The 44,221-nt window shown below is 67.4% G+C and carries 46 protein-coding genes; 21 read left to right on the forward strand and 25 right to left on the reverse strand.

The genetic code is table 11. The features are described 5' to 3' along the window. Positions 1 to 94 precede the first annotated feature (94 nt). From QH276_RS34540 to QH276_RS34550, 3 genes are all read right to left on the reverse strand, one after another. Positions 95 to 562 carry a hypothetical protein gene (locus tag QH276_RS34540; protein WP_280407032.1) on the reverse strand — a complete coding sequence of 156 codons (468 nt, stop codon included), beginning with the start codon at positions 560 to 562 and terminating at the stop codon, positions 95 to 97. A 98-nt stretch (positions 563 to 660) separates the two neighbouring features. After that, on the reverse strand, positions 661 to 1,068 hold the full coding sequence (locus tag QH276_RS34545; protein ID WP_280399428.1) for a VOC family protein: 408 nt from the start codon (positions 1,066 to 1,068) through the stop codon (positions 661 to 663). A gap of 61 nt (positions 1,069 to 1,129) precedes the next feature. Continuing rightward, a complete protein-coding gene (locus tag QH276_RS34550) occupies positions 1,130 to 2,062 on the reverse strand; it encodes an AraC family transcriptional regulator (RefSeq protein WP_280399429.1) in 933 nt (310 codons plus the stop codon). Positions 2,063 to 2,172: 110 nt separating this feature from the next. On the opposite strand from QH276_RS34550, the gene QH276_RS34555 reads away from it, so the two are divergent. The 3 genes from QH276_RS34555 (at position 2,173) to QH276_RS34565 (ending at position 5,332) form a co-directional block, all read left to right on the forward strand. Next, positions 2,173 to 2,856: an NAD(P)H oxidoreductase gene (locus QH276_RS34555; protein ID WP_280399430.1), complete on the forward strand. Its 684-nt coding sequence runs from the start codon at positions 2,173 to 2,175 to the stop codon at positions 2,854 to 2,856. A 522-nt stretch (positions 2,857 to 3,378) separates the two neighbouring features. Continuing rightward, positions 3,379 to 4,884, forward strand: coding sequence for a SulP family inorganic anion transporter (locus tag QH276_RS34560; RefSeq protein ID WP_280399431.1), 1,506 nt, complete (start codon positions 3,379 to 3,381; stop codon positions 4,882 to 4,884). A 1-nt stretch (position 4,885) separates the two neighbouring features. After that, a complete protein-coding gene (locus QH276_RS34565) occupies positions 4,886 to 5,332 on the forward strand; it encodes a MerR family transcriptional regulator (protein WP_280399432.1) in 447 nt (148 codons plus the stop codon). A gap of 4 nt (positions 5,333 to 5,336) precedes the next feature. On the opposite strand, the gene QH276_RS34570 is transcribed toward QH276_RS34565, so the two are convergent. Next, positions 5,337 to 6,038 (reverse strand): TetR/AcrR family transcriptional regulator, encoded by a 702-nt coding sequence (locus tag QH276_RS34570; RefSeq protein ID WP_280399433.1) that lies wholly within the window; start codon positions 6,036 to 6,038, stop codon positions 5,337 to 5,339. Between the two features lie 140 nt (positions 6,039 to 6,178). Here QH276_RS34570 and QH276_RS34575 point away from each other — a divergent pair, with 140 nt between their 5' ends. Continuing rightward, positions 6,179 to 7,273 (forward strand): homogentisate 1,2-dioxygenase, encoded by a 1,095-nt coding sequence (locus tag QH276_RS34575; protein WP_280399434.1) that lies wholly within the window; start codon positions 6,179 to 6,181, stop codon positions 7,271 to 7,273. Positions 7,274 to 7,379: 106 nt separating this feature from the next. Continuing rightward, positions 7,380 to 8,555 (forward strand): serine aminopeptidase domain-containing protein, encoded by a 1,176-nt coding sequence (locus tag QH276_RS34580; protein WP_280399435.1) that lies wholly within the window; start codon positions 7,380 to 7,382, stop codon positions 8,553 to 8,555. 114 nt (positions 8,556 to 8,669) lie between these two features. On the opposite strand, the gene QH276_RS34585 is transcribed toward QH276_RS34580, so the two are convergent. Then, complete coding sequence (locus QH276_RS34585; protein WP_280399436.1) at positions 8,670 to 10,268, reverse strand: hypothetical protein; 1,599 nt, start codon at positions 10,266 to 10,268, stop codon at positions 8,670 to 8,672. 469 nt (positions 10,269 to 10,737) lie between these two features. Here QH276_RS34585 and QH276_RS34590 point away from each other — a divergent pair, with 469 nt between their 5' ends. After that, positions 10,738 to 11,961 carry a CaiB/BaiF CoA transferase family protein gene (locus QH276_RS34590; protein ID WP_280399437.1) on the forward strand — a complete coding sequence of 408 codons (1,224 nt, stop codon included), beginning with the start codon at positions 10,738 to 10,740 and terminating at the stop codon, positions 11,959 to 11,961. 5 nt (positions 11,962 to 11,966) lie between these two features. Here QH276_RS34590 and QH276_RS34595 read toward each other — a convergent pair whose 3' ends face one another. Next, the gene (locus tag QH276_RS34595; protein ID WP_280407033.1) at positions 11,967 to 12,317 is read right to left on the reverse strand and encodes a hypothetical protein; all 351 of its coding nucleotides are present in this window, start codon (positions 12,315 to 12,317) and stop codon (positions 11,967 to 11,969) included. A 21-nt stretch (positions 12,318 to 12,338) separates the two neighbouring features. On the opposite strand from QH276_RS34595, the gene QH276_RS34600 reads away from it, so the two are divergent. Continuing rightward, positions 12,339 to 13,202 carry a P1 family peptidase gene (locus QH276_RS34600; protein ID WP_280399438.1) on the forward strand — a complete coding sequence of 288 codons (864 nt, stop codon included), beginning with the start codon at positions 12,339 to 12,341 and terminating at the stop codon, positions 13,200 to 13,202. 92 nt (positions 13,203 to 13,294) lie between these two features. Here QH276_RS34600 and QH276_RS34605 read toward each other — a convergent pair whose 3' ends face one another. Beyond that, a complete protein-coding gene (locus QH276_RS34605) occupies positions 13,295 to 14,467 on the reverse strand; it encodes an acyl-CoA dehydrogenase (protein ID WP_280399439.1) in 1,173 nt (390 codons plus the stop codon). Between the two features lie 129 nt (positions 14,468 to 14,596). Here QH276_RS34605 and QH276_RS34610 point away from each other — a divergent pair, with 129 nt between their 5' ends. From QH276_RS34610 to QH276_RS34650, 9 genes are all read left to right on the forward strand, one after another. Beyond that, the gene (locus QH276_RS34610) at positions 14,597 to 15,379 is read left to right on the forward strand and encodes a hypothetical protein (RefSeq protein WP_280407034.1); all 783 of its coding nucleotides are present in this window, start codon (positions 14,597 to 14,599) and stop codon (positions 15,377 to 15,379) included. A 1-nt stretch (position 15,380) separates the two neighbouring features. Next, positions 15,381 to 16,478: a hypothetical protein gene (locus QH276_RS34615; protein WP_280397674.1), complete on the forward strand. Its 1,098-nt coding sequence runs from the start codon at positions 15,381 to 15,383 to the stop codon at positions 16,476 to 16,478. A gap of 397 nt (positions 16,479 to 16,875) precedes the next feature. Next, positions 16,876 to 18,354, forward strand: coding sequence for a hypothetical protein (locus QH276_RS34620; RefSeq protein ID WP_280397675.1), 1,479 nt, complete (start codon positions 16,876 to 16,878; stop codon positions 18,352 to 18,354). 76 nt (positions 18,355 to 18,430) lie between these two features. Next, positions 18,431 to 19,738, forward strand: a complete 1,308-nt coding sequence (locus QH276_RS34625; RefSeq protein ID WP_280397676.1) for an AAA domain-containing protein — start codon at positions 18,431 to 18,433, stop codon at positions 19,736 to 19,738. A gap of 113 nt (positions 19,739 to 19,851) precedes the next feature. Continuing rightward, positions 19,852 to 21,168: a S8 family peptidase gene (locus QH276_RS34630; protein WP_280397677.1), complete on the forward strand. Its 1,317-nt coding sequence runs from the start codon at positions 19,852 to 19,854 to the stop codon at positions 21,166 to 21,168. A gap of 10 nt (positions 21,169 to 21,178) precedes the next feature. Then, on the forward strand, positions 21,179 to 21,418 hold the full coding sequence (locus QH276_RS34635; RefSeq protein ID WP_280397678.1) for a hypothetical protein: 240 nt from the start codon (positions 21,179 to 21,181) through the stop codon (positions 21,416 to 21,418). 81 nt (positions 21,419 to 21,499) lie between these two features. Beyond that, positions 21,500 to 23,374: a serine/threonine-protein kinase gene (locus QH276_RS34640; protein ID WP_280397679.1), complete on the forward strand. Its 1,875-nt coding sequence runs from the start codon at positions 21,500 to 21,502 to the stop codon at positions 23,372 to 23,374. Positions 23,375 to 23,507: 133 nt separating this feature from the next. Continuing rightward, complete coding sequence (locus tag QH276_RS34645) at positions 23,508 to 24,707, forward strand: FAD-dependent oxidoreductase (RefSeq protein ID WP_280397680.1); 1,200 nt, start codon at positions 23,508 to 23,510, stop codon at positions 24,705 to 24,707. 158 nt (positions 24,708 to 24,865) lie between these two features. Further along, positions 24,866 to 25,594, forward strand: coding sequence for a prolyl hydroxylase family protein (locus QH276_RS34650; protein WP_280397681.1), 729 nt, complete (start codon positions 24,866 to 24,868; stop codon positions 25,592 to 25,594). 29 nt (positions 25,595 to 25,623) lie between these two features. On the opposite strand, the gene QH276_RS34655 is transcribed toward QH276_RS34650, so the two are convergent. The 7 genes from QH276_RS34655 to QH276_RS34685 form a co-directional block, all read right to left on the reverse strand. Continuing rightward, entirely contained in the window at positions 25,624 to 27,270 is a 1,647-nt protein-coding gene (locus QH276_RS34655; RefSeq protein ID WP_280397682.1) for a polyamine aminopropyltransferase, read from the reverse strand. 1 nt (position 27,271) lies between these two features. Next, positions 27,272 to 27,697, reverse strand: coding sequence for a DUF350 domain-containing protein (locus tag QH276_RS34660; protein WP_280397683.1), 426 nt, complete (start codon positions 27,695 to 27,697; stop codon positions 27,272 to 27,274). Positions 27,698 to 27,736: 39 nt separating this feature from the next. Beyond that, entirely contained in the window at positions 27,737 to 28,162 is a 426-nt protein-coding gene (locus QH276_RS34665) for a DUF4247 domain-containing protein (protein WP_280397684.1), read from the reverse strand. Positions 28,163 to 28,211: 49 nt separating this feature from the next. Beyond that, positions 28,212 to 28,796 carry a DUF4178 domain-containing protein gene (locus QH276_RS34670; RefSeq protein ID WP_280397685.1) on the reverse strand — a complete coding sequence of 195 codons (585 nt, stop codon included), beginning with the start codon at positions 28,794 to 28,796 and terminating at the stop codon, positions 28,212 to 28,214. Positions 28,797 to 28,917: 121 nt separating this feature from the next. Further along, positions 28,918 to 31,380, reverse strand: coding sequence for a hypothetical protein (locus tag QH276_RS34675; protein WP_280407035.1), 2,463 nt, complete (start codon positions 31,378 to 31,380; stop codon positions 28,918 to 28,920). Between the two features lie 529 nt (positions 31,381 to 31,909). Further along, a complete protein-coding gene (locus tag QH276_RS34680; RefSeq protein ID WP_280397687.1) occupies positions 31,910 to 32,245 on the reverse strand; it encodes a hypothetical protein in 336 nt (111 codons plus the stop codon). Positions 32,246 to 32,288: 43 nt separating this feature from the next. Next, positions 32,289 to 32,624, reverse strand: a complete 336-nt coding sequence (locus tag QH276_RS34685) for a hypothetical protein (RefSeq protein ID WP_280397688.1) — start codon at positions 32,622 to 32,624, stop codon at positions 32,289 to 32,291. Between the two features lie 362 nt (positions 32,625 to 32,986). On the opposite strand from QH276_RS34685, the gene QH276_RS34690 reads away from it, so the two are divergent. Then, positions 32,987 to 33,184 (forward strand): helix-hairpin-helix domain-containing protein, encoded by a 198-nt coding sequence (locus QH276_RS34690; protein ID WP_280397689.1) that lies wholly within the window; start codon positions 32,987 to 32,989, stop codon positions 33,182 to 33,184. Positions 33,185 to 33,196: 12 nt separating this feature from the next. On the opposite strand, the gene QH276_RS34695 is transcribed toward QH276_RS34690, so the two are convergent. The 3 genes from QH276_RS34695 to QH276_RS34705 form a co-directional block, all read right to left on the reverse strand. Next, entirely contained in the window at positions 33,197 to 33,502 is a 306-nt protein-coding gene (locus QH276_RS34695; protein ID WP_280397690.1) for a hypothetical protein, read from the reverse strand. Positions 33,503 to 33,768: 266 nt separating this feature from the next. Next, positions 33,769 to 33,984: a DUF4287 domain-containing protein gene (locus QH276_RS34700; protein ID WP_280397691.1), complete on the reverse strand. Its 216-nt coding sequence runs from the start codon at positions 33,982 to 33,984 to the stop codon at positions 33,769 to 33,771. A gap of 104 nt (positions 33,985 to 34,088) precedes the next feature. Then, a complete protein-coding gene (locus QH276_RS34705) occupies positions 34,089 to 35,033 on the reverse strand; it encodes a helix-turn-helix transcriptional regulator (RefSeq protein WP_280397692.1) in 945 nt (314 codons plus the stop codon). A 96-nt stretch (positions 35,034 to 35,129) separates the two neighbouring features. On the opposite strand from QH276_RS34705, the gene QH276_RS34710 reads away from it, so the two are divergent. Continuing rightward, the gene (locus tag QH276_RS34710) at positions 35,130 to 35,492 is read left to right on the forward strand and encodes a VOC family protein (RefSeq protein ID WP_280397693.1); all 363 of its coding nucleotides are present in this window, start codon (positions 35,130 to 35,132) and stop codon (positions 35,490 to 35,492) included. 144 nt (positions 35,493 to 35,636) lie between these two features. On the opposite strand, the gene QH276_RS34715 is transcribed toward QH276_RS34710, so the two are convergent. Beyond that, positions 35,637 to 36,068 (reverse strand): VOC family protein, encoded by a 432-nt coding sequence (locus QH276_RS34715; protein ID WP_280397694.1) that lies wholly within the window; start codon positions 36,066 to 36,068, stop codon positions 35,637 to 35,639. Positions 36,069 to 36,178: 110 nt separating this feature from the next. Continuing rightward, complete coding sequence (locus QH276_RS34720; RefSeq protein ID WP_280397695.1) at positions 36,179 to 36,847, reverse strand: class I SAM-dependent methyltransferase; 669 nt, start codon at positions 36,845 to 36,847, stop codon at positions 36,179 to 36,181. A 102-nt stretch (positions 36,848 to 36,949) separates the two neighbouring features. On the opposite strand from QH276_RS34720, the gene QH276_RS34725 reads away from it, so the two are divergent. Beyond that, positions 36,950 to 37,510, forward strand: a complete 561-nt coding sequence (locus tag QH276_RS34725; RefSeq protein ID WP_280397696.1) for a TetR/AcrR family transcriptional regulator — start codon at positions 36,950 to 36,952, stop codon at positions 37,508 to 37,510. 74 nt (positions 37,511 to 37,584) lie between these two features. On the opposite strand, the gene QH276_RS34730 is transcribed toward QH276_RS34725, so the two are convergent. After that, positions 37,585 to 38,952 carry an FAD-dependent oxidoreductase gene (locus tag QH276_RS34730; RefSeq protein WP_280397697.1) on the reverse strand — a complete coding sequence of 456 codons (1,368 nt, stop codon included), beginning with the start codon at positions 38,950 to 38,952 and terminating at the stop codon, positions 37,585 to 37,587. Positions 38,953 to 39,085: 133 nt separating this feature from the next. On the opposite strand from QH276_RS34730, the gene QH276_RS34735 reads away from it, so the two are divergent. Further along, entirely contained in the window at positions 39,086 to 39,526 is a 441-nt protein-coding gene (locus tag QH276_RS34735) for a GNAT family N-acetyltransferase (RefSeq protein WP_280397698.1), read from the forward strand. Positions 39,527 to 39,886: 360 nt separating this feature from the next. After that, a complete protein-coding gene (locus QH276_RS34745) occupies positions 39,887 to 40,084 on the forward strand; it encodes a hypothetical protein (RefSeq protein WP_280397699.1) in 198 nt (65 codons plus the stop codon). A gap of 266 nt (positions 40,085 to 40,350) precedes the next feature. Here the strand turns inward: QH276_RS34745 and QH276_RS34750 are convergent, their stop codons facing one another. From QH276_RS34750 to QH276_RS34770, 5 genes are all read right to left on the reverse strand, one after another. Further along, a complete protein-coding gene (locus tag QH276_RS34750) occupies positions 40,351 to 40,587 on the reverse strand; it encodes a hypothetical protein (protein WP_280397700.1) in 237 nt (78 codons plus the stop codon). Positions 40,588 to 41,139: 552 nt separating this feature from the next. Continuing rightward, positions 41,140 to 41,706 carry a PIN domain-containing protein gene (locus tag QH276_RS34755; protein WP_280397701.1) on the reverse strand — a complete coding sequence of 189 codons (567 nt, stop codon included), beginning with the start codon at positions 41,704 to 41,706 and terminating at the stop codon, positions 41,140 to 41,142. Position 41,707: 1 nt separating this feature from the next. Next, positions 41,708 to 42,166, reverse strand: coding sequence for an excisionase family DNA-binding protein (locus QH276_RS34760; RefSeq protein WP_280397702.1), 459 nt, complete (start codon positions 42,164 to 42,166; stop codon positions 41,708 to 41,710). A gap of 190 nt (positions 42,167 to 42,356) precedes the next feature. Continuing rightward, positions 42,357 to 43,205, reverse strand: a complete 849-nt coding sequence (locus QH276_RS34765; RefSeq protein WP_280397703.1) for an alpha/beta fold hydrolase — start codon at positions 43,203 to 43,205, stop codon at positions 42,357 to 42,359. A gap of 5 nt (positions 43,206 to 43,210) precedes the next feature. Further along, positions 43,211 to 43,942, reverse strand: coding sequence for a DUF899 domain-containing protein (locus QH276_RS34770; RefSeq protein WP_280397704.1), 732 nt, complete (start codon positions 43,940 to 43,942; stop codon positions 43,211 to 43,213). Between the last annotated feature and the right edge of the window lie 279 nt (positions 43,943 to 44,221).

A 44,221-nucleotide genomic window follows, 5' to 3' on the forward strand; every position in this document is an offset into this window, starting at 1 on the left:
CACTGAACCGGGGCCCGGCCCACCCCGGACAGCTCAGGCGGGTGGGGGCGGGAAGGTAGCGGGTGCAGCCTTTAGAGGTAACCCACGGGCAATTTCAAACCCCAACCCCACCCCCCCCCCCCAAAAAAAAATGTCCCCCCCCAAACCCCCCCCCACAAACCCCCCCCCCGGGCCCGGGGTGCCCCCGGCCACGGTTCAGTGTGTCGAGAACCAGCAACCCGGCCCGCAACAGCCGCAGTGGGCGGACCGGCGGGAGCAGCACGATCAGCAGCTCGGCGAGATGGGTGCGCAGGAAATGCAGGCGGCGGGTGGCGAGCACGAGGCGCACGAGATAGTCGCCCGCGAACAGGGCCCAAATGGTGATATCGGCGGCGGTGAGCCACCGATCGAGGACCGGCGAGGCGGCGGTATCGAGTACCTGCCAGGCGTAGGTGCCGAGGAAGACCAGGGCGAGAACGGCCATGGGCACGTTCGTCGCCCGTTCCCAGGCGCGGCGGCGACTCTCCGGATCTGCGGTTCCGGTGGCTTCGCGGGCCGGCCCGGCCGCGCCGAATCGGGACATGAACACTCCTGAACGACCTGGCCGGACCTCGGCGCGGCCACCGTGCTGTCCGCACGCTACCGGATCGGGGCGATGGCCGGGGCCGCTCGGAGATGCGATTACGAGTTCGCCTGCCCGGCGGCCGCCGGAATCGGGGTGCCGACGATCCATTCGTGGCCGAACGGGTCGCGTACCCGGCCCTGCCGGGCGCCGTAGGACCGATCCGCGACTTCGAACACGATCTCACCGCCGGATTCGGCCATGCGCCGGGCAAGCGCGTCGGGGTCACCGGCCACCACGGTGAGGAGCAGGCCGCGGCCGCCGAGACGCAGTGGGTCGCGGTCGAATTCGTCGGCGTCCTTCAGTTCGAAGACGGCGCCGCAGGGCAGGCCGAGGGCGGCGAAAACGACCCGGCCGTCCGCCTCGTCCCGCCGCCGGAGCACGGCGCCGAATACCTCGCCGTAGTACCGGATCGCCGCGTCGGCGCCCTCGACGACCAGTTTCGGGGTGATCTGCTCGATGTCCATACCGGTGAGTATGTGTCGCCGCGGAATCCGCCGGCTTGGAACTTTGTCGCCTGGTGGCGGGTCAGCCGACGGCGACCTTGCCGCGGAAATCGCTCGGGCGCACACCCCGGTGCCGTTTGAACGCGGCACTGAATCCGAACGCGTCCGCGTAGCCGACGGCCTTCGCCACCTGCGCGACGGTGAGGTCACGATCGGCCAGTAGTTCCTCGGCCTCGTCCATCCGGCATTCGGTGAGGTAGGCGAGCGGGGTACGCCCCATGACCTCGGTGAAGCGTTTGGCGAACAAGGCCCGCGACACCCCGGCGACCGCGGCCAGCGAAGCCACCGTCCAGCCCGCGTCGGGGCGGCTGTGCATGGCGTCCAGCGCCGGTCCGACCACGGGGTCCGCGGGGCCGCGATACCACCCCGGGGCGGCGGTGTCCTGCCCGTCGAACCAGTCGCGCAAGGTGCACACCAGGCCCCAGTCGAGCAGACGGTCCATCAGGGCCTGGGCCCCGGCGGGCCGGGCGGTCGCGTCGGCGGCGACACCGGCCATCCAGGCGCACACCTCGGGATCGTCGGACACCACCAGCACCGGCGGCAGCGCGCGCAGCAGCCGCTCGTGGCGGCGGCCGGAGGCGCGGTAGGCGCCGACGATCAGCGCCGTCTCCCCGGCGGGGTCGTTGCCCCACCGCCCGCCGTCCAAACCGGCGTCGCATTCCGGTTCGCCGGTGAAGCAGGCGATCTCGTATTCCGTATGCGGCTTGCGGACCGAATCGGCGTGATCGGCGAGCAGGAACGGTTCGGTGCCGCGGACCACGGCGGTATCGCCGGCCGTGATCCGGCGCTCGATACCGCCGGGCAGCAGCAGCGTGCCGCCGCCGCGCAGCACGGTGATCATGGTCAGCGGCGCGCGATCGGCGAAGCGGATGGTCCACGGCGCCTCGAGTACCGCCTGGGTGAGGACGGCCCCTTCGGCCCGTATGCCATTCAGCAGCCTGCTCAGCGGATCCACACCGCCAGCGTAGACGAATTCCTATCGAATGTGGATTGTCACCCATAGATCGTCCACGAAATCCGGTGTGGAATCAGATCACGCCACACAACTGAACCTTTGGAGGAACTGTGCAGAACACCCCGGACGCGACCACCCGCACCGCGCTGGTCGTCATCGCCCACCACCGCACCGATTCGCTGACCGCCCATATGGCCGAACTCGCCGCCCGCCGGCTGACCGCGGCCGGCTACCGGATCGACCGGCTCGATCTGCACGCCGAGGGATTCGACCCGCGGATGACCGTCGCCGACCAACCCGACTGGAACGACCGCGAGAAGATCTACTCACCGGAGGTCGAAGCCCATATGCGGCGCATCCTCGCCGCCGACCTGATCGTCGCCGTGTTCCCGGTGTACTGGGTTCAGGTACCGGCGCTGCTCAAGGGCTGGATCGACCGCGTCTGGAACTACGGGTTCGCCTACGGCCGCAGCAAGCCACGGCTGGCCGGAAAACAGATGCTGTGGCTGGGGCTGGCCGGCGCGGCGGACGACGACGGCTACGTCGAACTGATGCAGCAATCGCTGAGCGCCCAGCTCAACGACGGACTCGCCTACTATTGCGGGCTCTCCCATTCGATGGTCGGGCTACTGCCCGGCGCGGAGGAGAAACCACAGCGTCTCGATGCCGACGGCAACCTGCTGCTCGACCCGGCCCTCACCGGCGGCGCCCGCGCGGCCCATTACGAGGCGCTGGAGCGCCGCGCACTGGGCTTCGTCGACGAACTGCTGGCGACCGCGCAGGTAGCGGCCTGAGAGCGGCCGACGGGCCCGTGTTTCAGGGCTCCCCCCGATCGCCCGCGCCGTAACGGTTGTCACAAATGCCACGGAAATAGGCGTGCGCTCCCTGTGGTTGAACATCCCTGTCGGCGTCCGAACAGCCCCGGGCCGCACCCCTTAGTCGCTACGAGCGACCACTCGCCGAGAGGCGCTTGTGGGACGTCGACCCCCAACGGACGCCGCCGAGCCCAGCCGCTCGGCGGCGTTTCGCATATCCGGCTCCACCGGCGGATGCGACACCCCGCACTTCCGACTCCGGCGCCGGAAGTGCGGGGTCACCGCGAATGAGGGGTAGCCCACTTTCCCGCCGCCGAGCTTGCGACCCTACCCTCCCGTAAGGGTAGAGTTCGGTTCGCCGAGTGGTTGCCGATCATCGATGCCCGGCAGCACGGCCGATTCCGGCCCACAGTCCTATCCACTCGGCCCCTTCCGACAGATTCCGCGCGGCGACATTGTTCGCCCGCGTTCGCGTGCGTCCAGTGAACGGAGTCAGCGACAGTGCCGACGACACAACGGTCCGACAGTCCCGTCACCTCGGTGGCGGCGGCTCTGCGCAGCCCGAAGCGGTTGCGGACAGAGGTTCTCGCGGGCCTCGTCGTCGCCTTGGCGCTGATCCCGGAGGCGATCTCGTTCTCGATCATCGCGGGTGTGGACCCGCGGGTCGGTTTGTTCGCCTCGTTCACCATGGCGGTCACCATCGCGATCACCGGCGGCCGGCCCGCCATGATCTCGGCGGCGACCGGTGCGGTCGCGTTGGTCGTCGCGCCGGTGGTGCGGGACCACGGACTCGATTATCTGATCGCGACGGTGATCCTCGGCGGTGTCATCCAGGTCGCGCTCAGTGTCGCGGGCGTGGCGAAGCTTATGCGGTTCATCCCGCGCAGCGTGATGGTCGGGTTCGTGAACTCGCTGGCCATCCTGATCTTCCTCGCGCAGCTACCGCATCTGTTCGGTGTGCCGTGGCTGGTGTATCCGATGATCGCGGTGGGCCTGGCGATCATCGTGGGCCTGCCGAAACTCACCACCGCCGTCCCGGCACCGCTGGTCGCGATCGTGGTGCTCACCACGGTCACGCTGGTGTTCGCACTGCACGTGCCGAATGTCGGCGACGAAGGCGAACTGCCGTCGAGCCTGCCGATCCCGCTGCTGCCCGACGTACCGCTCACGCTGGAAACCCTGCGGATCATCGCGCCCTATGCGCTGGCGATGGCGCTGGTGGGCCTGCTGGAATCGCTGCTGACGGCCAAGCTGGTCGACGACATCACCGATACCCACTCCGACAAGACCCGCGAGGGCTGGGGGCAGGGCATCGCCAATATCGTCACCGGCTTCTTCGGCGGTATGGGCGGTTGCGCGATGATCGGCCAGACCATGATCAATGTGAAGGTCTCCGGTGCGCGCACCCGGATCTCGACGTTCCTGGCCGGGGCGTTCCTGCTGATCCTGGTGGTCGGCCTGGGCGGGCTGGTCGCACAGATCCCGATGGCGGCACTGGTCGCGGTGATGATCATGGTGTCGGTGGGCACCATGGACTGGCATTCCCTCGCCCCCGCGACGCTGCGGCGGATGCCCCTCGCGGAGACCACGGTGATGCTGGTGACGGTGGGGGTCACCGTCGCCACCCACAATCTCGCCTACGGGGTGATCGCCGGAGTACTCACCGCGATGGTGGCGTTCGCGCACCGGGTCGCACATTTCACCGAGGTCCACCCCGACCCGGACGCCGCGGAGAGCACCGATACCCGCGTCTACAAGGTGCGCGGCGAACTGTTCTTCGCATCCAGCAACGATCTGGTCTACCAATTCGACTACGCGGGCGACCCGCGCAATATCGTCATCGATATGTCCGAGACCCATATCTGGGACGCCTCCACCGTCGCCGCCCTCGACGCCATCACCACCAAATACGCGGCCAAAGGCAAGCGCGTGGAAATCCGCGGACTGAACGAGGCCTCGGTTGCCCGGCATCGACGTCTGTCCGGCCATCTGGCCGCCGCCCACTGAGATGAGCGACGGATACCTGCAGATCGGGCAGGTCGCGGAACGAACCGAGCTCTCGCTCAAAACCATCCGCCACTACGACGAGGTGGGGCTGGTGCAACCGTCCGCGCGCTCGAGCGGCGGGTTCCGGCTCTACACCGCGGCGGATATCGAGCGGTTACTGGTGATCCGGCGGATGAAACCACTCGGCTTCACGCTCGACGAGATGAAACGGCTGCTGGACAGCCTCGACGCGCTCGGCGATACCCGTGCTACCGGTGATCGCCGTGCCGCGGCGGCGGCCGAACTGCTGGCCTTCCAGGAGAAGGCGCGGGAGAGCGCCGAGCGGTTACGCAAACAACTCGCCTACGCGCAGGAGTTCACCGAATTGCTCGCCGATCGAGTGGGTCCGCCGCAATGCACGGAGGATCCGGCCGCCCCCGCCGGCGAGGACGGCGCCCTCACGCCTTAGCGCGTCACGGGCCCTCGGCACGCTCCGCGGCCCGCGCTATCCGCGCTTCGATACCCGCGACGACGGTGTCGGCGACCAGCCGCGCGTGCCGGCGCACCGCGGACTTCCCGAGCGGGTCCGACGGGGACATCCGGGTCGCCAGCGGTAGCGCGGCGAAGGCCGCCGTGCCGCCGTGGGCGATGAGGAAATGCAAGGAGCGCAGATCCTCGCGGGACAGGATGCGGCGCTGTAACAGCGGTTTCAGGGGTTCGGCGAGCAGTACCGACATCGGCTGGATGTGCCGGTCGTAGAGATAGGTCAGGCGGGGGCTCTCGATCGCGGCTTCCATGCTGATCAACCGCACCACATCGGGGTACTCGGCCTGGAGTTCGAGGAAGCGGACGATACCTTGCCGGAACTCCTCGAGCGGGGACAGATCGGTGCGCCCGGGCCGGATCTTCAGCAGGGTGACCGCATTGTCGAAGATCCAGTCCGCCACCGCGTACCAGAGCGCCTCCTTCGACCCGAACCGCTGATGGATCAGATTGTGGCTCACGCCCAGTTCCCGGTTCACGGCGGCGACCGAGGCACCGGCGAACCCGTCCCGCGCGAACACTCGCAATGCCGCCGCCAGGATCTCGTCCACGGAGGCGGGGGCCTCGCCCGCCGGGGGCCTCCCCCGTCCCTTGCGCGTCCCCCGCGGTTCCGGCGCGACCACAGCATCCATGGCCCGATTATATTGACTCCGATCAATTTATCTGCGACTGTGAGCCCAGCCACTTCGTTCCGCGATGCGACGGATCCCGGGCGGCCCGCGCTGCCCGCACCGACCTCCGGCGGAGCGCCCGACGAGGACTGGATACTGCGATGGAATCCTTTGTGCACCTGCGGAAAGGCATTACTCCCGACCGGCTGCACGCCGATCTCGACGGCCTCAAGGACGATGAACTGGGTCGCGGCGGTTTCACCGGGCGCACCGCACAGCTGTATCGGCGCAACGATCCGGTGAACTACACCGCGACCGGCCCGCTCGCCCCGGTGGATGTGCTCGCCGACGCACTGAAACCCACCGACTCCACCGCTGCCGCCGGTTCCCCGCTGCTGCTGTTCTCCAACGCCGACTGCCGGATCTCGCTGAGCCGGCGTGCCCAGGAGATGCCGTTCTTCGTCCGTCACGTCGACGGCGACCTGCTGTCGTTCGTGCACAAGGGTTCCGGACTACTGGAGACCGAATTCGGGCCCCTTCGTTACCGCGAAGGAGACTGGGTATATGTGCCGAAGGCGTGCACGTTCCGGCAGGCGCCCGAGAGCGAGACGACCCTGTTCATGGTCGAGGCGACCGAGGAGTTCCGCGTTCCGCCCGCGGGGCCACTGGGCCGCCATTTCCCGTTCGACCCGAATCGGATGACGATCCCCGAGCCCGCCGCCATGGACGACGACGGGCGCGAGGCATACGAGGTGCGGCTGGTCCATGAGGGTGGCCCGTCCTCGCTGTTCTACTCGCATCACCCGCTGGACGTGGTGGGCTGGCAGGGCGACAACTTCCCGTTCACCTTCAATATCGCCGACTACAACGTGATCCTCTCCGATACGGTGCACCTGCCCGCCACCGTGCACCTGTTCATGCAGGCCACGGGCGTCTACGTGATGAACTTCCTGCCGAAGCGCGCCGAATCGGCGCCGGGCACCGAAACCATCCCCTGGTATCACCGCAATGCCGACTACGACGAGATCGCGTTCTTCCACGGCGGTGATATGTACGGCGTGCCGATGCCACCGGGCCTGATCTCGCACGCCCCGCAGGGCGTGCACCACGGCGCCCCGGAGAAGATGCGGGAGCGGGCGCGGCGTAAGCGGGAGGAGATCAGCCGGATCGGCTGGACCACCATCGCCGTCGACACCCGCCGCCGGCTCGTCCCCTCCCCCGAGGTGCTGGCGAACAACCTCGGCACCCACTACTGATCACCCACCGGCATCCACGACCCGCTCCCGGCGACAGGCCGGCCGGGCCGATACGGCATGCCCCGAGCCGGCTCCCAATCTTCCGAAAGACCGAGGCAGGCAAGCAATGTCGCACCATGTCGAACGCATCCCGTATGTCATCGCCTACGCGAACACGTCCGGCACCCGGGACGCCTACGGGGGTCTCACCGAGATGGTCGCGCTCGATTCGATACTGGTGAAACCGGCCGATCTGGAGTCGGAAACGGTGCTGGTGCTCATGCACCCCGTCTCCAGCGGCACCTACCTGCCCATCGTCACCGCGCTCGCCAAGGCCGGGCACCACATCATCGTGTGCAACAGCCGTTACCGGGGCGCCGACGCCGCGCTGCTCATGGAAAAAGTGGTACAGGACCTCGGTGAATGTATCCGCGACGCGAAGAAACGCCTCGGCTACCGGAAGGTGGTACTGGCGGGCTGGAGCGGTGGCGGCTCCCTGTCGGTGTACTACCAGCAGCAGGCCCAGCATCCGACCGTGACCGCGAGCCCGTCCGGCGACGGACCCGACCTCACCGAACTCGACCTGCCGCCCGTCGACGCGATCCTGCTGATGGCCGCCCATATCAGCCGCCACCACACGCTCACCGAATGCCTCGACCCGTCGATCCTCGACGAATCCGATCCGAGCCGCCGTGATCCGGAACTCGACCTCTACCACCCGGACAACCCCAACCAGCCGCCCTACAGTCCCGAATTCGTGTCCCGCTACCGGCAGGCGCAGCTCGACCGGAACCGGCGGATCACCGCCTGGGTCAAGGAGAAACTGGCCGCCATTCAGGCCTCCGGCCGACCGCAGGACGAATTCTGTTTCGTCGTACACGGCACCATGGCCGACCCCACCGTGCTCGATCCGGCCCTGGATCCCAACGACCGCGAACCCGGCGAGTCCTATCTCGGTGAGCCGCAGGAGGTGAACATGGGCGCGTTCGGCCTGGCCCGGTTCACCACTCTGCGCAGCTGGCTGTCGCAGTGGAGTATCGACGACGCCCGCGGCGACGCGGTGGCCTGCGGCCCGGATATCGCGGTGCCCACGCTGGTGCTCTACAACGCAGCTGACAATGTCTGCACGCCCTCGCACGCCCACCGCATCTACGCGGCGCTGGGCTGCGCGGACAAGGAACTGCACGAGATCCCCGGCGCCAACCACTACTACCTGGGCCCGGATCAGCGCGAACCGCTCGCGAAAGCCATCGTCACGGTCGACGACTGGCTGCGGGCCCGCGGGCTCGGCCCGGCGGATTGAACCGGCCGACCGGCCCGCAGCAGGGGGCCGGCGGTGACAATGCCCCCTACGGCTCGGCGAGGCGAGCGCTCGCCGTAGACCGGCCCTGTTCAGGACACCTCTTCCGGAGCCCGATCAGCCGGGAACATCCGTATCGCCGGACCGGTCATCGGTCGCCGGCACGGCCTCTCCGACACCGTGTTCTACCGAGATGGGCAGCTCGATGCCGGGCGGGCGCCGGAAGCCGGCGAACCCGCCCAGCTCACCTGCCCCGTCCGCCATTACCTCCGCGATCGGCGTCAGCTCGCCCGCGATGATGACATCCACTGTGCCGCCGTCCGGATGACCCGCCGTCTTCTGTACCCGTACCAGGGCTGTTCCGTTGTCGAATGTGATGATGTCCCCGCTCATCAGATCGTTGGGGTCGACTCGTGCCAGCGCCTTCTCGTCGGCCCACGCGGCTTCGGTACCGGCGTAGGCGGCCTGCGCATCGGTAGCGCTCTTGTTCTCGTAGGCACGGTCGTACGCAGCGGCTACGCTCGCCGACACTGTTTCCGTCACGTTGTCTCCGGCGTGGGTGTACACAACACCCTTTCCCTCGTCACGCGTCCCCGCAGGTGAGGATGGCACAACCGACCGCGGCGGGGTCTGCGCGGGCCGTCCCGGTGGTTCCGTGGCCGGTGCCTGATCCGCCGGTGGCCGGTGGGACCACGGCGTCGGACCAGGCTGTTGCGGGGCGGGTGACACGGAGGGCGCCTGCGCTCCCGGCCCCGGACCGGTACCGTGTTCGCCGCCTTCCTCAAGATCGGGTTCGGGATCGGCCGACCCGGTGTCCGGCATATTCGACAGCAGCAACGGAAGCATCAACTCGGCCGGGTCGAACTGCTGTCCTCCGCCGGCCGGAACTCCCGTGGCGGGCTGGTCCGACCCGGTACTTCCCTGGGACGGCCGGTCGTCCAGGGCACCGGTGTTCTCGTCCGAGCGGCCGGTCGACGAGTCACCGCCGACGCCGGCGCCGGCAGCAGATCCGGAATCGAGGGCCGAACCCTGCTCGCTCCCAGCGGAGACCGCACCGACGCTGCCCGCATTGCCTGAATCGGCACCAGCGCTACCCACCGCGCCCCGAGCACCGGCATCATCCTCTGCGCTGTAATCACCGGCATCATCTTCTGCATCGGAATCACCGGCACCGTTCTCTGCGCCGGAACCACCGGCATCACCCTCCGTGCCGGAATCACCGGCACCGTCCTCCGTGCCCGGATCACCGGCAACTTTTTCGGGGGCCGGCGCATCGGCAGCATCCTTCGCTGCCCGATCACCGGAATCCTCCGCACCCGAATCGATAGCAGCGCTGACACCGAAAGCAGCTGCGGCACCGGCCACTATGCCGACACCGGCACGACCGTCGAATCGCAGATGTTCTGCCCTCTTCTCCTTCGCTTCTGCTCGCTCCTTCTCCTTGCGCTCCTTCTTGTCTGCTTTCTCCTGTTGCTTCTCTTGCTTTTTACGATCCTTCTCCTCGGCTCTATCCGCCGCCGCCTTGTCCTTCTCATCTATTTTCAGCTGTTCCTCTGCGAGATAGCTTTCGTGCTCGAAGACCCGAGCCGCATCCCTCCCCGCGCCCGAGAATTTGTGAAACACCCGCGCGCTGCCTTGCGCTGCTTTGTCCGTCGCATCTTTGAGCTGCGCGACGATCTGCAGAGCGAGACCACCGAGTTTTCCCTCAGCTGGCATTCTCGACTCCCCGAATCCCCGGTACGACCAGGCCGGCGGCGCAGGCGGCACTTAACCCGAACCGGCCACCCCGGCATTTCATCGAATACGCGTAGTAACACTCTCGAGGAAATCAACGCTAGCCAGGTAGCAGCGATGGAATCAACTATGGAGATTGTAAAATCGACGTTCTCCACCTGCCACACCGTAACTCAGTCGGTCCGCCCACACTTTCGTCATGAATCGAATCAAAATTTACATTCTTCGAACATGAACCAGTAGAAATTGATTGCCCGATGAATTCGTCGCGCCCACTCCGGGTTCCGAACTGTCACGCTCCACACCGCGGCGGACATGTGCAGCTGCGTCATCGATAGCCGCGGTATCCGATGCCGGCGCCCGAAGACAGCTCCTCCTGGCCGGATAGCGGAGCGCGCGCATGGGGGCGAGCGGTGGTTACGGCTCCGGACACGGCGATAGGATCGCGCATATGCCCTCCCCTCATACGTCCGCGACAACCGGCGCGCTGGACGGTATCCGCGTTCTCGAGATCGGCACCCTGATCTCCGGCCCCTTCGCCGGGCGGCTGTTGGGTGATATGGGCGCCGAGGTGATCAAACTCGAACCGCCGGACGCCCCCGACCCGCTGCGCACGTGGGGCCAGGCCGAACTCGACGGCCACCATTTCTTCTGGACCGTGCACGCCCGCAACAAGAAGGCCGTCACCCTGAACCTGCGCGAGGACGCAGGGCGCGACGTGTTCCTGGAACTGGCCGAGAAATCCGACATCATCGTGGAGAACCTGCGTCCGGGCACTCTGGAACGGTGGGGGCTCGGGTACGACGTACTGCGCGAACGCAACCGCGGCATCATCCTGGTGCGGGTGTCCGGCTATGGGCAGACGGGTCCGGACGCCCAGAAAGCCGGCTACGCCTCGGTCGCCGAAGCTGCGAGCGGACTGCGCCATATGAACGGCTTCCCCGGCGGCCCGCCCCCGCGGCTGGCACTGTCGCTCGGCGACAGTCTCGCCGGAATGTTCGCCGCCCAGGGCGCATTGGCGGCGTTGTACCGCCGGACGGTCACCGGAGAGGGCCAAATCGTCGACGCCGCCCTCACCGAAGCCTGTCTGGCCGTTCAGGAGTCCACCATCCCCGACTTCGATATCGGCGGTGTGGTCCGCGGCCCGTCCGGTACCCGGCTGGAAGGGATCGCGCCGTCGAATATCTACCGCACCGCCGACGGCAGCTGGGTGGTGATCGCCGCGAACCAGGACACGGTGTTCCGCCGATTGTGCACGGCTATGGGCCGGGCGGAACTGGCCACCGACGAACGGTTCGCGAACCATCTCGCCCGGGGTCGTAACCAGGACGAACTCGATAAGATCATCGGGGACTGGGCGGCGCAACGGCAGCCCGCCGAGATCATCGGCCTGCTGAACGAGGCGGGAGTGATCAGTGGCCCGATCAATACGGTCGCCGAAGTGGTCACCGACCCCCAGCTCAACGCACGGGGTATGATCGCCGATCATTACGACGAGCGGATTCAGCGAAATGTGAAGGGACCGGGTGTGATTCCCGTGCTTTCGGAGACACCCGGCGCCATTCGCAACGCGGGATCGGCACGACCGGGGCAGCACAACGACGACGTGTACACCGGCCTCCTGGGTAAGTCCGCCGCCGAACTGGAAGCGTTGCGCACGCGGGGAATCATCTGACCGCGTCATGATTCGCGGACCGAATCCGCGGGCAGCCACACCAGCCGGGCACTCTGCTCCCACAGCCGGTCACAGCGGGCGGCATCGGTGGTGTGCGCGGCGGTGGGAACCGCTGCGCGTTCGACGAAGAACTTGCCGGTGGCACCGGCAACCTCCGGCGCTGCCGCCAGCCATACCGGCGTATCCGTCCGATGATCTGCCGGCCCACCTGCGCCCCGAGCGATGGCGCCGCCGGCCCGCCCCGGGTATCTCCCGAGCGGCCTCGCCGGATCGAACGGCGGCGCATCGCCGATGCGTTCTGCCGAATCCCGTGCGCTGAGCCATACTGGCGACCGGACCATGGATGCCGGTCGCACGACGACGTAGAGGGGATTGATATGTCGATCGGAGTTGCCGGTGTTCGTCTCGGGCACTGGTCGGATAGCGAAGGTGCGACCGGTTGTACCGTTCTAATCCTCCCGGAGGGAACGGTCGCCGCGGCCGAGGTACGCGGTGGTGCGCCCGCCAGCCGGGAACTGGATGCCCTCTCCCCGGACAAAACCGTGGCGTCGATCGATGCTGTTCTACTCACCGGAGGATCGGCTTTCGGTCTCGCGGCGGCCGACGGTGTGATGCGCTATCTCGAGGAAGCCGGCCGCGGCGTACCGACCCCGGGCGGGCGGGTACCCATCGTTCCCGCATTGGCACTGTTCGACCTCGGGGCCGGTGACAGCAGCGCTCGCCCCACCGCCGAACACGGCTACGCGGCCGCCCGGGCGAGCACGGGCGAACAGGTGACCGCCGGCCGGATCGGCGCCGGAACAGGCGCCTACACCTCGCATTGGCGCGGTCCTCACCTACGTCGTCCCGGCGGAATCGCCTATGCTCAACGGGAACTCGGCGAACTGGCGGTCGGCGCGTTGTGCGTCGTGAACGCATTCGGCGATATCGACGACGGAACCTCCGATATCGCCTTGGACTCCGTGGCGACGCTCGCTCAACCCTTCGAATTCGCCGAAGCCCGTACGCACACCACCATCGGCGTGGTCGTAACCAACGCCCGCCTGGACAAGATGGGCTGCTATATCGCCGCCCAGGGCGCCCACGACGGCTTGGCCCGCGCGCTGACACCTCCGCATACCCGGTTCGACGGGGACGGATTCATCGCCGCGGCCACCGGCAAGGTCGCAGCCGATATCGACACCGTCCGGCTGATGGCGCTCGCCTCGGTGACCGCGGCCATCCGGTCCGTGTCGCCGTGACGACGCCCGCGTACCACACAGTCTCGTCGCTGCCTCCGGCCTGCGGGCCGCGCCGCGCGAACCGGTGGCGGTGGCCACTCCGCACTGCCCGATCAGAGCAGGGCGGTACGGGGTGGTTTCAGGCCGATGGCGGTGGCGCCGGCGAGTTCGCGCGTGGTGTCGTAGTCGAAGATCACGTGGCCGCTCAACACGTCCACGTCGCGTTTCAGGCGTTGTAGTGGATGGTCGGTGAAGTGGACACTCGCGCCGGATGCGTGCAGGAGGTCGGCGATGATCGCGCGGGATTCGCGCACGATGTGGGCGGCGGCGAGGCGGGCCTGCGCGCGGACCGGGATCTGGACGGGGAGGCCGGCATCGAGGAGTGTTTCGATCTCGGCGACGGCGTCGTCGCGCAGGGCGCGCAGCGCGCGTAACCGCACCTGTGCTTGACCCAGATGCGCCTGGGCCATGGGTTTGTCCTGCTGGCGGCCGCCGCCTTCGTAGAGGATGCGGCCTTCGAGACGGTCGGCGTACAGGTCGGTGGCCCGTTCGGCGGCCCCGAGGGCGGGCATGGCAGCGGCCAGGGCGAGGGCGGGGACCAAGGGCCAGCGATAGGTGGTGGCCTCGTGCAGGGTGGCGCCGGGGGCCGTGCCGCTGGTGATATCGGCGGAGCGGACCAACCGGTGGCCCGGAACTCGCGCGTCACGGATCACCACATCGTTGGAGCCGGTGGCGCGCATCCCTTCGGTGTGCCAGACGTCGTCGACGGTGATATCGGTGGCGGGCAGCAGGGCCAGCGCCGGGTAGAGGCCGTCGTCGGGTCCGCACAGGGCACCGACCATGATCCAGTTCGCGCCCATCACGCCGGTGGCCCAGGACCAGCGGCCGGACAGAGTGATACCGCCGCCTTCGGCGGGGAGCCCCCGGCCGGTGGGCGCGAGCGGGGCGGGGCACAGGAACGGGCCGCCGCCGTAGGCCTCGGCCTGCGCTTGTTCGGGGAACAGGGCGAGCAGCCAATTGTGCAGGGTGTAGAAGCCCAGGGTCCATGCGCTGGAGACGCAGCCGTGGGCCATGCGGCGGATGGGGTCGAGGATTTCGGGGAATTTCTCTTCCCGGCCGCCGAAGCGTTTCGGCACCAGATATCCGAGGAATCCCGAGGCGATCGCCTCGGTGCGGGTCTCGTCCGGTAGCCGGCGCAATTCTTCTGCGGCCTGGGCCCTTTCGGCCAGGGCGTCGATGAAGTTCTGGGTGATTCCGGGAGTGCTGTCCGGCTCGGCCGCAACCATGAGCGCGACCGTAACATACCCAAAAGTATGGAGGAGGCCGCTTTCCGAATCCGGTAATCCGGGCGACATACCGCGGCAAATACTGGCATTTACTGGACTTCCCTGGAATTGCGTCCTAGATTCTCCCCCATGCCCACCGCCGAGGCGCTGGAACAGCGCATAGCCGAGCTGCGTACGCAGGTGCGCCGGGCCGCGGGCTCCGGTGACCGGACCGCGGCCGGGCGGCTGCGCGCGGAATTGCGGGCAGCCGAAGCGGAATGGGACGCGGCCGTTCTCGGCGGCCCCGAACCGGCCGAACCGGCCCGCCAGCTTTCGGGGGCGGTACCGGTTCGCGAACACGTGCACCGGGCGCTCACCCTGCTGTCGGTGCCCGCCGCCCCGAAACTCGTTCTCGCGGTGCACGAGGCGTTCTTCTCCGGGGAACTCGTGGCGGCCCGGCTCACCAGTTTGCGCCGGGACGAGGAGCGATCGTTCCGCGCGGCGCCGTACGCCCGCCCGTACTACGTCTGCGCGGCCCTGACCACCGATCTGCTGGCCCCGGCGCGCGGGTTGCTGGCGGTGAGCACGTGGCCGCTCGCGCAGCGTATGGTCGGGCCGTTGAGCCCGCGGGTGGACCTGCTCACCGCCGCGACCCGGCTGGCCCGGTACCTGGCCGACCACGGCAGTACGCCGGCGGGGCAGCGGGTGCTGTGGCAGCTGGCGGTCTCCATCCCGGGCGCGACCGACGGGCCGTCGATCGACCCGGCGGTGGTGCTCGCGGCGGCGGAACGCGAGCTCGAGGTGCACAAAGACGACGACACACAGCAGCGGGCCGACGCCGCGCGGCGGGCGGAGCGGCAACTGGCGGAGCCCGCGGCGCAATTGTTCGGTACGCGGCTCACCGTGGCCGAACGGCGAAGGAACGAGGCCTGAGATGACGCTGGCACAGAAATCCCTCACCACCCGCCTGGACGAGTTGCGCGGCGCCGCACCCACCAGCCGGCACAATGCGCGCACCATCGCGGCACTCACCGCCAACCCCGGCTGCGCGCGGCGGGCGTTACTGGACGCGGCGGCCGTGGACAAAACCGTGATCGCGCGGGAACTCGGCTTCCCGCCGCAGTTCGGTCAGTCCCCGTTCGCGATCACCCGCGGCAACTCCTTCGAGGCGATGGTGAAGGCGCACGGCTGCGCCGAACTGCTGCGATTGCTACGCGAGGAACTCGGGCTGAGCATTCCCGAAGTCGGCTACCACGATCTGGCGACCGTCGGCGACAACGCCACCAATTCGGTTCGCTACCAGCGCACCAAACAGCTCCTCGGGCAGGCGCTGAGCACCGGGCAGGGTACCCTGTTCGACCATCCGATGCTGCGCCTGGAAATCGCCGGTGCCACCGCCTATCTGGAACCCGATGTGGTGGCGTTGCAGATCGGCGGCAAATTCTACGTCGTGGAGATCAAATCGTTCGCCATCGTCGACGGCCAGGCCGATCCCGCGCAGGTGGCCTCGGCGGCGCGGCAGTCGGCCGTGTATGTGCTGGCGATGCGGGAGCTGTTGCGCGAACTCGGACACGGGCCCGGCGAGGTGGCGCACGAGTCGATTCTGGTGGCCGCGCGAGATTTCACGAACCGGCCGGTCGCGGCGAAACTGGATCTGCGCAAACAGCTCGCGGTGATCGGCCGGCAGTTGTCGCGGCTCACCTCCATCGATGCGCTGCTGGACCTCATCCCCCCGGGCGCTTCGTTCACCCCGGGCGAGGGGTTGGCGGACACCATCGCGGCGATTCCCTCGCGGTACGCGCCGGAATGTATGTCCAGCTGCGAGCTGGCGTTCGCCTGCCGTGCGGAGGCGCGGGCGCAGGGGTCGGTGGATACGCTGGGGCGCGGGGTCTGTGACGATCTCGGCGGTATCGACAACCTCGACACCGTGCTCGCACTCGCCGAGGGCACCCTGGAACCCGGCCCGGAGCATGCCGATATCGCCGAAATGCTGCGCCGCGCACAAACCCTGCGACTCGAGGTCGCGGGATGAGCGGGTCAGGCCCGGAGGCGGTAGCGCAGCGTCACCACGCAGGGCCCCCGCTCGTCCCCATAGGACACAGCATGAGCGGGTCAGGCCCGGAGGCGGCAGCGCAGCGTCACCACGCAGGGCCCCCGGTCATCCCCATAGGACACAGCATGAGCGGGTCAGGCCCGGAGGCGGCAGCGCAGCGTCACCACGCAAGCCCCACGGTCATCCCCCAGAGACGCAGTGTCAGTGGATCGAGATCGGTGGTGGTAGCCCGGCGGACTTACGCAGGAGCCCCGCTCATCGCCCCGGGGCACAGCATCAGCGGGTCGGGCCGGGCAGCGGTCGCGCAGCGAAACCACGCAGGAGCCCCGCTCATGCATGTTGGGCACAGCCTGAGCGGATCAGGGCCGGTGGCGGTATGAGCGTGCTCAGCGCGCTGGCGAAGGCTACCGCGGCGCGGACAGGCCGCGCCGAACCCATTGCCGCCCGGCGGCATTACCATCTCGCCGACCGTCCGCTGGTGCTGGTTCCGCTGCGGCTGGCCGGGGAGGCAGCCGCTCCGCTGGCGGTGATGCTGGGGTCGGCGCCGGAGGATTCGACGGTGCTGATCGTGGCCCAGCCCCGCGACCGGGTCCTGCGCCTGCGTTTCATCGAACAACTGGCCGACCGGGTGCTGCCCTATGTTTCGTCGTTCTGCGAAGACGCCGAGGAACTCACCGTCAAATCGACCGGCGAAACCTATCTGCGCTACCTGGACGCCCCGCAACTGTTGTTACCCAATCTCGGCGGCATCCAATTCCTGCGGCTGCTGGGCCGTTCGGTGCGGTTCCATCGCACCGAGGGCGAGAACGCCGTCCCGGAATCGCTGCCGCTGCTGGGGCGCTGGCTCACCTGGTTCGGTGACCGCTCGGATTTCCCGGGTTCCAGTGTGTGCCTGGCGATGACCTCGGTACTCACCGCGCATTGGGCGTCGGGCCAATCCGCGCTTGAGGACGCGAATCTGGCGGCCCTGCTCGGCTGGATCGATCCGCCGCCCGGGCTCACGGGCGCGCAGGCCGCCGCCCTCGCCGAGGACCCCCTCGCCTCGCCGCCCGCCGGCCCGGCCACCGACCCAGGTTTCGACAACGAGGAGCTCGCCCCGCTCATCGCCGCTTACGACAGCGCCGCGCACGAATGGGCGAAAGTCATTGCCGCGGAACGCCTCGAGCAGGCGCTGCGCGGCCAGCTGGAACCCACCTGGCGGTTGATGTGGCGGGCGGTGGAACTGCTGCGGGAGCTGCCCGAAGGCGCGAGTGTGGAGAAACGCTGGACCGACGACCGCTCGGCATTCTCCTGGTTCGTCGCCGATATCCCCGAGGGCTATCCGCAGGCCCGTCGCGATTCCGCGGTCTCGGCGACCCGGCGGCTGCTCAAACAAGAGCAGGCGCTCGACACCTTCCAGGCACAACGCGCGTTCGACGATCCGCGTGTCCTGATCGAATACCGGCTCGTCGGTGAGGCGTTCCAGGGCACGATCACCGACTGCGAACCCGAGCGGCGGGCGAAACCGAAATCCCGCGAGGTCCCGCGGCCCTATATCTGGGTACATACCACCGACCCGTTCCGCGGCCGTGTCGGCGAAACCCTGTTCCGGATCGACCGGCCCGCGCAGAAAGCCGAAGTGGTCGCCGTCGACGACGATGTCGTGCAGCTGGAACTGGTGAGCGGGATGGGCCAGGGGAAGAACCCGGCACCGGGCAGTGTGCCCGAGGAGGGCGACGCGATCGGTTTCGCCCGGTTCTCTCCCAGCGGGTTCGGCGGCCCGCCCGCGAAACTCCCGCCGCGCGAGGAGACACCGTGGACGCACGGCGGTCCCCCGCCCGATCCGGCGGCCGAACACCAGGAGGAATGGTCGTGAGCGAGCGGCAGCGAGTGAACCATCAATACAGCGCACCAGTGCGTACGACGGAGCCGAGCGCCGGCGAGGCGCAGTCGTGAGCACTGCCGACGCGGTGATCGGCGCGATCCTCACCGATCTCGACAACACCGCGCACCGGGCCCTGGTGGTGGATTCCCCGCCGGGCGCCGGGAAGTCGACGCTGGTGGTGCGCGCGGCCCGGCAGCTGGCGGCCGCCGACGACGAACAGCGGATGATCGTCGCGCAGACCAACGAACAGGTCGACGATCTCATCGACCGGCTCGCCACAGCGGACCCGGAACTGCGCATCGGGCGCCTCTCCGCCGGCGACTACCGCCCCAGCGCCCGCATCGACCGGGAGAACGTGGATGTCGCCAACCGGCCCGCGGATCTGGAACGCTGCGCGATCGTGATCGGTACGGCCGCGAAATGGGCCACCCTGGACGAAGGCCGCTGGTCGTACGCGATCGTCGACGAGGCGTATCAGATGCGTTCGGATATGTTGCTGCGCATCGCGAATCGTTTCGAACGCGGCCTCTTCGTCGGCGACCCCGGCCAGCTCGATCCCTTCGCCACCGTCGATTCCGACCGCTGGGCCGGCCTCTCCTGGGATCCGACGATGAGCGCGGTCGCGGTGATGCTCAACCACAACGACGGTATCCCCGTGCACACCCTGCCCGTATCCTGGCGGCTCCCGCCCTCGGCGGCCTCGGTGGTGTCGGCCGCGTTCTACCCGTTCGCGCCGTTCGAAGCGGGGACCAGGCCCGAGCAGCGGCGGCTGGAATTCGCCACCCGCGGCCTACGCGGTCCGGTCGACGATGTTCTCGACGAGGCCGCGGCGCACGGCTGGGCCTACTACGAACTCCCCGCCCGGCATACCCTGCGCACCGACGGTGAAGCGGTAGCCGCTATCGCCGATCTCACCTGCCGGCTGCTGGAACGCGGCGGGGTCGCCCATTCCGAACAGGGCACCCGCACCATCGACGCCACCCGCATCGCCGTCGGCACCGCGCACCGCGATCAGGCCCAGGCCGTACGCGACGCACTGGCCGGCACACTCGCCGCGGAGGTCACCGTCGATACGGCCAACCGGCTGCAGGGCCGCGAATACGACGTCACGGTCATCCTGCATCCGCTCTCGGGCCGCCGCGACGCCGGCGCGTTCCACCTGGAGGCCGGGCGCCTGTGCGTGCTGGCGTCCCGGCACCGCCACGCCTGTATCGTCGTCGGCCGCCGCGGAATCGACGAACTTCTCGACGCCCACCCTTCCGCGGAACCGGTCTATCTGGGTGTGCCGGTGAAATTCCCGGACGGCTGGGAAGCAAATCAGGCCGTACTCAGCCGCCTCGCCGAACACCGCGTCACCGCCCCGGCGCACGGGTGACAGAGTTCTTCCGCGCGTGACGTCGGTATGTCCACTGCGAACACCCGAACGGTAGGCCGGGCCGATTCGCGCAGCGATTGCCGGGTTCTCCGATCCGGGGCAGGATGGCGGGCATGCGAGTCGTCATCGAGCTTCGCCCTTCGCCCGAACTGCTCTCCGCCGCAACCGGTTCGGCGGGTGATATCTCCGCCGCCGAACTCACCGGCGAGCTGCCCGGCTTCCGCCTCGATTCCGGTTACTCCCCGGTCGCTCTGCCGCCCGGCGCTCGCGAGGTCAGCGATACTTCCCAGCAGGGCAGCGCGTCCTATCTCGTGCGCGGCGAGATTCCCGACGGCGATCAGGGCGCCCGGCAGGCGCTGTCCGCCGCGCCCGGAGTGACCGGTGTTTTCGCGGATCCGGTGATCGAACCGGTACTCACCTGCGGTGACGACGGCGCGGTGGGTGACTGGAAGAAGGTTGCCGAACTGCTGGGCCGCGAGCAGCTCACCGCCGAGGGGCTGACCGGTGCGGGTGTGGCGGTGGCCGTTCTCGATACCGGTATCAACGCGGCGAAGGTGCGGGAGGTCAGTGGCACCGCGATCACCATCGATACCGCGCGGAGCTGGAATCCGGCCGGGGTCGGCGGGAAAGCCGGCGAATTCACCGTCGATCACGGCACCATGTGCGCCTTCGACGCGCTCATCGCGGCACCCGAAGCGACCTACCTCGATATTCCGTTGCTGCAGAGTTCCCGGTCCGGTGGCAGCCGCATGGAAGGACTACTCTCCGACGCCCTGGCCGCCTTCGCGCATCTGCGCACCGTGCTCACCCAGCAGCCCGCGGACCGCCGCTCGCTGGTGATCAGCAACAGCTGGGGCGCGTTCTCCCCGGAGTGGGATTTCCCGGTCGGCGATCCCGGCAACTATTCGGACAACCCCGATCACCCGTTCAACGTCATCGTCGGCTCCCTGGACGCGGCGGGCGCGGATATCCTGTTCGCCGCCGGTAACTGCGGGCGCGACTGCCCGGACGGCCGTTGCGCCTACCCCGACCGGCCCATCACCGGCGCCAATTCCCATCCGAACGCGCTGTCGGTGGCCGGGGTCGATACCGGTGGGCAGCGGGTCGGCTACTCGTCGCAAGGTCCCGGGCGCCTGGCCGAGCGTAAACCCGATATCAGCTCCTACACCCATTTCCTGGGTTCCACGGCGTTCGGCGCCGACGCGCCCGATACCGGCACATCGGCAGCCTGCCCGGTACTGGCCGGGGTGATCGCGGCGTTCCGCACCCGGTGGCCGGCCGCGCAGGTACCACCCGCCCGGTTGCGCGAACTGCTGCTGAGCAGCGCCACCGACCGGGCCGGCGCGGGATTCGACCACGATTACGGGCACGGCGTCGTCGCACCGCAGGCGTTGCTCGCGAAACTGCGCGAGGTGGCCGTCCGCGCGTAGCCTGGAAGGCGTGCCGTTACTGACCGTCGAACTGCCCCCGGGCTCGGTGCTGGCCGACGCGCTGAACGCACTGGGCCTCACCGAGGACGAGATCGACCGCGATTTCGGGATGGTCGCGGTCGACCCGGACGCCGGCCGTTTCGCGTTACGGGTCGGCGCCGAGACCGCGGCCCGCCTCGGCGATTCGTCCGCCCGGGTCTTCGCCGATCCACCGATCGAATCCCTCGGCACCGACGAGCCGCCCGATTAGCCGAAACCTATTGTGTCCAGCACTTTCCGGTGTTCCGCAAGGCAAACCCGGTAGTTATCGGGTGCTGTGAACGGTCACAGGATGTGGTATCCGTTGCTCGTGGAAGGAACACCGTTCGGCCGCTACCGGCTACTCGAGTTACTCGGGGCCGGGGCCATGGGGGAAGTGCACCGCGCCTACGACACCGGCACCGACCGGCTGGTGGCGGTGAAGGTCCTCGCACCGGAGTTCGCCCACAACGCCACCTACCGCAAACGCTTCCAGCGCGAAGCCCAGGTCGCGGCCCGGCTCGCGGAACCGCATATCGTGCCGATCCACGATTTCGGCGAGATCGACGGCCGCCTCTTCCTGGATATGCGCCTGGTGCAGGGCCCCAACCTGGCGACGCTCCTCGCCGAGCGCGACCGTCTGGAACCGGCGGAAGCGGTCGAGGTGATCGCCCAGATCGCCGCGGCCCTGGACGCGGCGCATGCCGAAGGGCTCGTGCACCGGGATGTGAAACCGTCGAACATCCTGGTCACCCCAGCGGGTTTCGCGTATCTGATCGATTTCGGGATCGCCCGCAGCGACGAGGACACCACCGTCACCACCACCGGTGCCGTAATCGGCACCTTCGCCTATATGGCCCCGGAACGGCTGGCCGACGACGATTCGGGCCCGCCCTCGGATGTGTATTCCCTGGCGTGCGTGCTCTACGAATGCCTGGTCGGCGCGAAACCGTATCGGGGCGAGAGTATGCAACGCCAGATCGCCGCGCACCTCAACGAGGAACCGCCGGCACCGTCGACCGCCGGGTTGCCGAGGCAGTTCGACGCGGTGATCGCCAAAGGTATGGCCAAGGACCCCGGGCAGCGCTACGAAACCGCCGGCGCACTGGTCGCCGCCGCGCGGGCCGCGCTGCGGGAACCGGCGACGGCGCCGTCCCCGGTTCCGGGAGACCGGGCGCAGCCCTCGGACCCGGCTACCCCGGCTACCGCGGCCCCGGCTATCGCCGTGGATTCGCATATTCCGGCTACGTCGGCACCGGCTTCGAGCCCGGACCCGGCCACTCCGGGAGCACCGGAACCGGGCCGGCATCCGGGCGCTCCGGCCGCGGCGCCGAGCCCGCAACCGGCTATCGGGGCGGCGACTCCCGGTCCGGGTCGCGCGGCCTCCACCACTCCGGAATCCGGCCCGGCTGCCCCGGTGCCCGTTGCCGCAGCATCTATTCCGGCGACCGCGGCTCGGGGGACGTCCGGCGCGGCCTTCGTACCACCGCAGCCCGCCCCGGGGGCAGGGGCCGCACCGCCCGCGCCGCGTTTCCCCCGGCGAGCGGCTGTCGTACTGTCGGTCTTGGCCCTCGCCGTCGCCGGCACCTCGGCGCTCGCACTCACCCGGGAGAACAGCACGCTCGTCACGGAGACCCCCGGAACCTCCCCCTCCACCACCTATTCGGTCGTCACCGAGCCGGCGGTGCCGGTGCGCCCGACGAGTCCGCCACGTGCTCCCGCACCACCGGTCTCGGTCACCGAAGCGGTGCCGGTGGCGCCGGTGGTACCCGGTGGCCCGGCCGTGGATCCCGGCCCACCCCCGGCCTGGATCGAACCGGAACCGCAGCCCAGTGCCCCTCCTCCCCCGCCGCCGCCCCCCACCACGACCACGCCGCCTCCGGTCACCACCACCGTCGAACCGACCGCATCCGAAACAACCACTCCGCAAACAACCACCCCGGAGCCGACGACCTCCGAGACCACGGTGACGACAACCACCACCAGCGAGACCACCGGCGAGAACGAGGAAGCTGCGGGCGACGGCGACACAGACGCGACGGGCAGCGCCATCGCGACCTCCTCCACCACCGGAAGCACGGGCACCAAATCGGCCCCGGCCACCGGGACCACCGCTATCCCGTCCGCCGCCGGCGGTACAACCGGAACCTCCGGCACCCCCACGCCGTCCGCTTCCGCGACAGGCTGACCCCGCCCCGGCATCCCGCCGTGCGGAGCAGGTGGCGCGGCGGTCCGGACGCACACCCGCGAGTCGAATCGCACACCGTCCGGGGGAACCGCCCAGCCGCGGCCGCGACATAATCGAGGGCGGAACGGCGACGGTGCCCGAGACGGAGGTGGGGATGATGGCCGGCGGACCGACCGGACAGCAACGCCGGGCCCTGGTTGTCGGCGCGGGTATCGCGGGTCTCACCGCGGCGATTGCCCTGCGACAGCGCGGCTGGGAGGTCGAGGTCCTCGAGCGGGCTACGGAGGTGGGCCCGGCGGGGTCGGGACTGAGTCTGTGGCCCAACGGTTTACGCGGTCTCGATGCTCTCGGCATCGGCGCGGAGGTCCGGGAACAGGCACTCGCGGCCACCGAGGCGGGTATGCGCGACCCGTCCGGCCGGTGGCTCGCGCGCACGGATATCGCTCGTTTCCGCGAACGCTACGGCGATTTGGTGATCATCCACCGCACCGACCTCTTCGACATCTTGCGCCGCGCAGTCGGCGACAGCCGCCTCCAGCTGGGCGCGACAGTACATTCGGTGGAAATCACCGGCGATCGCGTCCGGGTGGGGCACAGCCGCGGAACTTCCGAGGCGGACGTCGTGCTCGGTGCCGACGGGATCAACAGCACCGTCCGGTCGTTGCACTGGCCCGCTGCCGCACCACCGGCCTACGCGGGTTACACCGCCTGGCGCGCCATCGTGACACCGCGCGGGCACGTGACGTCGGGCGGCGAAACCATCGGGCGCGGCGAACGATTCGGGATCGCTCCGCTGCGCGACGGCCGGGTGTACTTCTACGGCGCCGCCACCCTGCCCCCTGGAGAGAGCAGTCCGGACAGCGAACTCGCCGAACTGCGCCGCCGTTTCGGTGAGTGGCACGATCCGATCCCGGCTCTGCTGGACTCGATCGATCCGCCGACCCTGCTCCGGCACGACATCTACGAGTTACCGCCTATCGGCAGCTACACGCGGGGACCGATAGCTCTGCTCGGCGATGCCGCCCACGCGATGACACCCAACCTGGGCCAAGGCGCGAACCTCGCCATCGAGGACGCGGTCACCGCGGCCGCACTGCTCGACCGGCATCGGGATATCGCTGCGGCGCTCACCGAGTACGACCGGCTCCGTCGTGCCCGGGCCGAACCGCTGCAACGATTGTCCCGGCGGGCCGGTGCCGTACTGCAATGGTCCTGGGCACCGGCTGCGCTTCTCCGCGACGCGGTCATGCGGATGACGCCCACCGGTCCCGCCCTGCGGAGCCTGCGCCCCGTCCTCACGTGGGAACCACCCGATCCGGCCCCGCACCGATAACTGCGCGGACCTGATCCGGTCGACCCGGTGCCACCGCTACCCGAGCCACCAGGAAGACCAGGAATTTTCCGTACCGGGTAGGCGGATGAATTGGCGAATGCCGGGGGAGCGAGCAATATGAACGGTCGCCGGCCGCAGCCGATGTCGGAGGGCACGCCGTGGACGACAGCACGCAGACAGTAACCATGAAATTCCAGGACCGGGAAACGACCGGGCAATCCGGCGACCGGGATGTGACCCGGGCCGATGCGTCCGCGCCCGTCGACCTGGTGGCACTGCGCCGCGAGTACGAGCACGGGACAGAACTCTCCGCGGACCCCCCGCTCTGGCTTTTCGACGATATCGCCGCCCCGGACGAAATGGCAGCGCTCATCGAACCGGCCCGCGAGATCTTGAAACCCGCGAAGGTCAGCGGGGATACGGGAGGCCGCGTCAGCCCCGGCCGCACGGGAAAGAACTGCTGGATACCCCACAACCACAGCGAGCTCACGATGCGGCTTGCCACGCGCATCAGCGATATCGCCGCGATTCCCTTGACCCACGCCGAGTCGTTCCAGGTCGTGCACTATGGACCCGGTGAGCAGTACCGCCCGCACTACGATGCGTGGAAGGCAGACACGGGCAGAGGCGAGCGCTGCCTCGCCCGTCGCGGCCAGCGCCTGATCACAGCCCTTCTCTACTTGAACGAGGTGGAGGCGGGCGGTTCCACGAGCTTCCCGAAGCTACGCCTCGCAGTCCGGGCGGCTCCCGGCACGTTGGTACTCTTCCACAATTGCCGCCCGGGAACGAATCTCGTCGATGAGCGCAGCTTGCACGGCGGCATGCCCGTCGAACGTGGCGAGAAGTGGGCAGCGAACCTCTGGTTCCGCGAGCGAACGTCGCGTTGAGCGGTCCGGCAGCCGGCCGCGCTCGCGGGCTACACCCATTCCATGCGCGCCAGGTCGAGGATTACCGGGTGCATCAGGGTAGAAGGTTCCTCCCCGGTATCGCGGCGGTCCGGCGCGAAAACGGTTGCGGCTTGCAGGCTTGTCTCATCGATCGAGCGCAGCGGGCCGGGTGGGTCGAGGCGCAGTTCCGGATCGGGGTCGCGGGTGGCGAGCAGGAAACCCCAATCGCCGAAGCTCGGCACATCCACGTGGTACGGCAGCACATGCAGCCCCGACGTGCGGACCGTCGCCGCGATACACCAGTAGGAATGCGGGGCGAAGAAGGGCGAGCCCGCCTGCACCACCATCGTGGCGTCCGGGGCAAGTACCCGGGCGGCCATGGCGTAGAACTCGGTGGAGTAGAGCTTGGCTATAGAGGTCTGGTCCGGGTCGGGCAGGTCGATGATCACCGCGTCGTAATCGGATCCGGCGGTGCGCAGCCAGGTGAACGCGTCGGCGGTGACCACCCGGACCCTGGGGTCGGCGAAGGAGTTGCCGTTCAGCCCGGTGAGCCGGCTGTCGGTACGGGCGAGTTCGATCATCACCGGATCGAGTTCGACGAGGGTGACCGTGCGCACGTCGGGATACTTCAGGATTTCGCGGAGCGCGAGACCGTCACCGCCACCGATGACCAGCACGTTCTGCCTGTTCCCGGCGAGCGCCGGATGGACCATGGCCTCGTGGTAGCGGTATTCGTCCACCGAGGAGAACTGCAGGTCGCCGTTGAGGAAGAGCCGGGTGTCCTGCGTCCCGAACGGGGAGATCGATTCGGTGAGCACGATCTTCTGGTACTCGGTCTGGCGCTGCCAGACGATCGGGGCCGCGAACAGCGCCTGCTGGGCGGTGGCCTCGAAGCGGTCGGCGTAGAGGTAGCTGCACACCAGAGTTCCCGCGACGAGCAAGGTGATCATGGCGAAGGTCGCTTTGACCAAGTGCGCGAGGTCGGCCCGGAACCAGATGAACACCAGCGCCAGCCCGGCCAGCGCGTTCACCACCCCCACGATGAGACTGCCGCGGATCTGCCCGAACACCGGCAGCAGCAGGAACGGGAACGCCAGCCCACCCAGCAGGGCGCCCACGTAGTCGGCCGCGAACAGATCCGCGACCGCGCTCCCCGCTTCCTGTTTGCGAATGCGCTGCAGCAGTTCCATCAGCAGCGGGATCTCGGCGCCGACCAGGGCGCCGATCACGCAGGAAGCCAGCACCAGCGCGGCGGTGTAGAGGTTGAGCCAGGCGTAGGCGGCATAGAGCCCCAGCACCGACAGCCCGCCCACCAGCGCGAGCGCGAGTTCGACGGCGAGGAACGCCGGCGCGGCCAGATGCCGCAACGGTTTCGCGGCCAGCGCGCCCACCCCCATCGCACACACCATCACACTCAGCGTGATGGAGGCTTGGGTGGCGGTATCGCCGATCAGGTAACTACCGAGTGTCACCAAGGACAGTTCGTACACCAGCCCGCAAGCCGCGCAGACGAATACCGTGAGCAGCAGAGCGATCCGAGCGAACCGCCCGGGGACCTCGGGCGCCGCCGCGGAACCGGGCCCTGCCGCGACTGCGGGATCGGATACGGCCGCGGCACCGGGTTCCGCCGCCGCTGCACCGGCCGTGAGCGTGCTCGGCGAGGGGTTCGCCTGCACCCTAAGTCAGTGCGGAGGCGACCACGGCGGCGACCGCGATATGCACCGCGGCGCTCACCCACACCCCGGGATGCAGTTCGTGCTCCTGCACCACGCCCCGGAATTCGCCGGGCGTGGTGAATTCGAGGATCAGGAACGCCAGCCCCATCGCGACGAGGCCGATGATGCCGTAGACGGCGCTGGAGATCAGCGCCCGCCCGATCGCCCCCTCCGAGGTCCAGATCGCGGTGGCGACGATGATCCCCACCCCCAGCATGTTCGCGGCCACCAGCAGTGCGGCGTTGCGGTTGCGCTCGATCCAGATCTGATGGCGCAGGTTACCCGGGGTGAGCACGTCGACCAGGACGAACCCGAGCACCATCAGAACGATTCCGAGGCCGGAGTAGGCGGCCGCGGCACCGGCGTCCGCGGGCAGGTCTTCGAGCATGTGTTTCCTCCTGGGAAGGGGTGGATGGGTCGGGGCGGCCTATTTTCCTTCGCCGGAACCGCCGCCGCGGAAGCTGCTGTTATCGCTGGGCCAGCCGTAGGCGCTGACGTAGGTGTGGTGGCGACGGTGCCCGGTGCGGTAGTCGTCGACGAGGATCTTGGTCCCGGATCCGTTCGGGGAGATCGCGATGATGTCGTCGCGGTATTGCAGGAATGTCATCGGGCCGGTCGAGCGCCGGTCCAGCGGGCGCGCCGCCTTCGCGATCTCGTCGGCGACCGAGTTCGGCTGCTTGTTCGCGGTATAAGCCATCCCGTTGTTGGCTTCGTCGAGATTCGTCGCACGCGTGTAGTGCGACCCGACATAGGACCGCGCCCCGCTCCCGTCGTCGTCATCGGACCCGCACCCGGACAGCAGCATCGCGAGGATCGCGCAGACGGCAGCGATCACCCAGGACTTACGACTCACAGAAAACCTTCCCCCGTCTGGCACCCAGCCCGTCCGGTGATACAGCAGCTCAAGACGACGACTGCGGATAGATCATAATCGCGCTGCGGTAGACGACCTGCCCGATTGCCGCTTCCTTCTTCCCCGACTCCCCGAAATCCTCGAACGACAGGCGTGTTCCGTCCTCGGCCACATAGTCGTGATACGCGACCGTACCGGTGGGGGTGAGCCCGGTGGTCGCCTCACCGATGTAGCGAGCCGTCCCCGACTCCTCCAGCCGGAACCGCTTCCCGTCGTGTTCCAGCTCGTCATCACCGGGCGCCGGAATTCCCGGCGTCTCCGTCCACAGCACCAGCTCGAGCTCCGGATCTTCCTCCACCGACAGCCATTTGCGGGTGCCCTTGGCGTTGTCCAGCAGATGCTCACTCCACTGGTAGCCGCCCTCTTTCAACCGCAGCGAACCGCGCACGGTGAAGGTCTCGTTGAAGATATCGACGATATCCCCGGCCTTCAGGCCCCGCGGGTCACCGCGCAGGGCATCGGTGTCCTTATCGGCGAAGGGGTCGACCGGGGCCTGCGGTGTGGTTTGCGGCTTGTTCCGCTGTACGACGAGCAGATACGCGACGATACCCAGCAGGACGAGCACGACGATCACGACGACGATCCACAGTGCGGTGATGGCAGCCTCCCTCCGGCGATCTCAGCGGAGACTAGCATCCACGCCCCCGGCCCGCCGCTCACCGCGTCCACCTGACTCGCGGTGAGTGGGCACCCGTCTACGCCTCCGCGGGCCCTTGGATCGGTGGCGGCTCGGGCGGCTGCGATTCGGTGATCTTCGGCTCCGGCAATTTCGCGGGTACCGCGGGAACCTGCATATTCGTGCCACCAGCGGAGTCCAGGCCCGTCGGATGGAAATAGTTCTGGAACTTGCCGTACTGGGGGTGGTCCAAATTGCTCTGGTTCAGCGGCACCAGCTGTCCGTTCTCCAGATAGTGCGGCCCGTTGCCGTTGTCGACGATCACCGCACTGTGGTTCTCCCACGCGATCACATCGCCCGTACGCAGCGCCGCCACATCGACCTGCTGCCAGGGATTCTCCACGGATTGCTCGCCCGCAGTCCCGGCGTAAGCGGTTCCGGCATCCATTGCCGGATTGCCCAGCTGCCGGGTGAGCGCGTCGCCGGCTGCCTGCGGCATCGGGATGTCGTCCTTGCCGGGGACACCGCCCGGTGGTGTCCACCCCGTCGGGGCGCCGGGGGTGCTGACAACAGGTGGGGCTCCGGTATCGGCGGGCGCGGTGACCACCGGCTGAGTGGTGGGTGCCGTACCAGGATCTGCGTTGACAGGCACGCCGGGAGACTGCTGCGGCGGACCGGGAACCGGCCGATTCTCGTCGCGGCCCGGCTCGTCCTCGTCCTTGCCCTTGTCCTCGTTCTTCTCGCCACCGCCCAGCGGACCCTGTCCACCCATGGCGTTGGCCAGCAGCGGCAGGGCCATCATCATGGATGGGTCCATGCTGGGCTGCTGTGTCTGCGCCGGCGCCTGCGCCTGGGTAGCAGCGCCACCCGCACTGCCGGTGTCGCCGTTGATGTACTCCATCAACCGGTCCTGAAGGCTCGACGACTCGCCGTCCTCCTCGCCACCGCCGAGTACATCCTCGGTCGTGGCACCGTCCTGGGTGGGACCGCCCAGGATATCCGCGAATTCGTTACCGATGTCCTCGAGATCACCGCTGGGGTCACCAGCCGGATCTTCGCCCGTATCCGCGGGGGGATCGAAGGCACTGTCCCCGTCGTTGTTGCCGCCGCCGTTGTTGTCCCCGTCCCCGTTGTTGTCCCCGTCCCCGTTGTTGTCGCCGTTGTTGTCGCCGTCTCCGTCGTTGTCGCCGTTGTTGTCGCCGTCCCCGTCGTTGTCGCCGTCCCCGTCATTGTTTTCCGGTTTTTCGGATTCGGGATCATTTCCCTTGTGCCATTGGCCGTCGTCGATGAGTTGATCTACCTCCGAATGTTGCTGGGAGAGAGCCTCCATGTCCTCGACGTATTTGTTGACCCGTGCCGTGCAGTCGCTCACGCCGCGACCGATGATGTACGCGAGTTCCAGTTCCTCGGCAATGTGCTGGATACCGATATCTTTCAGATCAATATCCCGGCCGTCTTCCGCAAACTGCTCGTTCGCGGCATTTTCCGTACCGGTCAGAGTATTCTTGAAAGATCCGGCCAGGGTCGTCTCGTCGTCGAATTCGTAGCTCCCGGTGAGACTGAGAGCCATCGCCCCATTGATCTCCTGGACCATGTCGAACACTTCTTTGTACGCCGCGTGATTGTGACGATCGATGGCGAGAACCACATCTCCGAACGACTGATCGATCGCCTCCCAGTCGTCTCGCAGTTCCCCGAATCGGTACGACGTCTCCAGTTCTTCCTCGGACGTTCGGCCCTGCGCGTAGAGTTCGTCGATGAATGCCTTGTCGAGGTTATCGTCCAAGTGCGCCTTGTCACCGTCCGGGTCCATGAGATAACTCGGCTTGTTGATATCCCCCGTGCCCATCTGGCGACTAAGCCATTTGAGCTCATCATTGGCACACTCGATCAGACCGATCAAAGTTGGGGACGGCCCTATCCCCAGCTCACTACTGGGTGTTTCTATACGCAGTGGAAAGTCTGCGTAGGCAGCATACAGAAACTCTGTCTTATTTCCGTCCCCATCCTTGTCTTCTGTATCCTGGTAATAAATCCGATCGGAATCCGGTACTACATAATCCTCACCGTAGGTATCGGTGATGGAATCCAGCTTGTCAGTCCGATCGGCGTCGTCGTCCTCTCGCCTGTCATCACCGGGTTCGAAAGTCTCCCCCGATCCACTTCCATCCTGGTCGACTTTGTTGTACGCCGTACCATCCTTGGTAACCAAGTACTCCGGCTCGCCCGCTTTGAGTTCACGGACTACTATGCGCTGGCCGGTCCAAGGGTCGATTTGACAAAGCAGAACGTCGTCACTGCCCTCGACCTGTTCGTAGTAGTATCCCGATTCAGGTCGTGTTTCCGGTGTTTCGCGGCCACCGTCTTCGTCATATACGTAGTAATTGGGTTCGGCGTCGGAATCAGGATCGGGCTCAGGGGTTGGACCCGTTTCGGGACTAGGAGTTGGGCCCGGTTCGTCCGTGGGCTCGGGTTCGTCGCTCGGCTCCGGAGAAGGAGTCGGCGTAGGCGTAGGCGTAACCCCGTCTTCAGGCCCGGCCATTACCCGAGTTCCTCACCATCGGGACCCATGCCGTTCATATCACCATCTCCCGCCCGGAGCCGTAGCCCCGCTTCACCGAAACCGAAGGTTACCCACCACCCGACGTACAGCTAGGACTCCCCCACAGCCCGGGTCACTGCAGACCCGCCATCGATATCATCGTTCTCGAACCTCGTAGCTCCGTGATCGGTGACGTCCGCCGTGTCCTCGGCTCCGTCCCTGAGACCCATCCAGCGCTGCGTTCGCCGCTCGTCCATGCCCGGGTACTTCACACCGATGGGATGTACCCCCAAGCCCGCCCCTTCGTACAAACTGGCCAGAAAGTCGCGGTCACCCCGAGCGTGATTCTCGAGACCGGGAACAACAGCTCTTTTCTTGTCCGCACGGCCACGCAGATCATCCGGCACCTGTTCGAACTTCGGCCCCATGCCATCGAATCCTTCCTGTTGCGTCCGCAGACCAATTGTCTAATATCCCCACGAACGGGGAGGCCAATACGATGGAGGGTCAGCGCCGAGGCAGCACGGCCTCAGAGCTGGTCGCCGAACTCGGCCGCCTCGGCCCGACGGTAGTCTGCTTCACTCGGCAGCCCGCGGGCTTCCACTGCGTGCGGCAACATCCCGTTGCCGATCAGTATCTGGCGCCGCCCCACCTCGGACTTCATTCGCGCCAGCCGAGCGAGCCGGAGTATCTCGGCGGCAAGCCAGGCGTCAGTATGCTCGGCGATCTCATCGCCGAGATGCAACCCGACGATCACACCCGCGATATCGCACGCCACCCCGACCGAATAGTCCGGATTGAATACCTCGTAGAGTTGCCGGCGCAACCGGGCTGCCGACGATCCGGCATGCTCAATGGAGCTCACCGTCGACACCACCCGGATCCCGAGTCACACCACCAGAACACGACTATCGCCGCCGTGGCACCCATGGCGCCTTGGGCATGTCGGGCCACTCGGTCTCGGCGACCTCCTGCTTGTGCTTCCGCGCGGCATCGAGGGTGCTTTCGGTGATGGCAGCCATGATGTCCGCGGCCAAATCCCGATAGTCGGTGGAGTGCGCGATCGTACCAGGCGCGATGTACATATCGGTCAGCCGGAGCGTCCCGTCCACCTCGGGAATCACCCGGCCACTCGGGGACGGCCTCCGGACACGGATGCGCTGGATCCGTTCCAGCATATCGGCGACCGCATGGGCCAAAGCACGCCCTCGAGCAAGTACCTCGACGGTTTCCGGATGTCTCACTCCACCACCTCGAAAGGCTGCGGAACTCGCCACTCGATAGTCCGGGCCGAACTCTCCAGCGCTGCCATTGTTACCACCGAGGCTCGGACCCTGCCAGCACACGACAACATCTGCGACAACGCTCCTCCTCCGGCCTACCGCGCTCATAAAATCTTCCACAACAAAACGGGGTTATCACTGCTGGGAAGCTTGGGAGTCCTCCGCGGCGCTCGGCTTCATACCGTTGAAACCCGGAACTCCCGATCGTGCTCGGCCGGTCCGACCCGAACACCGGTCGCGACCTCGGTCTGTCTGCGGAACAGCACTATCGGCCGTTCGGCACGGCCGGACGGCTGCGCACCACGACAAGGTATTTTCGCGTTATGAGCACTGCCCACGACCGCGGACCGGTGTTCGACGGGGTGCAGATCGGCCGACCCGCAACGGGTGCGCTCCTCGACGCCGGATACCGGACGCTGGCCGATCTGCCGGAAAACCTGGACGATCTGCTGCCGCTGCACGGTGTCGGCCCGCGGGCGGTGCGGCTGCTGGAAGCCGAGCGGCGAGGCCGGCCCGGCTGAACCTCGGCCGGGTCAGTCGCACACGCGGCGGCCGAGGTCGGGCCAGGGTGGGCGGCGGAGGATCGCGAGGCTGGTGATCACGGCCGCGAGCAGGCCGATCAGTTCGCCCAGGAGGGCGATCCGGTTGACATCCACCGTGGGCACCCAGGTCGCGGCGCCGTCGCGTACGACGAAAATTCCGGTCGGCCGCATGGCCGGACCGAGGACGCCGCGGCGGGCGACGGTGATGACTATCGCTCCATCGGACGTCTCGAAGGGTTCGCCGTAGACCGGCCCGGACTCGGCCGTTGTGAGTCCCAGTCGATCCCGAATCGCCATGCGATGCCCCAATCCTCGGCGCTTGTGCCGCCACGATCGTGCCGGTGCTGCGAAGCCTACGGCGGAAGTCCGTCGCGGCACAGCATTTCGCCGGCGGACCCGGCAGCGGCAGCGGGCCCTGTGTTCACTGTGGCGGTCGACCTCATTCGGGCCCGAAACCGGGAGAGCCCTGCGGGGTAACAGGTAGGCCGAAAGCAGATGCGGTTTGCTCCGCAGCACCCCTCGTGCGCCTCGGCCGAGCTACTCCCACGGGCTCGGGACCACCGTCAGGCGGCCCATTTCTCGGGATGCAGATAATGCTGGACGATCGCGGTCGCATGACCGTGTCCGAAGCCGTGCCCGGTTTTGAGGAGTTCGACGAGTTCCTTGTGCGACGACAGGCCGGAGTCGCGCAGGGCGGCTTTCCACTCCTCGATACTGCGGCCGTATTTCGCCTCGATGGCCGGGAAATACGACGCGGGGCCCTTCGACTGTGCCGCCATGTTCGGTCTCCTTGTTCGGTACTACGTTCCACCCATTGGACGGCGTTGCGTGCCGAAACTCGTCGGCAACAGTGTTGTGTCCCGCATCACACGACGGCGGACCCTCACTCGTATTGCCGCACGATAGCCGTCGCCAGCTCACGAATCCGATCGCGCGCCGCGGGCGGGCCGGTCACGACGAAATCGTCCGCGAACTGCAACAGCTGCCGTACATCCTCGAGCACCCGGCAGGCCACACCGATCCGCACCCGGCCGCCCCGCGCCGCCGACAGCACCGTCAACCGGGTGCCGAGGATGCGGTGCGCCCGTTCCAGCTGGCCGGCGGTCAACTCACCCTCGACCTGGAGAGCGCCCGCGGTTTCCCACTTGGCGGACAGTTCCGCGGCCACCGCATGCAGGGTGGCGCCGGGCCGCAGCCGCCGGGGCGTCCGCACCGGGCGCCACCCGGCAACGCGTTCCAGCGAATACAGCCGCGGCCGGCCCAGATGGTCGGCCACGAGATACCAGCGACCCCCTTTGGCCAGCAATCCGTAGGGGTCGACGAGCTGCCAGGCCGGCTCGGTCTCGTCCGACCGGCGGTAGTTGAGGCGCAACCGGACACCACGCCGCAGGTCGCCCACGAGTTCCGCGGGACCGATTCCCGCACCGGGCGGCCCGAACCAGGGCCGGTTGTCCGTGGTGACCACCGCATGCACCGGCAGCAGATTCTCCGGCCGCACGCGCCCCGGCGCCACCTTGCTTCTGGCCCGGCGCCCCTCGCTCGCAGCACCGAGTTGCTCCCGCTGCGCATCGTCGAGCCCGGTCAAGGCGAGATGGTCGCGTTCGGCCGGAGTGAGCCGGGCCAGGTCCAGTGCGCCGCCGGGCAGCAGCGTCACCCCGCCCCCTCTGCCGCGCCGGATCAGGACCGGAAATCCGGCCTCCTGTAGCCACTGCAGGTCCCGGAACACCGTCCGCACCGATATCCCCAGTTCCTCGGCCAGTTCGGTGGTGGTGACGGTGGCGCGGGATTGCAGGGCGATCAGCAGCGAGAAGAAACGGTCGGGCGTCATATCGGAAGATTCTTCCGAAAACCTGCCGGGATCTGTCAGGTTTGGCAGGCAACCTCACGATCGTCCGATCCGACGACATGAGGAGAACCGACCCGCATGACCCCGAATATGTTCATCGTCTACGTCAGCGACGCGGCCGCCGCCGCCCGTTTCTACGGCGATCTGTTCGAGATGACGCCCGTCTTCGAATCGCCGCGCTTCATCGCGTTCGAACTCGGCGGCGGAATCCAGTTCGCCGTCTGGAGCGGTGTACAGGAGAACTTCTCATTCGCGGGCCCGCGCACCAGCGAACTCTGCCTGGCGCTCCCCGGCGGCCCCGAGGAGATCGACGGCTGCTACCGGAAGTGGGTCGACAAGGGTGTGAAGGTCGTCGCCGAACCGTACGACGAAGTCTTCGGCCGCACCTTCCTGGTGGCCGACCCGGATGGCAACCTGATCCGCGTCGCGCCCGTCGACTGAGACACGCCCTTCGCTGCGGTCCGCCGTGGACGAGCATTGCCGAGCGAACCCGTTCGGGCAATGCGAGTCCGGCGGCGGCACCGCGCGGGCGGCCGCACCCGGTAGGTGATCAGGCAGCCCGCGATGCCCTCGGCTGTGCAGCCCTCATCCGAGTACCACGGTGCCGTCCGCTTCGATCCGCCACGCCGGGTTGTGCGCGACCTCCCAGACCACACCGTTCGGGTCGGCAACATGGGCGTTGAAAATCCCACCGAATTCGCTGTCCCGCGGTGACTTCAGTACCGTGCCACCCGCGGCGGCCATCGCGTCCACCGTGCGGACGACCTCATCGCGGCTGCCGACATTGTGCGACAGCGTCATCCCCGATACCGCCGCGCGGTCGGCGCCGTCGGCGATATCGGCGTTGAACTTCTCGGCCAGGAAGAACCCGAGCACCATGCCGGGCGCGATTTGGAAGAAGACGATCTCACCCGGCACGTCCATCAGCGGTTCCCAGCCGAGTCCCGCGACGTAGAACCGCCGCACCGCATCCAGATCGGGTGTTGCGATCGTGAGGAAATGCGCCTGCTGCTGCACGAAGTCTCCCGTCGAACGGTGTTGTCGGCCGCCGCCAGGTTACCGCTGCCACCACCGGAACAGCGGTGCCGCCCGCACACCGCCGGCCGGTCTGCCCGTTCGGGCTGTGATCAGTTCGGCTTGGAAGCTGTCGAGATACCCGTCATCGAGCCGATCTCGCGATATTCGGCTCCGGTGAATCCGGCTGCCCGCAGCGCGGGCAGATAGCGCCGGACATCGATCTGCTCAAACGGGTTGTTGTCACCGTGCCGGTGGGTCGAGCGACCGAAGAGAAAGCGCATCCACGGAGTCGACCGGGCGTCGGCGAGCAGCACCCGACCCCCCGGGCGCAGCACGCGCCACATCTCGGCGATCGCCGGATCACGCTGGTCCTCGGGAATGTGATGCATGACGAAAGTACACGTGACCACGTCGATGGAGGCATCGGCGAGCGGCAGTTCCTGCGCCGGGGCCCGCTCGTAGCGATGGTGGGGATGCCTGTCGCGGCGGCGGTTGTACTCGACGGCCGCGGCAGCGGGATCGATACCGCATACGCTGCCCTGCGGTCCGACCTGCGCCCCGAGCGCTCGCACGAGTTTTCCCGGGCCGCAGCCGATATCGACGGCGTCGTCGCCCGGCCGGGCTCCACTGGCCCGGACGAGTTCGGTGAGCAACCGGCGATGCCGGCCGAGAAACCAGACGGTGGTGAACAGGTTGTAGCGACGCATGCCCTCGATGACCAGCCCGGTACCGGGTGCGTCGACGAACATGGGGTTGCGGGTGCGTTGAGCCGATGTCATGGGTCGATCGTCGCCGTAGCGACCGCTGCCGACCAGAATCAGATATACAGGATTCGTCCGTTTCCGGACAGGTCCGGCCGAACTGTCCATCGAGGGAAGACCATGAGCACTTCCGACCGCCGGGTCCGGCGGACCCGCCACGCCATGCACCGAGCCCTGATCGAACTGATGATGGAACGGCCCTACGACCGCATCACGGTGAGCGATGTGATCGCGCGGGCGGACGTCGGGCGTTCCACGTTCTATGCCCACTACCGGGACAAGGACGATCTGCTCGTGGTGAGTTGCGGCGAGCATCTGCGAGAGGAGATCGCCCGTTCCCCCGACCGGGGACGCTGGGCCCCGGTCCGGGTACTGATCGGCCTCGGGGCCCGGTATCCGGACGTGTACGAACCGCTGATCGGGCCCAAGGGATCGGCGACCGCATTACGCGGATACCGCAGCAGTGTGGCAGCCATCCTGCGCGAACATCTCGACAAGCAACCGGGCCGGCCTGTCGACGATCTCACCGTCACCATGCTGTCCTGGGCGCTCGTCGGCTTGCTGACGGCGGTCACCGACCGCGCGAATCCCGTCGGCCCCGAGTCTGCGTGGCAGCAATTCGCCGCCCTCTGCGGCGAATTGCTCCCGGCACAGCACGAGCGACCGCCGCACCACCCATGACACCGTCGCCGTGAACGGTGTCACCGCGTGGAGGCGGGCCGGTTCCCGTCTTCGCGGGCGCCGGCCGGTGCGGATCAGGCGTCCGTGGTCACTCGCTGTGCGAACCCGGCCAGCCGGTCCGGGTGTTCCAGCATGAACGACACATCCCGGAACACCTGCGCAATTTCCTGGTCGGTGACCGTGGCCGCGACGATCCGGGCCAGGATTTCCCGCTGCTGCCGCACCGGCTCCGGTACCTCCGCGCCGGTGCGCGCATCGAGCCGTGCGGCGTCGCTACCGGCCGAAACCTGCCATGCCGCGTCCACCACGACCTGTTGCAGGGCGAAGAAATCACCGGCGGGGACGCCGAGATCCGGCGCGCCGCCGAGATACTCGGCCAGGCAGGCGCTGTGCAGAGCGGCCGACGTTATGCCCTGTCCGAAGGCCGGGTTGAACGACGCCACCGCGTCACCCACACTCACCAGCCGGGCCGGCATCCCGGCGGCCGAGTAGTCGCGGCGACGGCTGTCGCCCTGATGGTAGGTGACGATATCGCGGACCACCGCACCCTTCACCGCCTCCGGGAACGGTGCCGGCATACCGGCGCACAGCTCACGGAAGGTCTCGATATCCCGTGGCGGTTTCACCTCGTCGTGCCCCATCAGCATGACGATCCACCGGCCGTCCTCGACCGCGCCGGTCACCGACAACGCGAGGCCCTGGGGGCCGCGCCCCGGCGAGTACTGCACCATGGTCGTGCCCTCGACGAGGTCGCCGTCGGCGCGCTCGCGCTCGAAAAGCGCCGTCGCGTAGTTGATCCCTGTGTGCAGGCGCAGGAGTTCCGGCCGCTCGAACCCACCGGCCTCGAGCCAGTCGGCGAGCTTGCTGCTGCGCCCCATGGCGTCGACTACGAAATCAGCGGCGAGCACGGAGTCGGCACCGCCGGCGTGCAGGCGAACAGCGGCGACCGCACCGTCCGCGAACTCGACCCCGGTCACCCGGGCATGCTCCACCCGCACATTCGGCAGTTCCAGCACCTTCGCGCGGATCCGCGCTTCCAGGAACGGGCGGGTCGCCAGGCACAGCGGTTCGTGCTCAGTACGCAGCGTGGGGTGTTCGTCCAAATACAGCGCGGTAGCGGACGAGTCGGACGCGATGGCCCCCAGCGCATACGCCTCCGCGGTGAAACCCGGAAGCAGCCGCTCGATCACCGCCAGCCCGCCGGGCAGCAGCACGTGCACCTGCTGCTCCTGCGGTACCCCGGTCCGCGACGGCACCTCCGTAGCGATATCGTCCCGCTCGACGACCACGACCTGTTCCGAGTGGGCGGCCAGAACCCGCGCCGCCAGCAACCCGGCAACACTGCCCCCGAGCACACACGCGGTACCCAGCAGCACGGGAGAATCAGCGGGAATCTCGGCCCGCAAGAGGCGCTCGAACACGGCGCCGGAAGTTTCGATCACCCGCCCAATAAACCGCACGACCAGGCCGCCCGCAATTCGTCCGACGATTATCGGCCGATACGAAACCTCCACGCCGCCGATAGTTCATCGAAGATCACTCAGCTCCGAGTCGCAGGCACCATAGCCTTCCTCTGTGCAGACAATCCGGATCGCCCCGGCCGATCCATACAACGCCGACGTAGCCGAACTGCTGTTCACCGCCATCGGCGGCGACCGGTCTCGCCTCACAGCGGCTACCCGGCACTACCGCACCGACACGGCGACTGCTCTGATCACCGCGTCGATCGGCGAGACACTTGTGGGCGTGGCCGGTTACGAAACCCGGGCCGACCACATCGTGCTACGACACCTCGCGACAGCCGCTTCCCGACGCCGGCGCGGCATCGCCCGCCGGCTCCTGGCGGAGTTGCGCGCCCGCCATCCCGGCCTCGCGGTGATCGCCGAGACCGCCGACACCGCACTCGGCTTCTATCTCGCCACCGGTTTCACCGCGACATCCCTCGGCGAGAAGTACCCCGGCGTAGAACGCTTCCGCTTGGTGCTCGCCGACGCAGTCGGGGTTTCCACCAGTTGACGTCGCCCATGAGTTTCACGAGCGCGGGAACGAGGAGCATCCGCACGACAGTGGAGTCGATGAGGATGGCCGGCGCCATACCGGTCCCGCCAATCTTTATGCCGCTGGACCCTCCCCATCCTCCCCGACCTCCCCGACGACACCGCCCTATTCACCGAACTCTTCCGCCTCCACATCTCCCTCGTCCTCCCTGGCACCACCCTCGCCCTCCCATCGCCTACCGACCGCTGTGCACACTTCCGCCGCTGGATCCATCTCCCCCACACTCCGTTCCGCCCTCCGGCCACACCATCCTCGACTCCCTCCGCACCTGCACCGCCCGCACCGGCTGGCTGCACACCCCGCCCCCGGACCACGCCCATGACCTCACCCCGCCCCCACGAACCCGACCTCCACCTCAGCATCCACCTCCACGACTACGCCGCCTGCCACACCGCCGCGCACCACTTCCTCCACGAATGGCGCACCCACCACCGCCCCGACGCCGCCACCGTCGTCCCCGGCCCGCCCACCGGCCTCTCGCGCCTCCCAAACGAACACCTCTACCTTCACCGCTGAGCCGACCCTCCTGTGCCGGCACGATCGTCGAGCTCGTTGTCGATGGACCGGATGCGAGCGGTTCCGCCGATAACGGTTGCGAGAACTCGATCTCCCGGCTGATCACCGGTCACAAACCACCGGTCGCCTTCCGATTTGTTTCCGCTGACTTTCCGATTGGATTCGCTTTTGATTCGCTTTCGGACGTATAGTTGCCTAGCAATAAGGAAAGCCCCGGCCACTGGAAGTGACCGGGGCTGTATCTGACCTTGGTCTGCCAAAGAACGTTAGGTCAGAACCGCCTGGCAACCGTCGACTCGGAGACCCGGGTCGACGGGCTGCTGGTCGTTATGGCATGGAGCCAGCACGACCATCAGCGGTACCAGCAGATTCCCGAGTACGGACACCCCCGTGGTCACCGCGACCGTAACGGCTGCCGATGCTGCGGCAGTAATAACCGCCGTCACGAGATCCCGCCTTACCCGTCCACCGTTTTCGCGGTCGCCGGGTTTCTTCTCGCTCATACCTGGCATTTCCTTTCCGATCTGTCCAGTGCACTCTGGTAGTGCGTCGTTTGGCTACAGATCGGGGAGGACTCGGCGCTGAGCTTCCACAGCCTACGCAACCATCCTCGAATCACCCAACCCAGGAATCGAATTCGTGGTACGCCGGTCCAGATATGGCGCGAGAAAGTCGGCTCATCGGCCGCCACCTACCGGCCGCGCCGATCCGGCAGCATCCCGCGGAGCGATCGGTCATCGTCGACGACGTAAAACCAAATAGGGGATTCCGGCCGCAACCACGAAGGGCGCGACGACGGGGACGGTAACCAACAGGGCCGCGAGAATCGGATATACCGAGTACGGCACTGCAACCGCCGACATTGCCACAACCAGCGCCACTCCGATCTGCCGAACGACAACCAACTGCCAGACGTCACCTTGTGATCGATCGACCGCCTCATGCCACACCCCGGAGATAAGGTCATGGACGGGACAGTCGGGCGAATCGACTCGGACCGATCCGTCCTCGTTCTGCCACGCAGTCGTGGTCGATACCCGCGCCGAAAGCGGTCGCTATCCGATCCAACGTCCTGAACGGAGAGCGGCTACGGATTCCAGCATTCCCGCTCGATCGAGTGCATCGAGCACATCCTCGGCCGTTTCCGGTGGGTGGCGCCGCGAGTCCGCGATCTGCTGGACACACGCCCACACCCGCCGATCGTCGATGCTGATCTGCTCGAGAAGGAAGTCGTCGGGACTCTTGGCTTCCACGTTCCACGGATTCAGGCTTTCCGGTGGAAAGTCGGAGAGGTTCCACGTGACAATCGTCGACGCGTGGCATTTGATCGCGGCAGCCAATACATGCCGATCATCTGGATCCGGGAGCTTCAGCCCTTCGATCAGCGGTTCGTAGCCTGTGACAAGGCTGTCGGGAACGGCCGCATTCATCAGCACCCGTAGCCGGTCGAGCTTCGCTCGCTGAATATCCGGGCGGCGCGCAGCCAGATTCTCAAGCGCCTCATCGAGGATTCGTTCGGACCACTTCGCCTGCACCAAGCGGGAGCGGGCGATCCGTATCAACATGTCCCGCAAGGTGTTCCCATAAAGGACATTCGCATCGTAAACGACCACACAGGCCATATCAGATACCCAGTTCCTGCCCCAGCTCGGAGAGCTCGTCGGCCGCAGCGCGACCGGATTCTTCGAGCCGGCGCTGGTAGGCGCGAAGATCATCGAACCTAACGCGTCGATGGGTGCCCACCAGGCGGAACGGAACCTCACCCGATTCCAGGAGACCGACCAGATAGGGCCGCGAAACGTTCAGCATGTCCGCGGCCTGTTGCGTGGTCAGTTCCGCGTCGGAAGGCACAATGGTGACGCCCCGGCCACTCGCCGCTTCCGCCAGCACGAAAGCGAGCAGATCGACCACGGCGCGGGGCACCACCAAGGCGTCATCGCTGCCGACCTCCCGGCCGACCGAAATGACGTCCTCATCGGGATGCCGGGCAAGGTAGTCGCGGATGCGGCGCATAGCCCGTGCGGCGACCTCGGCATCTATCGCACCCGGCTCGATCCGTTTCGCAGTATGTACACCTGTCATGACGCACCTCCATGACGAGCATAGCAACAAACGAAATAAACGAAACACTTGCTGTCGCGACCGTCAACGTTGGTCCGGCAATCGCGGAGGCCATGCAGTGGTTGGTCCCGAGGTCGAGTTACCACGCGTACGGAATCGCACGCACCGCCCTTCCGCTCCTGCTCCAAGAACCGTCCGCGTGCGTAATCGTCTAGAACAAATCGGGTGTCGCCGGTGGCAGATCGTCGAGGAACGCACTCACCATCGGTACCAGGACCGCCGACTCCCCGCTGATACCGATATGCGATGTCGCGGGCAGAATCACCAAGCGCGCGGCCGGTGCCTTGTGCAGCATCCCCGAGGCCGCTGCTTCCTCGTCACCGCCGCCGCGCAGCATGAACATCTGCACTGCGTGTTCCGGTTTCACGCCGTCCGCGTCACCGACTATCACCATCGTCTTCGCCGAAATCGAACGCATCTCGGCATCACTGATGTTCTGGTCTTCGATATTCAGCACCTTCATCTTCTCGAGGTAGGTGGCGAATGCCGTGGGGTCCGGGGTGTGCTCCAGGAATGCCTTCTCGACAGGCGAACCGGCGAACATTGTCGCGTCGAGACCCGCGATGCCCTCCAGCACCGACGGATACCAGCCGTCCTTGCGGAAGGTGGCCGACAGCGAGACCAGTTTGCCCACGAGCGCCGGGTGACGGAGGGCGAGTTGCAGCGCGACACCGCCGCCCTGCGAGTAGCCCATGACGTCCGCGCGCTCGATATTCAAGGCGCGCAGCAATTCCGCCGCGTCGTCGCCGAATTGTTCGTACGACATCGCCCGCGAAGTGTCCGGGGTGCGGCCGTGCCCTTGCTGATCGAAGACGATCACCGCTCGCTCGCCCGCGAAACCGGCTATCCACGATGTCATCGAGTCGGTGGCCATGAAGGCGCCGGGGATGAGCAGCAGCGGGGGCGTTGCCGAACTGCCGAGTTCACCGTGCACTTCGTAGTACAGGCTCAGACCGTTGATCGGCAGGTGACCACTGCGCGCAGGCTTCGTTACCGTCATTTCGACTATCCCGTCGCGTCCTGGGAACGAGCGGCGGTCGCGGTAGCGTCTGCCTCCGGACCGTACAGCCGGGCAACGTCGGGAGAGTCGAGCCATTTGGAGTAGGTGGGCGATTTCGGCCACCCCTCGGGTGAATCCTGCCATTCCTCCTGGCGGCCCCACGGCAGGATATCGACCAACGCGAACGTGTAGCTGAGCTGCTCGGTACCGCGGCCGTTGGTGTGCCAGGTGCGGTAGACCTTGTCACCGTCGCGGAGGAACACGTTCACCGCGAAACCGCCTCCGGGCGGCGCGTCCACATCGGCGCCGAACGAACTCTCCGACGACGAATACCAGTCCATCGTGTTGCCGACCTTCCTCTTGTAGGCCAGTGCTTCGTCGATGGGCCCGTTGGTGACGATGACGAAGCGGGCATCGTAGTTGTCGAGCCAGTTCAACCGGACATACTGCGAGGTGAGGCTGGTGCATCCGCCGCACTGCCACTCCGCGCCGTCGGACCACATGTGGTGGTAGACGATGAGCTGCGAACGCCCGTCGAAGACGTCGGCCAGCCGGACCGGGCCGTCCGGGCCGATCAGCGTGTAGTCCGGCAGTTCGACCATCGGCAGCCGGCGGCGCTGCGCGGCGATCGCGTCCAGTTCACGAGTGGCGGCCTTCTCCCGCTTCCGCAGGTCGTCCAGCGCGGTCTGCCAGGTCTGCCGGTCGACGATCGGCGGCAGGGCGGTGTCCCCGGTCATGATTCCTCCCAGAGTCGGTGGGATCTGCTCTGGATGTGTTGACCGGAACCGGAGACAAAAGTCATCGCCCTTCGGGACATCCACAAGAATTTTCTGCCTCGGCACCTGCCGCACGTGGCACCTCGTCGACGCCTTATCGACCCTGCTGCGATCTCGCCGATCGAAGAGAAGGTCCCGAGCAACTGTGGCCGGATACAGACGAGGGGGGCCGCCCCCCCCGCACACAACGGCGGAAGCAAGCAGTCGAGGAGCTGGGCGACCACACGCAACCACCACAGC

Source organism: Nocardia carnea (assembly GCF_029869215.1).
GTDB classification, from domain to species: Bacteria; Actinomycetota; Actinomycetes; order Mycobacteriales; family Mycobacteriaceae; genus Nocardia; species Nocardia carnea_B.

Bases quoted from the DNA above. Each gene is read 5' to 3' on its own strand.
- QH276_RS34725 (WP_280397696.1), top strand. From the start codon at position 36,950: ATGAGCACTTCCGACCGCCGGGTCCGGCGGACCCGCCACGCCATGCAC.
- QH276_RS34605 (WP_280399439.1), bottom strand. From the start codon at position 14,467: ATGGTTGCGGCCGAGCCGGACAGCACTCCCGGAATCACCCAGAACTTC.
- QH276_RS34585 (WP_280399436.1), bottom strand. From the start codon at position 10,268: ATGCCAGCTGAGGGAAAACTCGGTGGTCTCGCTCTGCAGATCGTCGCG.
- QH276_RS34755 (WP_280397701.1), bottom strand. From the start codon at position 41,706: ATGGCCTGTGTGGTCGTTTACGATGCGAATGTCCTTTATGGGAACACC.
- QH276_RS34765 (WP_280397703.1), bottom strand. From the start codon at position 43,205: ATGACGGTAACGAAGCCTGCGCGCAGTGGTCACCTGCCGATCAACGGT.
- QH276_RS34750 (WP_280397700.1), bottom strand. From the start codon at position 40,587: ATGAGCGAGAAGAAACCCGGCGACCGCGAAAACGGTGGACGGGTAAGG.
- QH276_RS34745 (WP_280397699.1), top strand. From the start codon at position 39,887: ATGACCTCACCCCGCCCCCACGAACCCGACCTCCACCTCAGCATCCAC.
- QH276_RS34675 (WP_280407035.1), bottom strand. From the start codon at position 31,380: ATGGCCGGGCCTGAAGACGGGGTTACGCCTACGCCTACGCCGACTCCT.
- QH276_RS34720 (WP_280397695.1), bottom strand. From the start codon at position 36,847: ATGACATCGGCTCAACGCACCCGCAACCCCATGTTCGTCGACGCACCC.
- QH276_RS34640 (WP_280397679.1), top strand. From the start codon at position 21,500: ATGTGGTATCCGTTGCTCGTGGAAGGAACACCGTTCGGCCGCTACCGG.
- QH276_RS34630 (WP_280397677.1), top strand. From the start codon at position 19,852: ATGCGAGTCGTCATCGAGCTTCGCCCTTCGCCCGAACTGCTCTCCGCC.
- QH276_RS34660 (WP_280397683.1), bottom strand. From the start codon at position 27,697: ATGCTCGAAGACCTGCCCGCGGACGCCGGTGCCGCGGCCGCCTACTCC.
- QH276_RS34760 (WP_280397702.1), bottom strand. From the start codon at position 42,166: ATGACAGGTGTACATACTGCGAAACGGATCGAGCCGGGTGCGATAGAT.
- QH276_RS34710 (WP_280397693.1), top strand. From the start codon at position 35,130: ATGACCCCGAATATGTTCATCGTCTACGTCAGCGACGCGGCCGCCGCC.
- QH276_RS34690 (WP_280397689.1), top strand. From the start codon at position 32,987: ATGAGCACTGCCCACGACCGCGGACCGGTGTTCGACGGGGTGCAGATC.
- QH276_RS34565 (WP_280399432.1), top strand. From the start codon at position 4,886: ATGAGCGACGGATACCTGCAGATCGGGCAGGTCGCGGAACGAACCGAG.
- QH276_RS34695 (WP_280397690.1), bottom strand. From the start codon at position 33,502: ATGGCGATTCGGGATCGACTGGGACTCACAACGGCCGAGTCCGGGCCG.
- QH276_RS34575 (WP_280399434.1), top strand. From the start codon at position 6,179: ATGGAATCCTTTGTGCACCTGCGGAAAGGCATTACTCCCGACCGGCTG.
- QH276_RS34590 (WP_280399437.1), top strand. From the start codon at position 10,738: ATGCCCTCCCCTCATACGTCCGCGACAACCGGCGCGCTGGACGGTATC.
- QH276_RS34610 (WP_280407034.1), top strand. From the start codon at position 14,597: ATGCCCACCGCCGAGGCGCTGGAACAGCGCATAGCCGAGCTGCGTACG.
- QH276_RS34545 (WP_280399428.1), bottom strand. From the start codon at position 1,068: ATGGACATCGAGCAGATCACCCCGAAACTGGTCGTCGAGGGCGCCGAC.
- QH276_RS34705 (WP_280397692.1), bottom strand. From the start codon at position 35,033: ATGACGCCCGACCGTTTCTTCTCGCTGCTGATCGCCCTGCAATCCCGC.
- QH276_RS34620 (WP_280397675.1), top strand. From the start codon at position 16,876: ATGAGCGTGCTCAGCGCGCTGGCGAAGGCTACCGCGGCGCGGACAGGC.
- QH276_RS34540 (WP_280407032.1), bottom strand. From the start codon at position 562: ATGTCCCGATTCGGCGCGGCCGGGCCGGCCCGCGAAGCCACCGGAACC.
- QH276_RS34615 (WP_280397674.1), top strand. From the start codon at position 15,381: ATGACGCTGGCACAGAAATCCCTCACCACCCGCCTGGACGAGTTGCGC.
- QH276_RS34600 (WP_280399438.1), top strand. From the start codon at position 12,339: ATGTCGATCGGAGTTGCCGGTGTTCGTCTCGGGCACTGGTCGGATAGC.
- QH276_RS34700 (WP_280397691.1), bottom strand. From the start codon at position 33,984: ATGGCGGCACAGTCGAAGGGCCCCGCGTCGTATTTCCCGGCCATCGAG.
- QH276_RS34570 (WP_280399433.1), bottom strand. From the start codon at position 6,038: ATGGATGCTGTGGTCGCGCCGGAACCGCGGGGGACGCGCAAGGGACGG.
- QH276_RS34580 (WP_280399435.1), top strand. From the start codon at position 7,380: ATGTCGCACCATGTCGAACGCATCCCGTATGTCATCGCCTACGCGAAC.
- QH276_RS34770 (WP_280397704.1), bottom strand. From the start codon at position 43,942: ATGACCGGGGACACCGCCCTGCCGCCGATCGTCGACCGGCAGACCTGG.